A 43,991-nucleotide genomic window follows, 5' to 3' on the forward strand; every position below is an offset into this window, starting at 1 on the left:
TCTTCCCCCTCGTCACGGGGCTGCTGCGGACCTGTCCGGCACCCGGACGGGCCGCGCTCGCGCCCGTCCTCGCCGCACCCGGCACCGGCGCCTCACGCGCCCTGCGCGGCGAACTCCTCGACGTGCTCCTCGCCCACGAGGACGACCCGGACGTGCTCGACGCCGTGCTGCGGACTGCCGTCCACAGCACGGAGGGAGCCGGTGTGCCCCGCACCCGCGACCTGGTGCGGCGCGCCGGGCAGCGGCTCGTCCGCACCCCGGAGGGCGCCGCACGCTTCGACCGCGGGCTCGTCGAGCTCGCGGACTCGGTACCCGGGTTCGCCGCCCTGCTCGTCCAGTGGCTGGCACAGGCGCCGCGCGAGTGGGCCGCGCTCGTCGGGCCGAGCGCCCGCCGGGTGATCGAGGGCCTGGCCGGGGTACGCGTACCCGCCTGACCTGCCCATGCCGGTACGCCGCCTCCCGATGCGGGGCGTGGGCGTTCGGCATGGCACTCTTAGACCTGCGTATTCGGCAAAGAGACGTAACGGTCGTACACAGGTTCGCGAGGAGCAATCACCGTGCAGCGCTGGCGTGGCTTGGAGGACATCCCCCAGGACTGGGGGCGCAGCGTCGTCACCATCGGCTCCTACGACGGCGTGCACCGCGGCCATCAGCTGATCATCGGCCGGGCCGTCGAACGGGCCCGTGAACTCGGTGTGCCCGCCGTCGTGGTCACCTTCGACCCGCACCCCAGCGAGGTCGTACGCCCCGGCAGCCACCCTCCGCTGCTCGCCCCGCACCACCGGCGCGCGGAGCTGATGGCCGACCTCGGCGTCGACGCCCTGCTGATCCTGCCGTTCACCACCGAGTTCTCGAAGCTGTCGCCGTCCGAGTTCGTCGCGAAGGTCCTGGTCGACAAGCTGCACGCGCGCCTCGTCGTCGAGGGACCGAACTTCCGTTTCGGCCACCGCGCGGCGGGCAATGTCGCCTTCCTCGCCGAGCAGGGGACGACGTACGACTTCGGGGTCGAGGTCGTCGATCTTTACGTGAGCGGCTCGGCGGGCGGCGGCGAGCCCTTCTCGTCCACGCTGACCCGGCGGCTCGTCGCCGAGGGCGACATGGAGGGCGCGCGCGAGATCCTCGGCCGCCCGCACCGCGTCGAGGGCGTGGTCGTGCGCGGCGCCCAGCGCGGCCGCGAGCTCGGCTTCCCGACCGCCAACGTCGAGACGCTCCCGCACACCGCGATCCCGGCGGACGGCGTCTACGCGGGCTGGCTGCACGTCGGGGACGAGGCGATGCCCGCCGCGATCTCCGTGGGCACCAACCCGCAGTTCGACGGCACCGAGCGCACCGTCGAGGCGTACGCCATCGACCGGGTGGGCCTCGACCTGTACGGCCTGCACGTGGCCGTGGACTTCCTCGCCTACGTGCGCGGGATGGCCAAGTTCGACTCGATCGACGCGCTGCTTGTCGCCATCGCGGATGACGTGAAGCGGTCCCGGGAATTGGTCGAGGCGTACGAGGGGGAGTGACCCGGGTTCGGGCTGAGGTCTCGGGGGCGTTGCCCCCGGACCTCCAGACCTCAAACGCCGGACGGGCTGGTTCGGCCGGACGGGCTTGATGCGGCCGACGCCCAATGGCACGCCACCTGGGTCGTGCTCGCGCCCGACAGCACCGGCAGGTCCTCCCCGCGGCAGCGGTCCGCGACGCCCGACCGCTCCGCCTCGCCCGACGCCAGGATCTGGCAGCGCGCGTGGAAGCGGCAGCCCGACGGGATGCGCGACGGGTCCGGCGGCTCGCCCGTGAGCACGACCGGATCACCCGGCGCCTCGGGCAGGACGGACAACAGGGCCTGTGTGTACGGGTGTTGAGGCGCCGTCAGGACCTCCTCCACCGTTCCCGTCTCCACGATCCGGCCCAGGTACATCACCGCGACCCGGTCCGCGATGTTCCAGGCGAGACCCAGGTCGTGCGTCACCACGAGGGCGGACAGGCCCAGCTCGTCGCGCAGCCTGAGCAACAGGGCGAGGATCTCGCCGCGTACCGACGCGTCGAGGGACGCCACGGGCTCGTCCGCGACGATCAGTTCGGGGTCGAGGACGAGCGCGCCCGCGATCACGACACGCTGCCGCTGGCCGCCGGACAGCTCGTGCGGGTAGCGCAGGAAGAAGCGCTCCGGAGGACGCAGTCCCGCGCGCGACAGGGCGTTCGCCACCGCCTCGCGTTCGTCGCCCGCGTACCCGTGGATGCGCAGCCCCTCGGCCACCGCGTCGTACACCGTGTGCCGCGGGTTCAGTGAGCCGCTGGGGTCCTGGAGGACCAGCTGTACTCGCTTGCGGTACGCCTTGAGGGCGCGCGAGGAGTAGTCGAGCGGCTTCCCGTCGAACGTGACCCGGCCGGACGTCGGAGGGACCAGGCCCAGCAGGGAGCGGGCGAGCGTCGTCTTGCCGCAGCCCGACTCGCCCACCAGCGCCACGATCTCGCCGGGCGCGATGTCGAGGTCGACGCCGTCCACGGCCCGTGCGGGGTCCGCGCCACGGCGTCCGGGGAAGGTGACGTGCAGCGCGCCGGCCGTGAGCAGGGGGGACGTACTGGTCATGCTGTGGTGCTCCTTGCCTCGGCGCCGGCGGCGTCGTCCGGATCGGTGGCGCCGCCCACGTGCACACAGGCCGCCCGCCGGGCCGCGCCCGCGTCCCGCAGCTCCTGGTCCTCGGTGATGCAGCTGTCGAGCGCCACCGCGCAGCGCGGGTGGAACGTGCAGCCCGTGGGCAGCGCCGACGGGTCGGGCGGGTCGCCGGGCAGAGCGCGCGGCGCGAACCGGGACGCGATGTCACCGATCCGCGGGAACGCCGCCGACAGGGCCTTCCCGTACGGGTGTTGCGCGTTCTCGTAGACCTCGGAGGCGGGGCCCTCCTCGACGACACGGCCCGCGTACATCACCGCGAGCCGGTCGCAGGTGTCCGAGAGGACCGCCAGGTCGTGGCTGATCATGATGAGGCCGAGGTCCTGCTCGGAGACGAGCTGCTCGATCAGGCGCAGGATCTGCGCCTGGATCATCACGTCGAGGGCCGTCGTCGGCTCGTCCGCGATGATCAGGCCCGGGTCGCAGGCGAGCGCCATCGCGATCATCACGCGCTGGCGCTGGCCGCCGGACAGCTCGTGCGGATACGCGTCCGCGCGGGCGGCGGGCAGACCGACGTGCTCCAGGAGCTCCGCGACCCTCTTCTTCGCACCCGCAGGTGTCGCCTTCTTGTGCAGCAGGATCGGCTCGGCGATCTGGTCGCCGATGCGGTGCACGGCGTTGAGCGAGTGCATCGCGCCCTGGAACACGATCGACGCACCGGCCCAGCGCACGGCCCTGACCTGGCCCCACTTCATCGTGAGGACGTCCTCGCCGTTCAGCAGGATCTCGCCGGAGACCTTCGTGCCGGCCGGCAGGAGACGCAGCAGCGCGAGGGCGAGCGTCGACTTGCCGCAGCCGGACTCGCCGGCGATGCCGAGCTTGTGGCCCGCGTCGACACTGAGGTTCACACCGCGCACGGCCCGCGCCCCGCCCGCGTACGTCACTTCGAGGTTTCTGACGTCGAGAAGGCTCACCTGGCCACCCCCAGCTTCGGATTGAGGACGGCTTCGATGGCACGGCCGCACAGTGTGAACGCGAGCGCGACCAGCGCGATGGCGAGTCCGGGCGGCGCGAGATACCACCAGTCGCCCGCGCTGACCGCGCCCGCCTCGCGCGCGTCCTGGAGCATGCCGCCCCACGACGTGATCGTCGGGTCGCCGAGGCCGAGGAAGGCGAGCGTGGCCTCGGTGAGGATCGCGCTGGAGATCACGAGCGTGGTCTGCGCGAGGACGAGCGGCATCACGTTCGGCAGGACGTGGCGCAGCATGATGTGCCCGTGCCCGCCGCCGAGCGCGCGGGCCCGTTCGATGTACGGCCGCGACTCCACGGCGAGCGTCTGGGCGCGGACCAGGCGGGCCGTCGTCGGCCACGTCGTCACGCCGATCGCCAGGATGACCGTCCAGATGGAGCGGGACATCACGGTGGCCAGCGCGATCGCGAGGACCAGCGTCGGCATCACCAGGAACCAGTCGGTGACCCGCATCAGGACCGTCGAGTACCAGCCACGGAAGTGACCGGCGACGATCCCGACGACCGTGCCGATCGCCACGCACAGGAACGCGGCCAGCAGACCCACGGTGAGGGACACGCGCGCACCCCACACCAGCAGGGCGAGCACGCTGCGGCCGAACTGGTCGGTGCCGAGGGGGAATTCACCGCTCGGAGCTTCGAGCGCGCCGCCGGGAGCGTCGGTGACGCTCTGCGAGTCCGCGCCGACGAGCAGGGGCGCGCAGATCGCGATGAGCGCGATGAGGATCAGCCCGGCGAGACCCCACAGCCCGCTCCGGTGGGTGCGGTACTCACGCCAGAAACGGGCGGCGGATCGGCGCTTGCGGGCGCGCGCCAGGGCCCGCGCGCTCTTCTCGGCCGGCGGCGGGAGCTGCGCGGTGTCGAGGTCGGTGTTCGTGTCGGCAGTCATCGGCCCACCCGGGGATCGAGCAGCGGATACAGCACGTCGGCGAGGGTGTTCGCCAGGATCACCGCGGTGGCGAAGACGAAGAACAGCCCTTGGACGAGCGGCAGGTCGGGCACGCTGAGTGCCGAGTAGAACAGGCCGCCGAGGCCGGGCCAGGAGAAGACCGTCTCGACGAGGATCTGCCCGGCCACGACGTGTCCGAGGTTCACGAACATCAGCGTGAACGTGGGCAGCATCGCGTTCGGGACGGCGTGCTTGCGGCGTACGACGTCGTCGCGTAGGCCCTTCGCGCGCGCCGTCGTCAGATAGTCGCTGCCCATCTCGTCGAGCAGCGAGGAGCGCATCACGAGCAGTGTCTGCGCGTAGCCGACCGCCACCAGCGTGATCACCGGCAGGACCAGATGGTGCGCGACGTCCATGACGTACGCGAACCCGCTCTCGCCGCCCGACTCCAGACCGCCCGTCGGGAACAGACCCGGGATCGGGCCGAGCCCCACCGAGAAGACGATGATGAGGAGCAGACCCAGCCAGAACGACGGGATCGAGTAGAGCGTGAGGGCGAACGCGGTGTTGAAGCGGTCGCTGCGCGATCCGTTGCGCCAGGCGGTGCGCGTGCCCAGCCAGATGCCGAGCGCGGTGTAGAGGACGTACGCCGTGCCGGTCAGCAGCAGCGTCGCCGGGAGCGCCTCGGTGATCTTGTCGATGACCGGGGCGTGGAACTGGTACGACGTGCCGAAGTCGCCGGTCAGCGCGTCACCGATGTAGTTGGTGAACTGCTGCCACATCGGCAGGTCGAGGCCGAACTGGTGGCGGAGCGTTTCGAGCTGCTGCGCCGAGACGCGGCGGCCGCCGGTCATCTGTTTCACCGGATCGCTCGGGATCAGGCGGAACAGGAAGAAGCTGGTGACCAGGACGGCGAAGAGCGACACGATCGCCCCCGCGATCTTGCCCGCCACGTACTGGAGATAGGCCTTGGTGTTGCGCGCCCGTGGACCGCGGGCCGCCGACGGCCCGGCGTGTGCCGGGCCGTCGGTGTCCGCACTCTGCACGAGCGCCGGAGTGCTCTCTGCTGTCATGTGGAACTCTCGTTACTCGTGCGGTACTTGCGACGCCTGCGGACGGACGTGACGCGTTCTCTCTGTCCGGGTGCTGCTACTCGCGGTCGTCCGCCGAGGTGCGGCGGCGCCGCGCGAGGAACAGTCCGCCGCCACCGAGGACGACGACGGCCGCGACGATACCGATGATCACGCCGGTCGAGCTGGAACTGCTTCCACTGTTCTTCGCGTCGCTCGTGCCGTCCGCCGGAACGGCCGACCACCAGCTCCAGTACCCGTCCTGGCCGTAGATGTTGCCGGCCGCGGTGGGCATGGTCCGGATCGACTTGATCTGGTCGGTGCGGTAGGCCTCGACGGCGTTCGGGTACGCGATGACGTTCATGTACCCGGAGTCGTACAGCCAGGACTCCATCTGCTTGACGATGTCCGCGCGCTTGGCCGGGTCGTACTCGGCGAGCTGCTTCTTGTACAGGTCGTCGTACGTCTTGTCGCAGATGAAGTTGTCCGTCTGGGCGCTCTCCTTGGCCTTGACGGGCAGTGCGGCGCAGGTGTGGATGCCGAGGACGAAGTCCGGGTCGGGGTTGACCGACCAGCCGTCGAACGCGAGGTCGTACTCACCTGCGTACCAGGGCACCGAGACGTCGTCGAGGCAGTCGACCTTCAGGCCGATGCCGAGCTTGCCCCACCACTCCTTGAGGTACTTGCCGATCGCCTTGTCGTTCGGATCGGTGGCGTGGCACAGGATGCGGAGGTCGAGCGGCTTGCCGTCCTTGCCGACGCGCTCGCTGCCCTTCATCTTGTAGCCGGCCTCGTCGAGCAGCTTGCCCGCCTTGTCGGGGTCGTAGCCGAGGGCCTGGCTGCCGGAGGGCTTCCAGAAGTAGTCGCCGAACCGCGGCGGGATGTAGCCCTCGCCCTCGACGGCGTGGCCCTGGAAGACCTTGTCGACGATCGTCTTGCGGTCGATCGACAGGAACAGCGCCTGGCGCACCTTCTGGTCGAGCAGGGCCTTGTTGCCGTTGCCGAACTTCTTGCGGTCCTTGGTCTGCGCGCCCGGGTTGGTGGCGAGCGCGAAGAAGCGGCGGCCGGGGCCCTCGTTGACCTTGATGTTCGGCTCGCCCTTGAGCGACGCCGCCTGAGCCGGCGTCAGAGCGGGGGAGCCGGCCACGAAGGAGACCTCGCCCTTGCGCAGGGCGGCGACCGCGGCGTCCTGGTCCTTGTACGTCTTGAAGACGACCTCGTCGAACTTGGGCGCGCCGCGCCAGAAGTCCTTGTTGGCCTTCAGCTTCACGTACTGGTCGACCTTGTAGTCGGTCAGCACGAACGGGCCGTTGCCCACGATCGGGAAGGACTTGTCGTTGTTGAACTTCGAGAAGTCCTTGACGTCCTTCCAGATGTGCTCCGGCACGATCGGGACGTCGAGCGCGGCCATCGTGGCCTGCGGCTTCTTCAGCTCGATGACCAGCTTGGTGGCGCTGGGAGCGGTGACCTTCCTGAAGTTGGAGACGAAGCTGCCGTTCGCGGTCGCGGCGCCCTCGTCCGTCATGATCTTGTTGAACGTGAAGGCGGCGTCGGCGGCGGTGGCCTGCTTGCCGTCGGACCACTTCGAATCGGACCTGATGGTGTAGGTCCAGGTGAGCTTGTCCGCGGACGGCTTCCAGTCGGTGGCGAAGCCCGGGACGGCGTGGTTGTCCTTGGGGTCGTAGTTGGTCAGGTACTCGTACATCATCCGGTGGATGCTCGTACTGACCAGTCGCTGGGCGAGGAACGGGCTCAGCGAGTCGACGCTCTGGGCGAGGGCGACGGTGAGGACCTTCTTGCCGCCGTCGGCCGCCTTGGCCTCTTGGGGTGCGGGGTTGAGCGGCGTGGCGAGGCCGGCCGTCAGGGTGAACGCCGCGGCGCCGGCGGCCAGGAGGACCCGCAGGGTCCGGCGGGGCGCGCGCCGTGGGGAACGGGAGAAGAGCGGAGCCTGTGCTCTCTTGGGCTGATCTTTTGTGTCCATGGGTCGGTGACCTCGCGTCGTTGCTCGCGCAGGAGTGGCAGGTTGATCATGGGACGCCAGCTGGTTGATGTGTGTGTCTATCAGCGGCGGTCTGCGCACGTCAACGGCACATGAACCCCATGTGGCCTGCGGAAATAACGAGTTGACCTGCATTTCACGCACATTGGTCGAGACCTCTGACGCTTTGCAGGCCAGGGCGTGATGCCCGTACCGCACAACAATATGTGCCTGGTGGATATTTGAGGGCTTTTCAGTAGACGCGGGGTAGGCGCCGGGCAGGCACGGGAAAGGCCCGCACCACGGTGTCGGTGCGGGCCTTTCTCATGCCCTGGAGGGGCGGAATATCGGCAGTTGTTACTGCTGAGGCGGCTGGGGCTGTGCGGTGTACGGGGGGAGGGGCTGGCCCGGCTGACCAGGGGCGGGCTGTCCAGGGGCGGTCTGGCCGGGTGCGGGCGGCTGGCCCGGCGCGGGCTGGCCCTGTGCCGGGGGCTGCTGCTGCCACATCTGCGGGGGGCCGGGCTGACTCGGCTGACCCGCTTGCTGGGGCGGCTGGCCGGGGGCTCCGGCCTGGGCCTGGCCGGGCTGCTGCGGATACGGCTGGCCGGGGTAGGGCTGACCCGGGAACTGCTGCCCCGGAGCGGGCTGTTGACCCGGCGCGGGCGGCTGGGGCGCGCCCGGCTGACCCGGGTACGGCTGGCCCGGGTAGGGCTGCTGCGCGGGGTACGGCTGCTGCTGGTGACCCGGCACCGGAGGAGCCATGGTGGGCGGAGGGTTGCCGTCCGACGTCCACAGGCCCTGCTGCTGCTGGGCCCGCGGGAAGTCCTCCGCGACCATCGCCGAGAGGTTGAAGTACGCCTCGCGCACCCTGGGCCGCATCATGTCGAGGTCGACCTCGGCACCGGCCGCCAGGTGCTCGTCGAACGGCACCACCACGACGCCGCGGCACCGCGTCTCGAAGTGCGACACGATGTCGTCCACCTTGATCATCTTGCCGGTCTCGCGGACCCCGGAGATGACCGTGATGGAACGCGACACCAGATCCGCGTACCCGTGCGCGGACAGCCAGTCGAGCGTCGTACTGGCACTGCTCGCACCGTCCACGGACGGCGTCGAGATGATGATCAACTGGTCGGCGAGGTCGAGGACGCCGCGCATCGCGGAGTACAGCAGGCCGGTGCCGGAGTCGGTCAGGATGATCGGGTACTGCTTGCCGAGCACGTCGATCGCGCTGCGGTAGTCCGTGTCGTTGAACGTCGTCGAGACCGCCGGGTCCACGTCGTTCGCGATGATCTCCAGGCCGGACGGCGCCTGCGAGGTGAACCGGCGGATGTCCATGTACGAGTTGAGGTGCGGGATCGCCTGCACCAGGTCGCGAATGGTCGCCCCGGTCTCACGGCGCACGCGGCGGCCGAGCGTGCCGGCGTCCGGGTTGGCGTCGATGGCGAGGATCTTGTCCTGGCGCTCCGTGGCGAGCGTCGAGCCGAGCGCCGTCGTCGTGGTCGTCTTGCCCACGCCGCCCTTGAGGCTGATGACGGCGATCCGGTAGCAGGACAGGACCGGCGTGCGGATCAGGTCCAGCTTCCGCTGCCGCTCCGCCTCCTCCTTCTTGCCGCCGAGCTTGAAGCGTGAGTTGCCGCCGCCGGGGCGGGTGCTCTTCGCCTTCTGCCTCTTGTTGTTGAGCAGCCGGTCGGCCGACAGCTCCACGGCCGCCGTGTAGCCGAGCGGCGCACCGCCGACGTTCGTGGGCGTGCGCTGGTCGTGCTGAATGGGCTGCGGCCAGGCACCACCGGCACGGGGGTCGGCGGGCTGCGCCTGCCCCGGGAACGGCTGACCGGGCTGGCCGGGCTGACCCTGGAACTGTCCGGGCTGACCCTGGGCCTGATCCTGCATGCCGGGCTGCCCGTGGGCCTGCTGGCCGGGGTGGCCTTCGGGGTGCGGGGCCTGCGGCGCGGGCGGCTGCGGGTGCGGCTGCTGTGCGACGGGAGGCTGAGGGCCGGGCTGCTGCGGGCTCTGCGGTGCCGGCGGCTGCTGGGGGTGCGCCTGCCCCGGGAGGTGCGGGGCGGGCGCGGCGGGGTGTCCCTGAGCGGGCGCGCCGGGCTGCGGCTGCGGGAACCCGTAGCCCGCGCCGGGCTGGGGCTGCTGTGGGAAGCCGTAACCACCCGGCGGGTTGGGCTGGTTGGGCGTGCCGGGCTGAGGCTGCGGCTGTTGGGGGAAGCCGTAACCGCCTTGCGGGGCGGGCTGGTTCGGTGCTGCGGGTGCGGGCGGGGTCGGCTGCGGGAAGCCGTAGCCCTGCTGCTGTGGTGCCGGGGGCGCGGGCTGCTGCGGGTCGCCGGGGGCCTGCTGCTGCGGGAAGCCGTAACTCCCTTGTGGGCCAGGCAGGTTGGGCGTGCCGGGCTGAGGCTGGGGCTGCTGCGGGAAGCCGTAACCACCCTGCGGCGTGGGCGGGGTGTTCTGCGCGGGCCAGGCCGGCGGGGCGGGCGCGCCCTGGGCCGGAACCGGCATGCCGGGCTGCGGCTGCTGCTCCGCGGGCCACTGCGGGGCCGATGTGGGAGCGGCGGGCTGGAACGCCGGGGGCAGCGGCGGGATGCCGTCCTGCGGGACCGGCGGCGGGGCCCAGGCGGCGGGGGCACCCGCGTCCGGACCGGTGGGAGCGCCGGTGGCGGTGTCCGCCGGTGTGTCCGTCGTGGCGGCCTCGGCGGTGTTGTCCGAGGCGTCCGATCCGTTCGATCCGTCCGAACCTGTCGAGCCCGCCGCTTCGGACGCGTCATCAGAAGCGGCATGGGGGCCGGTGCCGTCGGTCGAGGCGTGACCGGTACCCGTACCGGTGTCAGTGTCTGCGCCGCCTTGCTCGGGGGAGTCCGGCGTCGTGCCGTCCCCGGCAGCGCCGGCCACCTCGTCTGCCCCGGAGGACCCGGCAGCGGCGACCACAGCGAAATCACCGGAGGCGTCGGAGCCACCGGAGTCGCCCGAGCCACTGGCTCCGGCATCCGTCTGCGCGTCCGCGGACTCCGCGTCAGCGCCCTGCTCCTCCGTCGCCGGGTCGGCCTTCTGCGCGGCCAGTTCAGCGAACTCCCGCTTCAGCGCGGCAGCGGAGAACCGCATCGTCGCGCCGCTCTCCAGATCCCCGTTCCCGGAACCCGTGTCCGGCTCGGGGGCCGAAGCGGCGGGCGTGTACGGCGTGTAGGGAGCGGGCGGCGCCGGAGGCGTCACCGGTGCGGGAGCGGGCGTGGGGACGGGGGCCGGAGGCACCGGTGGCGGAGGCGTGACGGGTGCAGCCGAAGGGGTCTCGCCCGTGCCGGACGACGCGTTCTGCGTGTACCAGGCCGGTGGGGCGTAGTCGATGGTGAACTCGCCCGTCGTCTCAGTGGCGGACTCCGCGTCGGAGTGATCATCGACGGGTGTGTCCCAGCCCCCGCGGATCTCGTCCCGATCGCTGTTCACAATGCCTCCTGGTGTGGTCGAGCACCCTCGTGCCGTGGTGAGGGGCGACCGTTCCTGTCGTCCGATCCCCGCGCCCTTCCCCTGGGACGCGTACGAGCCGTTCGTGGGTTTCGCGCGCGCGTCCTTGTCCCAGCCTAATCACCAAAACCACGAGCACGGCAGGCCCGTCCGCCCCCCGGCGCCGTCCGGTAGGTCACACCCGGCCAACAAGTGATGCCCAAGCGATACGGAAGTGACGAAACACCCCTCAGTCCGCCACGTGCAAACTGTCCGAATGGGACACAAAGGGGAACGAGTTCGATCGCTGGGACGCTCCGCGGCGGGCTTCGGGCCGACCTCAGTCCATCCGGCGTGCGTTACCCAACAATCCGGTCTCGGCGTCCGTCGCCCGGGTCATCACGTACTGCCGGTCGCGGTCGGTGCACCACAGAGTGACGCCGTCCGCAAGGGTCGGCAGGGACTCCCACTCGCCGCGCGGCAGTCCGATGACGCGACCGATCTCCGCCGCCTCGTCCGGCGAAACCCGCTGGACTCCGACGAGCCGCGCCTGCCGCATCAACCGGGGCGCCACCGGGCTCAGATAGGGCAGCAGCGTCAGCACGGACTGCCACGGCGCCGACGCCACCCGCCCGCGCGGCGGCCGCATCCCGCAGTCCCGCACCACGAGCACCGGGCCACCGGCGGACGCGCCCTGCGGCGGCACCCGCCCGACGTCGTGCACCGTCATCCCGGACTGGCCGCCACCGACCGCCTGCACCAACTGGGCCCAGGCCTGCGCCCGCCCGGTCTCCACCGCGACCCGCGCGCCGGTCGCCGCAGCCCGCAGCGCGAGCACCTGGGCAGTCCACAGGCCACCGATGAGCACCATGTCGTACGGCGTCGGCCTGTTCACCCCGAGTACGGCCGGCTGGCCGTCGGCATCCACGCCGACGACGACTCCGTCGTCCCCGATGGGCAGTGCGAGGGTGTCCAACTGCTCGACGGAGAGTGTGTGGCGCTGGTGCCGCGGCCCGAAGAGCCCGAACCCGGTACGGGGGCGGTCACCGGTGGCCGGCGCGGGAGGCGCGCCTGCGTTGCCGTTGCCGTTCCCGTTCCAGGAGTTTCCGTCCCAGGATCCTGCCCCGGACGGGGGAGATGACGTCATGGCCATCAGCGCGCACCTCCGAGGGGCAACGTGGCGAGAACTCCGGGCAGTTGTTCGCGGTCGAGCCGGACGAGACCCGTCTTGGCCTGCCGGGCCGCGGTCTCCAGGGACCGCCGGGCCGTGGTCAGCTCGCTCTCGCTGCGTCCCGTGATCCGCATGTGCCCGCAGAGCTGTACGTCCCGCTGGTCACCGCGGGACAGGGTCAGGCTGAACGTCGTGGCCAGCGCGGGCACTGTGGTCAAGAGCGCCACCAACTGGTGCAGTGCGGGCCCGGATCCGCCGAGCTGGGGCCAGCGCCGCACCCAGTACGTGGTGTGCCTGCGGTTGTCGCAGCGCCAGCTGCGGCTGGACTCCTCGGTCCTGCGCTGCGGCAGCTCGCTCCGCCCGGCCTGCGCCGTCACCATCGGGTTGGCGCACGCCGACGTGGCGACGGCGGCCGTGAGCTCCTCCTCCGTCAGCACACTGGCGCGGAAGCCCGCGCCGGTCAGCCGGCTCGCCAGATGCTGGGCCGCGCGGGCCACGCACTTCTGCGCTCCCACGGTGCCGCCGCCGCGCGCGGCCACGGCCTCCGGGCACAGCTCCGGGTCGAGCTTCAGGGCGATCCACGTGATGCGGACGGCGGGGGAGCCGGTCTGGGCCTGCAGGGGCGCGTAGTTGCTCACGGCCACGGACTGCTGCGGCAGGTGCAGCGCGGGCGCGGGCTGCGTGTGCAGCACGATCTGCGCCGACTCGAGCTGGATCCCGTCGACATCCAGGGCGTCCCGCACGATCCCTATGGGCAGCGGCCGCCGGGAGCGCTCCGCGCGCAAGGCGGTGGCGTCCGACTCGACTTGGAGCACAGCGGTCAGGAAGCCGCCGTCGCCGACCATGCCGATGGGCCGCTGGTCGCGGTCGTCACCACGGACGTAGCTGTACGTCCGCAGCGCGGGGTCGCACTCGACGGCGGGCGCCAGGCCCGGCTCCGTGCCGGGCGGGACCGGGGTGCTCGCCGCACGGCGCTTGCGCCCGCGCAGGGCGAGGACGGTGCCGAGCCACTCGGGCAGCGAACGCCCCCTGCGGCGTACGAGAGCGAACAGGGCGAGGATCACGGCGACGACACCGGCGGGCACCAACGCCAGCTTGTCGACGACCGCAGCGCCGACGAGCAGCGCGGCGGCGACCTCGATCATCACCATCTGCTGGAGCCGGAACGACCCGGCCCGTCCGGAACGTGACTTCAGATGAAGCGAGACCGGACCGGCGGGCGCCGCCACAGAGCCGGCCCCACCGCCGGACCGCGCCGCCGGCGCACCGTCCCCAGGTCCCGGCCGGGCACCCGACCGCGACCGGGATTGCGACCGCGACCGGGTCCGCGTTGCGGAAGCCATCACTCCAAATCCCCCGAACTCTCCCGAAAATCCCTGACGCGCAGGGCCTTTGAAGGCCCCAGCACCCTACCCGTCCCACACGCACAACCACGCAACAGGCATAGTAGGGGCCGGGTCTGACAACGGAGGGCGGGGGACGCAGGTACCCCCGAGTGCTGCACGGGGAGAAGCGGACACAGATGGCATCACGGCGGGACGAACTCAACGCCTACACCTTCGCGAAGCGTCGTACGCTCGCGTCCTTCCTCCAGCCCTCACCCTCCGGTTCGGAGGAAGGGGCACCGAAGCCGCTGCGTGCGGTGCTGCCGGGCGTCATCGTCGGCATCGTCGTCCTGGCGGTCTTCGGGGCGTGGGGGATGTTCAAGCCGACAGCGCCGCCCAAGTGGGATGAAACGGCGAAGAACGTGATCGTCGCGGACAAGTCGACGACGCGGTACGTGGTCCTGAAGACGCACGGCAAGGTCCAGTTGCACCCCGTCCTCAACATGGCGTCGGCCAAGCTTCTCGTGGACCCGAGTGACAACCCCCCGGTGACGGTGTCCGAGGACGTGCTCGACAACGGCAAGATCCCGCACGGTGCCACGATCGGCATCCCGTACGCCCCCGACCGCCTGCCGCCGGACTCCGAGGCGGAGTCCGCCAAGCGCTGGGCCGTCTGCGAGCGCCCGACCGACGGCGGCCGCGCCATCCAGAAGGCGGCGTTCGTCCTCGCGAAGCGGGACGAGCCGAAGACCGAGGGCCGCGACTCGAAGCTGCGCGGCGGCGACCTGATGTACGTCGTCGGCCCGGACAAGGCCAAGACGGAGTACGTCGTCGACGCGAGCGGCACGGCCTACCGCATCGCCAAGCAGGCCACGAAGGAAAGGCAGCAGAATCTCCTGACCGCCCTCGACATCAAGGACGCGAACCAGGAGCCGCAGCGCGTCTCCAGGGACTGGCTCGAGACCCTCCACAAGGGCACGCCGATCACCTTCCCGACGCTGGAGGGCCACCCCGGCGACCCCGCCAACGCGAACAGCACGCTCGACGACTCCGCGAACCGGGTCGGCATGGTCCTCAAGACGCCGGAACAGTATTACGTCGTCCTGCCGGGCAAGGTCGCCCCTGTCACCGACTTCACCGCGCACCTGCTCCTGGGCAGCCCTGATCTGGTGGGCCTGGGGCAGCCTGGCGAGGCGACCAAGGTGAGCCCTGGCGCCGTGGTTGCCGGCCAGAGCTTCGAGCCGGGCAACTGGCCGACGTACACGCCGAACACGATCAACAAGGCCTCCACCGCGGCCGGCAGCCGCAACACCGTCTGCAACGTCCTGAGCAAGGTCGACCGCGACAACGGCGACACCACGCTCAGCACATGGGCGGGCACGAAGTTCCCCGCGCCTCTTCCCACCGGCTCCTCCAGTGCCTATGTCACCGCCGGATCGGGCCAGCTCTACCGCCAGTTCACGGGCACCGCGACCAAGGTGGGCCCCGTGTTCCTCGTCACCGACACGGGCCTTCGTTACGCGATGCAGTCCAACAGCGACAGCGGCGCCGACGACGCGGGCATCGGCACCACGAAGAAGCAGCGTGACCAGCTGCGCCAGGAGGCCAAGCTGGCGCAGACCAGCCTCGGCTACGACAAGGTCGACCCGGCCCCGATCCCGTACGCCTGGTCGCAGTTCCTGCCCACGGGCCCGCGCCTGTCCAGGACAGCGGCCCGCCAGCCGCAGGGCTCCTAGGACCGGGGGACACGATGACGTACGCATCCCGGGAATCCGCAGCCACGTGGACGCGCAGGGCGGCACTGCTCGCCGCGCTGACGGTGACCGTGACGACCACCACACTCCTGCCCGCCGGGCCCGCCGTCGCCGACGGTGAACAGTGCACCTTCGGCCCGAAGAACCCGAAGTTCGAGGGCCGTCCCTGGTCGCTCCAGCGCGTCATGCTCGACGATCTGTGGAGCGAGACCAAGGGCAAGGGCGTCAAGGTCGCCGTCATCGACACGGGCGTGGACGTCAAGAACCCGCAGCTCACCCATGCCGTGGACGCGTCCAAGGGCAAGAACCTCATGGACCCGAACCTCAAGGACGCCGACGGCAACAAGATCGAGCGCGGCAACGAGCACGGCACCACCGACACCGTCGGCCACGGCACGCGCGTCGCCGGCATAATCGCAGCGCGTCCGGCCAAGGACACCGGCTTCGTGGGCCTGGCCCCCGAGGCCACGATCATCCCGATCCAGCAGAACGACGCGGAGGGCCACGGCACGGCCGAGAGCCTTGCGAAGGCCATCGTGTACGCGAAGTCCGTGGGCGCCCAGGTCATCAACATCTCCCAGGACACGGCGAACGCGGTCAAGCCGGATCCGAGGCTGCAGGAAGCGGTCAACTCGGCCCTCGACGCGAAGATCGTGGTTGTCGCTTCGGCAGGCAACGACGGCCTGGACGGCAAGGTGAAGGAGACCTATCCGGCCTCGTTCCACGGCGTCCTGGCGGTGGCGGCCTCGGACCGGAACAACGAACGCGCCGCGTTCTCGCAGCAGGGCGATTTCGTGGGTGTGGCGGCGCCGGGCGTGGACATGGTCTCCACGGTTCCGGGCGGTGGCCACTGCTCGGACAACGGCACCAGCTTCTCCGCCCCGTACGTGGCCGGAGTCGCGGCCCTCGTCAAGGCGAAGCACCCCGACTGGACGGCGGCCGAGGTCGTCGCCCAGATCGAACAGACCGCGGAACGCTCGACCGTGGGCCATGACCGCCTGGTCGGTTGGGGTGTCGTCGACCCTGTCCGCGCGGTCACGGAGGACCCGGACCACCCGATCGAGTCCCCGTCCCCCGAGGAGGGGGTCACCCCGGCGGAGGCGCCCGAGGCGGCGAAAATCCACTTCGGCGAGACGGCGGAACAACGCAATACCCGCCTGGCCACCTACACCGTCGTCGGAGCCGCCGTACTCGTGGCGGGACTGGGCGGTGCGGCGGTCGCGGTACGGGACGCGCGGCGGCGGGGCCGGAAGGCGTCGAGCGGCGTCTGATCGCGATGATCGCGCTCAGCTTCGGCATCGCCGGCGGCGGCGGAACGCTGAGCGAATGCGTGTACCGCCTGACGGTGACATCGCAGAAGGGCACGTGCTGAGGCGTCAGGTCCTGCCGCAACCGCCGCCTCGGGCAACGGAGTTCACATACTTCGCGTACTCCCTGGCGAACTTCAGCGTGCCCGCGATCGGAGCGCCGAACGTCGCGTTCGTCGCGCTCCACCCGAATCCGTCGACGGCGGACTCACGGGGAACATCACCATCTCCGGCGAGATGCGCAACGATGCCACCACCATCTCGCGGATCGCCGACGAGTCGGTACCTCGGCTTGAGCAGAGCGGGCCCGTGCGCGTCCTCGAGAAGACCGAGATCGGTACGCCGGACCTTCCGGGTCTCACTGATTCCCGGGAGTCGTGCAGAACCTCGTTCTCTCGGACACTCTGCGAGGGGAGCCCATCGAGCTGCGTCAGAGCCAGGTGTACCTCGGCATGGAGGACGTGCGGAATCCGGCTCAGCGCGCATTGATCGAAATCGTTCTCACCGCGACGCAGAGCCAACTCGGTCAAGTCATCGAGGACTACAAGGAATTCCTGCGAACGGTGCGGCAGGCCGATGACTCCGCCGGCGAGGCCAACTGGCCCTCGCCGCACGCAAAGCGCGCTTTGACGCACGCAAAGCGCCCCTTGGCCCGGTGCATTCCCGATCCGGGCCAAGGGGCGCTTTGCTCTGTCTCAGGCGACCGCCCAAGCCTCAGTGGGAATTCGTTCCACAACATCGCAAAGGTAGTTCAACCGGTCCTCGATGTCCTGCGGAGTCATGGTGCCGGTGTACCACGTGAACAGTTCGTCGTCGCGCACGCGAAGCGGGTTCTTCTCAGCACGCTGATCCGAGAGGAAGAAGGCCCTCACGTCTTCAGTCAGGATGCTCCGGACGAAAGCTTCGTCATGCCGGTCAACTCGGAACTTCTCGTCGAATTCCGGAACATCGAGCAGCTTCCTGGGCCCTCGCCCCAGCACCCTGTCCAGCTTGCTCGGCGGCTCCATGTGCATGTATGCCCCCTGGCCGGGCGCCGAGACGAGGAACACCGACTCGTACGTGAGCTTCCTGCTCCCGGACTGAGTGGTGGGCGACATCGGATCCGTGTAGCGGTACTCGAAGCATTTGAAGGAGCGGCCGCGGAACTCCCCTGTGATGTAGTGCCAAGCGGTGAGGTTCGAGCCTTTGCCCGGCATCGGGCCCACGCCGCAATACTCGGTGGCCCGTCCGGGCGAGCGCCGCTCATAGGTCCAGCCACGTGTGGCGGCGACTCCATCGAGGTCCGCCCAACCTTTATTGATCCGGTCGACCTCTCGGCTGTTGCGTATGAACGCCCTGATGACGAGCGTGAACATTCCCGCAACGAACGCGAACAAGAGGACCTTCACCAGGATCCCAACCAGCTGTTCCATGGCTCGAGATTATCGCGGACGAAGTGTGCTCCTGTGAACCGAGGCCGGGCTCGTGGTCGGAACCCGTACACCCGGAAACCCGTAAACCCGCAATCTGTGATCGCGGGGGTGGAGATTGTTTGCTGGCGAGGTGAAGACTCTGCAGAGTGTTCCGATGTGCCCGAATTCCGAAGAAGTGCACCAAGTAGACGTCTCCTGTGCGCCATATGCTGGGGCGCGCTGAAGGCGCGGTCTGTCCTTCCGGCCCTCTGCCACCTGCTTCACCGACCACCGAAACGGATCTCCCCATGATTAAGTCCCGTCTCCCCGCCGCAACGTGGGCCCTGTCGGCTGTGGCTGCCGGTGCGCTGCTCGTGGGCTGCTCGGGGTCGGTGAGTGTGGGGAAGTCCGATCCGAAGGTGTCCAAGAGCAAGTTGGCCGATACGGTCGCCGAAAAGCTCGCCGCCACCACGGGCCAGCCGAAGCCGGACGTCACGTGCCCAGAGGACCTCGTCGGGAAGGTCGGCAACACCGGCCGCTGCACCCTGACGGCGAGCGACGGCAGCACGCTGGGCGTGACGGTCAAGGTTTCCTCGGTCGAGGGAAGCAACGTCAACTTCGACATCAAGGCCGACGAGACGCCTACCCCGGCTGCGAGCTGACGCCGACCCTTTCGCTCCAACGCGCCTCTCGCGAGGCAAAATTGGACCGCTTGCTCGGCCGGTCGGCAGCATCGGGATGCGGCGACTCGGCCGAGCGCGAGTACGCCGTGCCGTCGTCGCTGTGCGGCATTCACATCAAGGTGGCAACCCTGACGCCGTTGCTGCCGCCCGGTAAGCGGGTGTCGGTCAAGCCGGCCACCCCAGTCCCGGACGCCATCACGGCCTGCGAGTTCGCAGTGGACCAACTCTCCACGGTGACCAGGGCCTTCGAGCCGGGACGCGAGGATGCATCGGCGCTGAAGGACTGGATCACGGAAATGCACGGAGGCGGTGAAGACGTCTTCGCCTTGCGATACGAGATCGGGCTGAATTGTTGAACAGCGCTTCCTTTGTCTCCCCTGTCGCGATCCCGTAACCACGATGGTGAAGATTTCATGGAGGAAGGTTCTCCTGCTGGAGAGCGCGCCGGGCCTCCCCGGGCAGGCAGTGCCTGCGCGCGAGCGTCACGACCTTCGACCGGGCATCGAGCGCGCATCGGCGAGATGAGAAGATTGCACCGAAAGCGCGATACGGGAAGAGCGTTTCGTAACTGACTTAACACATAGGTCAGTTGGTTCGGTTGTACAGGGTGACTACAGTGGTAAAGGCGCGATGAGGACCCTCGCGCCACCGCGCTCCGGGCGCGGGCTGAAGGACCGACGGGGAACGGGGAAGGGGACACGTCATGCTGCCTGCGGACATGGCGATGGGTGGGGTCTCGGCTGCGGCCGCTGCGGACCTGAAGGTCAGCGCAGGCGTCCTCAAGTCGTTCAAGCAGCGCGTGGACAAGCTCCTGGCGGAGTTCGAGGGGTCCGCCGGCAGCGCGGCCAAGGTGGGCGGGCACCAGATCCCCCGGACCGCCCTGAGCGGCGTGGGCGAGTTCCATGAGGCCGACGGCCTGCACGCCCAGTACGACCACGTGCATCAGCAGATCACCCACCTCTCCAAGATGCTGAGTCTGCAGATCGAAGCCATCGGGATCGCCGCGCACGGCGCAGAGATCGGCTACGACAACCTCGAAGAGGATCAGCGGCGCCGTTACTGGGCGATCCAGGTCAGGATCGACCGCGAGCACGACGCGGCGGAGCAGAAGAAGTCCGGCCGGCCCGTGCAGGAGCACAGCGACGCGAAGAAGTCCACGAAGGGGTTCAAGTAATGGCTGGGGATGAGAAGAAGCCGCCACCCCTGACCGACCAGCAGAAGGTGGACGCTCAGGTCGGAGCCACCGACGTGACGTCGCAGATGTCGGAACTGATGCACGACGCCTTCGGGTTCAGCCGTGTGCGTTTCTTCCAGTTCGGTAAGGCCACGAACTTCGAAGGTCACAAGCTCAACGACATGATCGACCTCATCGCGGACGCGAAGCCGGCCGACCTCGAGAACGCCGGTGAAGCGCTGTGGAAGGCCAGTGACGCCATCAACGCGGCCGCGGCTGAGCTCAGGGGGCACCTGAAGCCGGCCGAGGACGACTGGCAGGGTGAGGCCGGCAGGGCCTTTCAGACGTGGGGTCTGAAGCTCGTCACGCACACCGAGGCGCTTGCCACTTACGCGGACCAGGCAGGAGTCCAGATCACCGCGGCAGCAACCGGCCTCGCGTCCGTGCGCAGCGCGATGCCGCCCCGGGACACCCGGCTGGACCCGAAGACGGTCGACGACATTCCCGTTGTCGCGCGGGTCGACGGCAACAAGGACTACGCCGCAGCCGTCAAGACCGAGGGCCACCGTCAAGAGGCGATCAACCAGATGAACCGGTTGGCGTCGTTCTACTCGGTGTCCGGACAGCAACTGCACGGGCTGACGCCGCCGACGTTCGAGGCCATGCCCAACGTGGGCATGCCGAATCCCAGGTACGAAATTGGTTCCCCGCCCCAGGGCCGCAGCGTCACCGAACCGACCGCTGCCCTGCACAGGTCGGAAGTGGAGACCGCGGGGCGTGAGCACCCGGTCGTAGACCACGTTCGCCCCGACGTCGGCAATCTGCCTCCGAAGACGGACGATCCCGTGATCGCCATAGACCGGCCGGTCGTCCCTGTCGGCACGCAGATCGACAGCGTCGACACGCTTCCTCAGCACACGGCGACGCCCCCGGTGACTAGCACCGCCAACCCGACCGTGACGCCGACAGTCGGTCCGCAAGGACTCCCGCTCCCTTCTTATGCCCAGGGTGTTCCGAATCCCCTGGGCAAGGGTCCTGTGGGACGGGCGCTCGGGACGACAGGCGCGCCCAGGAATCCGACGACCGCACAGGGACGACCCGGAACCACAGGACCGGCGACGGCTCGGGGGCTGGGGCAGGGCGGCACGAACCCGATGGGGCGCCCGAACGCGACCGGCCAGCCAGGGGTCAAGGGCGGCATGCCGGGTGGTCGTCCGACTTCCGGAGTCACCGGAGGCACGCCCAAGCCGGGCGGCACGTCGGCCGGCCGCCAAGGCCTGGGGCCTAGGGGCGCGGGCCGTAGCAACGGCGGCGTCATAGGGGGAAGGCCCACCTCGACCGGCGCGTCCGCGAAGTCGGGTCCCAAGGTGCCGCGAGGCACGGTCATCGGCGGTGAGGGAGCGGGCGGTTCGCGGACCTCGAGCAGCGGGATCAGTCAGCGGGGAGTCATGGGGGCGCCGAGTGCGACGAACAGCGCCGCCAGGAACCAGAGGCCCGCGCGCGGATCCCTCGGTAACTCCGACGGCGTGACCGGTGCTCCCGCAGGACGCAACTCCGCTTCCCGCGCGGGCAGGAACGGCTTCACCGCCGGCGGGTCCGGCCTCGTACGAGGTCCCCAGGGCCCCGGGAGTTCCGACCAGGAAGAGGGCGAAGGCGCACAGCGGCTTGGCTATCTGGGCGAGGACGAGCAGACGCACTTGCCCGACAAGCCGCGGCGTGACGTGCCCCCGGTGAATGACCAAGCATGAGCGAGGACGTACGAAGTATGAAGTCTGGGACTAGCCGACGCGGCGGAAGCACCGCGCGGATCGCGGGGCGTGCCGGGAGACGGGTCGCCACCGTAGCCGCGGCGCTCGGTGCTCTCGCCGCCGTTTCTGCCGGACTGGCCCCGAGCGCGGTTGCCGATGACGTGCAGTCGAAGCAGTGGTACTTGGACGCGATGGGGGCCAAGGACCTGTGGAAGGTCAGCACGGGGAAGGGCATCACAGTCGCGGTCATCGACTCAGGGGTCAGCTCCGCGTCGAAGTCTCTGAGCGGCAATGTACTCCAGGGAGTCGACGTCACCGGTAGCGCAGGCGGCGCGACGGACGACTTCGACGGTCACGGCACGACGATCGCCGAACTCATCGCCGGTACTGGGGCGGGAGGCGGGATCAAGGGCGTCGCCCCCGACGCCAAGATCATCCCGATTCGCACCCGGCTGTCGACGATGAAGGACGAGTCGGCGAAGGAAAAGGGTGACACCACGGCCAAGGCCATTCGGGCTGCCGCCGACAGTGATGCTCAGATCATCAACATGTCGTTCGGATCAGACTTCCCGAGTGACGGAGGACTCGAAGCCGTCAAGTACGCCGAGAGCAAGGGCAAGCTCCTTTTCGCTGCGGTCGGCAATGAGGCCGAGAAAGAGAACTACATCGGCTATCCCGCGAAGTACCCAGGAGTGGTCGGCGTATCGGCTGTGGACAAGACCGGCCAGGTCGGCAAGTTCTCGGAGAGCGGCAACTACGTGCAGCTGGCCGCTCCCGGCCTGGACATCCCAGTCTGGTGCAACAACGACTTCCAGTCGCATTGCATGGGGACGGGCACCAGTGTGGCGTCCGCCATCACTTCCGGCGCGGCCGCGCTCATCTGGTCCAAGCACCCAACCTGGACGGCGAACCAGGTCATGCGGGTCCTGATCGACACTGCAGGGCGTGACTGGCCGAAGAGCAAGCCCAGCAAGTACCTCGGTTACGGGCTGATCCGTCCGGCGCGCAACCTGCTCCATGGCGAGGGCAGCCCGGGTGCGGGCGACATCAACCCCCTCACCAACGAGAAGACCACCGCCGGTTCCACCTCCGGCCACACCCCCTCCGCTTCCGTACCAGCCTCGTCACAGCCCCCGAAATCCACTTCAGGTGGCGAGACCTCGGCGGCAGGATCTAGTGCGAAGTCCTCGGACGACAATGACCAGTTGTGGATTGTCCTCGGAGCTGTTGCTGCGGTAGTAGTGCTCGGGGGCGGAGTGTTCGCGGTGGTGCGAGCTCGGCGCTCCGGCTGAGCGCGGTTTGACGATATTTGTCGAGCGGGGCTGATCCATTCCCTGCGAGGCAACATCCGGAAAGTTCCAGCAGTAATCAGGAGAGGAAAGCCGAACATGGCAGACGGACAGCGGCTCTCAGACGAAAAGATGATTGCGCTCGAGCGCACGATCGCCGAGAAGTTCGACAACATCAAGTCCACGGTGCACCGCCTTCAGGGGACGATCGACAGCCTGGAAGGTAACTGGAAGGGCATCGGCGCCAACGCCTTCAACACGAAGCAGCACGAGATCAACACGTCGATGGTAGAAATCGGCAAAATCCTCGTGAAGTTCCTCGACGCGATGACCGGTACTCGGAAGATCAAGGATGACTCCGAGGACCACGTGCGCCAGCAGGTCAACAAGATCAACGTGTACGACGGCGCTCCGAAGTCCACGCTCAGCGGCTACTAAACGCCTGGGTTGTCGCGCGTCAGTAGTTAACGAAACCACGGGAGATGGAGAAGTAGATCATGGGTCTGAACCATGACGAGATGGTCGTCAAGTACGGCGCTCTCGACACCGCGGCCACCGAAATCGGAAACATGGCCAAGCAGCTCGAGGCCGACCTGCAGGAGATCAAGTCCCTGGTAGCCGGCACGGTCGCCTACTGGGAGGGCGAAGCCCAGAGCAAGTACGGCGAAGAGCAGACGAAGTGGGACAAGGAAGCCCACGACATCCACCAGGCTCTCCAGGGCATCGGTCACGTGGTGCACCTGGCCGGCGGTGACTACATGGGTGGCGACAAGAAGGCTGCCAGCTTCTTCCTGTAGAGCGAAAAGTACGGATGCGGGGTGGGCGCGCGCGGGAGGCGCCCACCCCGTCATCGTGGTCCGACGGGTGGAACAGGGTGCGTGGGTCCACGGCTACATAAGGCATCGGGTTCGGGCTCGTCGTTGAAGGGAAAGTAGTTCATGTCATTCGGGCCGGCGCCCTCCCCGTTCACGCAGTCTCTGCGTGCGGCAAAGGACCGCAAAAAGCAGCGCGTGAAGCGTTGGCTGTCCATCTGTGGCGTTCTCATTGTCGTGACCAGCGTTGGCTCATGGTTCATGTGGGGTGGGAGCCCGGCGGCGAATGACGCCAAATCGAGCAACGTACCCAGTTCTGCTCGGCAAGCCCCGGATGAGGTGATCAAGGCTGATGGAAAGATTCCGGTCAACCCTGAAGCCCGCATGGCAGTCGAGTACGACGACAAGAAGCTGAAGTCGAGCGAAAGCTCCTACCTGCCGGGCAGTTGGGCTACCGCCAAGACCTTCGCCATGGCACAGGGAAGTACACTCACGGGATACCGATTCGGGCAATGGGACCCTTTCTGGAGCACCAGGTTGAGCGGTGCCATCTGTTCGACGACGCGGCATGTGACAGTCGATGGCCGAACTGCCGTCGTTGCTCAGTCTGGTCGTGGGGGCAAGGTAAACGCCAAGTCCGCATGTAACTCGCTCGTGGTATTCAACGTGAACACCGGCAAGAAGATGTGGGAAGTGACGCTGCCCCACTCCGACGATGCGTACGCAAACAATATGAATGTGACGCTGACCCGAGGCGTCGCGGTGACGGCATGGGGATCGGGTTCGGCCGCGTACGATCTGCGTCAGGGCAAGAAGCTCTGGGAGACTCCAGGCAGGGAAACCTGCAACGACAGCGGTTTCGCGGGCGGGCATGATTTGCTGGCGCTACAGACCTGTGGGAGCCCTGGCGACGACACCTCATATCGAGTCCAGAAGATTGATCGACGTACAGGAAAGCCCGAGTGGACGTACCAGGTGGCCCGGGGTGTCGGGGCAACCTACTTGGTGTCGTCGAATCCACCGGTAATCGCTGTCGCTGCAGGCGCGGACTCAGTGACGGACCTCATCGTTCTTGACGCGCACGGCAAGCACAGATCGACGATGGCGCTGGGCGTTGACCGCTATGTCACTGACTGTGGCGGTTTGCTTTTCGGGACTGTGGAGTCCTGTCACTCGGTGATTGTGGGGAGTCGTCAGGTATTCGTGGGCGGAAAGGGGGACGTCGAGGACCTCTTCACCGACCGTCCCGCCAACTCGATTACTGCTTTTGACCTGGATTCGGGGAAGCCTGTGCGTAAGTTCAAGTCCAAGGCCCGCCGTCCTATGTATCCCATCCAGACGAGCGGTGACCAACTCCTGGCATTCAGGGCAAGTAACGACGGGCGAGCGCCGGCGGCGGTCGTGCGTATCGACCCGAAGACGGGCACTGCGCGTCCCTTTCTCCTGTTCGAGATGCCTTCCCAGCCAGCGCTCGGAGAGCCAGAGTCGGTAGACGTGACCGTCAGCCACGGACGAGTTTTCTTCCGGCTCAAGGAGATTCAGGGTTCGAGTAAGGACAACGATACGGGTCTCATTCCAGGCGCTGTCGGTTACGAAAGTGCTGGCTAAAAGTTGTCCTGTAAATGATCTTTAGTGTGCGCGGGGTGCGGTTCGCCATCGGGGGCTCGCCTCCGGCGAAGTTGAGCTTGTGCAGGTGGGCGATGCCTAGCATCGCGTGGTGGACACCTTCGCCCTTGAGGCGGCAGTCGCGGAGGATCTTCCAGGTCTTCATACGGGCGAAGACGTGCTCGACGCGGGCGCGGACCTGCTTGTGTGAGCGGTTGTGCTCCCGCTTCCACTGGGGCAATTCCTCGCCCGGAATGCGGCGGTGGGGCATCAGGAGTCCGGTGCCCGGATCCCCCGCGTCGGCCATCGTCAAGGTCTGCCGACGGCCGACTTCGCACCGGATTCTTCCCACGCCTTGCAGTCGTTGCGGTTACCCGGAAGGGGCTGGCCGACCACGACGACCAGGCGGGTATCAGCGTCGATGACGACTTGGTGGTTGGCGGAGTACCGATAGTTCTTGGACTCTTCGGCGATGCTGTGATCACGGGTGGGTACCAAGGTGCCGTCCACGATCAGCACAGTGTCCTTCGCGAACCGGCTCCGGCTCTGGAGCGCAAGGAGTGGGCCGACCTTGTCGATGATTCGGTCTGCAGCCGACTTCGAGATGCCGAACAGCGGGGCGAGCTGGCGCATGGTCAGGTTTGTGCGCCAATACGCGGTCACCAGCAAGATCCGATCCTCCAGCGGCAAGCCCCACGGCCGACCCTTGCGCACAGGGGTCCGCACCTTCGCGGCGAAGCGCGGTCACCAACTTCGCGAAACTGCGCGGGCTCAGCCCGGTGAACGGCGGTATCCAGGACGGCTCAGACGCCGTGATCACTCCAGCCACGGAAGGATCATCCCCCAGCAAGATCGCCGAGGGCCGAGGCATCAGTCGACCAGTAGCTCGTCAAGGCGCTGAACGGACCTCGGAGTTCCTACCTCGTCCGCCATCGCCGGCAATCGGGCGTGGTATTGGCGAGTGATAGGCAGGGTGTCCTCATAGATCCACGAGCACATGGTGTAGAAGGCCAGAGCCTCCTCGCCGTGCGAGAGCAGGTGGTGGACGTCCATGATGACGGCTTCCGACGTGAGGGGCGAGTCCTCAAGAAGCGCCACCACCCGGGCGCGATACGACAGATGCACGAGCTGCCCCCAGACCAGTCCTGAACGGATCAACGACGCACACACCCTCGCTACCTGAACGAGGGTTGTCGACCCACATGATCGTTTACGGGACAAGCCTTAGGAGCGGGGTACTTAACTGTCCTCTCCCTACTCTCGGGTGTAGGGAGAGGCGGGGAGATCAAGCGCGCAGGGCGAGCAGGGGACCCAGTAAAGCGGACCCGGTAGCCCGGAGTCCTCGGCCCCGCCTTAGTCGTAGGCCTCTTCTACCCCGCGTCCGACCTCGGCGCGTCCTCCAGATCGAACTCCCCGTCCCGAGCCCCCAGCACGAATGCCGTCCACTCCGCCTCCGTGTACCGCAGCACCGTCTCCGGGTCCACCGAAGACCGCATCGCCACCGCGCCGTCCGGCAGGTACGCGATCTCGACGCGCTCCTCGTGGTCCTCGGTGCCGGGGGCGCTGTGCCATTCGGCGTCGGAGATGTCGAGCGCGTAGAGCTCGTTCTTCTCTCGCTCCTTGCGCGCCTTGACGTCCTCGTCCTGTTCCAGGGAGACCTGCGCGTCCTGTGCCTCGGCCATGTGGGGCGGCCCCTTCTCGACGTACGAACAAGCTGTCCACTCAGCGTACTTGGAAGTCCGCCGCGGCATGCGGGCGTCAGAAGACCGGCATGCCGCGGCGTCCCCCGCATTCAGCAGGAAGCCCCGATCCCGGTGGCCGTCATGCGCCAAGTGCCGCCGCGGGTAGGGGATCCGCGGCGAGCACCGAAGCCGACTGGCGGGTCAGCGCGGCGATGGGGGCGATGACCCGGTACGTCCCTAAGGCTCTACGTCCCCAAGGTTCACGCCCCTAAGGCTCTACGCCCCTACGGTCGCCGGAGCTTGGCTCACATGTGCTCCTCGCCCATCCACCCCGTCTGGACCAGCGGCTTCCCCCGCTTGCGCGAGACGAAGACGCCGCGGCCCGCCGGCATCGGCCGCGGCCGCACGCCGCCGATGAGGTCGCCCTCGCCCGGGTCGCCCGCGAGGACGAGGCCCTGGGCGCCGAGCTCCTTCATCCGCTGGATGAACGGCTCGTACGCGGCCCGGCCGCCGCCCGCCGAGGAGCGGGCGATGATGAAGCGGACGCCGACGTCCCGTGCGAACGGGAGCAGTTCGGTGAGGCCCGAGAGCGGGTTCCCGCTCGATGTGGACACCAGGTCGTAGTCGTCGATGATCACGAAGACGTTCGGACCGCGCCACCAGCTGCGGTCCCGCAGCTGCTGCGCCGTCACCTCGGCCGTCGGCGTACGCCGCTGCATCAGGTCGGCGAGCGCGTCCATGTGATGCCCCATGGAGTTCGACATGGGGATGTACTCCGCCAGGTGCGAGGGCGGGGTCACGTCCAGCAGGGCGCGGCGGTTGTCGACGACGAAGAGCTTGCAGGAGTCGCCGTCGTAGCGCTCGGTGAGGCGCTTGATGAGCAGGCGCAGCAGGTTCGACTTGCCGGACTCGCTCTCTCCGAAGATGAGGAAGAACGGGTCCGATTCGAAGTCGAGGAACACCGGCTCCAGGTTGTCCTCGTCGAGCGCGAAGGACACGCCGCGGTCCGGGAACAGGTTCCCCGGGGGCAGCCGGTCCGCCGCGAACTCGCGCGGGAGCAGCCGCACTTCGGGGGCGCCGGGCGCCGTCCAGTGCCGCGTCACCTCGGCGGTCAGCGCCGCCGTGGCCTCGGCCAGGTCCGTGTCCGACGTCAGGCCGTCGATCCGCGGGACCGCCGCCATGAAGTGCTGCTTCTGCGGCGACTGGCCGCGGCCGGGCACGCCCGTCGGCACGTTCGCCGCGACCTTGCGGTCGAACTCGGAGTCCATCGTGTCGCCGAGCCGCAGCTCGAGGCGGTTCATGAGGTGGTCCTTCATGTTCGCCCTGACCTCCATGGACCGCGAGGCCGTGAGCACCAGGTGGATGCCATAGCCCAGGCCGCGCGCCGCGATGTCGAGCACCGCGGGCTCCAGGCCCTCGTAGTCCGCACGGAAGTTGCCCCAGCCGTCGATGACGAGGAACACGTCACCCCACGGCTGGTCGGTGACCGAGATGTCGCCGCGCGCCCTGCGGGCGCGGAAGTCGCCGATCGAGGCGATGCCCGAGGAGCGGAAGTACTCCTCGCGGCGCATCATCACGCCGTAGACCTCGGCGACCGTGCGCCGCACCTTCTCGGGGTCGAGGCGCGAGGCCACCCCGCCGACATGCGGCAGCCCGGCGACGGCCGACAGACCGCCGCCACCGAAGTCGAGCCCGTAGAACTGCACTTCGTACGGGGTGTGCGTCAGGGCGAACGACGCGATGAGTGAACGCAGCAGCGTCGACTTACCGGACTGCGGGCCGCCCAGGATCTGCATATGGCCGGCCGCACCCGAGAAGTCGCACCACAGCGGGTCGCGCCGCTGCTCGTACGGCTTGTCGACGAGGCCGGCCGGGACGATGAGCCGGCCCGCGCCCTCGTACCCCGGCTGTGTGAGCCCGCGGCCCTGCACGGCGGCGAGGCCGGGAAGGAGGCTGTCGAGCGACGGCGGGCTGTCCAGGGGCGGCAGCCACACCTGGTGGGCCGCCGGACCCTGCGCCTCGAGCCGGCGCACGATCACGTCGAGCACGGTGTCCGACAGCGCGTCATCGGTCGTGGGCGTGGCCTCGGGCCGCTGCTGGGGCACGGCCACGTACTGCACCGGCACCTCGGCCGCCGTGAACAGCACCGGTCGCCGGTCCACCGGAAGCGGTCCGCCCGCCACCGCGGCCTGCGCGGAACCGGTGCGGTAAGTCCCGGACACGTACGCCGCCTTGAAGCGGACCATTTCGTCCGTGCCGTACTTCAGGAAGCCCGAACCCGGCACGTTCGGCAGCTCGTACGCGTCGGGCACGCCGAGCGCCGCGCGGGACTCGGCGGCGGAGAACGTCCGCAGACCGATCCGGTACGAGAGGTAGGTCTCCAGGCCGCGCAGCCGGCCCTCTTCGAGGCGCTGCGAGGCGAGAAGCAGATGCACGCCCAGGGAACGGCCGATGCGGCCGATCTGCACGAACATCTCGATGAAGTCGGGCTTGGCCGTCAGCAGCTCGCTGAACTCGTCGATCACCAGGACGAGGGACGGGATCGGCTGGAGCGGGGCGCCGGCCGCGCGCGCCTTCTCGTAGTCGTGGATGTTCGCGTAGTTGCCCGCGTCGCGGAGCATCTCCTGGCGGCGGTTGAGCTCACCGCGGATGGAGTCACCCATGCGGTCGACGAGCGTCAGGTCGTCCGCGAGGTTCGTGATCACGGCCGCTACGTGCGGCATCTGCGCCATGCCCGCGAACGTCGCACCGCCCTTGAAGTCGGCGAGTACGAAGTTCAGCGTCTCGGAGGAGTGCGTGACCGCGAGGCCGAGGACGAGGGTGCGCAGGAGCTCCGACTTACCGGAACCCGTCGCACCGACACACAGGCCGTGCGGACCCATGCCCTCCTGAGCCGCTTCCTTGAGGTCGAGCATGACGGGCCGGCCGTCCTCGCCGACACCGATCGGCACGCGCAGCCGCTCCGCCTGCGAGCGCGGGCGCCAGGTCCGCTTGGTGTCCACGGACGCGGCGTCGCCGAGGCTCAGCAGATCCGTGAAGTCCAGGTTCGCGAGCAGCGGTTCGTCGTCGTCGCCGCCCGAGGCCATACGCAGCGGCGCCAACTGGCGCGCCAGCGCGTCCGCCGCCTCGTAGGAGAGCAGGTCGGGCGTGCCCTCGTAGACCACGCCGTGCGCCGACTCCAGCGTCAGGGTGCGCGGCTGCACGACGATCGAGAGGTCGCCGCGGCCGGTCGTCAGGTCGCCCGGTACGACCTCGACGACGGACACCCCCTGCAGCCCTTCGGGGCTGGCCAGCATCGACATCGGAGGCAGGGACACGCCGTCGAGCACGACGACGAGGTGCGGCTGCTCGGGGACGGGCGCCCCACCGGGATGGAAGCGCGGACGGCCCTGGAGGCGCGTGGTCAGCATCGCCTCCAGCTCCATCGGGTCGGTGGTGATCAGACGGCGGCTGCCGGCGCCGTCCGTCTGGCTCGAGGTCTGGCTGTGCGGCAGCCACTTGACCCACTCCCACTGCGGCGCGGCCTCCCGGCCCGTGGCCACGGCGATCACCAGGTCCTCGGGGGAGTGCAGCGACGCGAGAGAGGCGACGACGGCGCGGGCCGTGCCGCGCACCGTCTGCGGCTCACCGCTGACCGTCACGTGGTAGAAGGCCCGCAGTGAGACCGCCATCGGCAGGTCCTCGAGCGTGCCGTGCGCGGCGAGGAAGCGCTGCATGGCGCCCGCCGTCAGCGGCTCCAGCTCTTCCACCGGCGCGGTCTGCGGCGGCACCAGCGGAGTGGCGAGCCCCTGCGGGCCCAGGCCGACGCGCACCTGCCCGAAGTCCTCGTCGCCCGTGCGCCGTTCCCAGACGCGGCTGCCCTCGGCGACGAGCGCCCACAGCTGCTCGGGCGACGGGTGCAGGTAGTACTGCGCGTCGCGCTGCTTCCTCGCGGTCTTCGTGGCATCGCGCCGGGTTTGCGACAGATAACGCAGATAGTCGCGGCGCATGTCCGACATCTGGCCCTGCGAGCCGCGGCGGTAGCGCACCAGCATCGCGATGCCCATGGCCAGGGTCGACGCGATCATCACCATGCCCATGATCTTCATGAACGGCCCACCCTGGCCGTTGAAGAAGAAGACAACGGATCCGCCCATGCCGAGCATCGGCAGGAGCTGCATCATCACGCCTTCCTGCTGCCCGCGTGGCAGCTCGGGCGGAGGTTGCAGGACCACCTCTTCTGTGGGCACTTCAGACGGCAGCGCCCGAGGCGGGCGCTTCACGACGATGTGACTCACTTCGCACCAATTCCCTTGCCGGACCGAGGTGTTCCGTCCGCCGCCCCGTGTCAGGCGGACGTCGATCGTGATTTGCGATCCTACTGACGGTCACTGACAACGGTGGGCGGTAGGGTGCCGGAGGTGCAGTCGAGGACCGCGGATCCGCCCGGGAAACAGGGCATTTCACGCGGTCGGGAGCGAGCGGGGCCGCTAACGCCGGTCCTGGAAGCCTCGTTGACAGGCGGCGAGGACGCGCGCGAGCGACGTACACAACACCTCCACATCCGACTGCATCACCGGACACACCAACCGAGGGGGAACAGCAGGTGAGCATGACGGCTTCCGCTTCCGCGACGGCCGGCGCGACCGGCGGAGCGGGCACCGGAGCCCCTTCGGGGGCCGGCACGGGCCTCGGCTTCTGCCGCGTCACCATCGTCGCGCCCGACAGCCGGATCGATGTCGCACTGCCCGACGACGTCCCGGTCGCCGACCTCAACCCGGAGATCCTGCGGCTCTCCCAGCAGAGCCCCGCCGAGGGCGCACCGGTCGGCTACCACCTCGTACGCCGCGACGGCACCGTCCTCGACAGCGCCCGGTCCTTCGCCGCGCAGCGCATCCTCGACGGTGAGCTGCTCACCCTGCGCCCGTTCTCCGAGTCGCTGCCGCCGGCCGTCTTCGACGACGTCTCCGAAGCGGTCGCCTCGGCCGTCACGCGTGATCGCACCCTGTGGAACGGCGACCTGACCCGCGGCGCCGGACTCATCGGCGGCGGCGTCCTGCCCGCCCTCCTGGCCTTCGTCACGTGGACGGCCCAACCGCACCACGACATGAACAGCCTCCAGGGCGTCCTCGCCGCGGTGGCCGGCCTCCTCCTCGTCGTCCTCGCGGGCGTGCGCGCCCGGGTCTACGACGACCGCGGCTCGGCCATCGCCCTCGGCCTCGGCGCCCTGCCGAACGTGGCGGTGGCAGGCTCGGGCCTGCTGCCGCTGGCCGACCACCAGGGAATCGGCCGGCTCCAGTTCCTGCTGGCCTGCACGGCCGTACTGATCGCCTCCGTGGTCCTCACCCTGGTCTCGCCGGGCGGCGACGGTCCTTTCGTGGCCTTCGTCTTCGCGTCGGCCGTCGGCCTGCTCACGACCTTCATCGCCATCCTCACGGACCTGACGGCCGTGGAGACCGCCGGCCTGTGCGCGCCGCTCTCCGTAGGAGCCCTCGCCTTCCTGCCAGGCCTCTCCATGCGCTTCGCCCGCCTCCCCATCGGCTTCGAACCGCCGAGCATGGCCCGCGGCGAGTACGGCAGCGACTCCGCGAACCAGGAGCCCGTCGAGGCCGACCGCATCGCGGCCCAGGCCCGTCGCGGCCACGAGCTGCTCGTCGGCCTGGTCGGCGGCTGCGCCCTGGTGTCCGTCGGCGCCGCGGCCGTCCTCGGCTTCTCGAACGACGTCTGGGGTCAGCTCCTGGCCTTCGCCACCGGCGTCGCGATGCTGATGCGCGCCCAGCTCTTCCGCTACACCGCACAGGTCGCCTCCCTCCTCGCCGCCGGTCTGGCCTCCCTGGTCCTGCTCGGCCTCGGCCTCTCCCTCCACCCGCCGGTGGACTACCTGACCGACTTCTTCATGAAGAACGACCCCACGGCCCTCAACATCCGTACGGTCTGGCTGGTCGCGGTGATCGCGGCGGCCACCGCACTGATCACGTCGATCGGCCTGATCACGCCCCGCCGCGGAGTCACCCCCTTCTGGGGACGCTTCATGGAGATCGCGGAGACGTTCGTCCTGCTCACGCTGGTGCCGCTCACGCTCGCTGTCTTCGACGTGTACGCGAAGGCCCGCTCCATGACCAGCTGACCGGAGCCCAGCAAGGCGCCGTGGGTCCCATCGGGCCCACGGTCGGGTGCACACGAAGCGGCTGGTACGCTGTGTGACGGCCGTTTGTGTACGCGCCCTCAGGTCTCCGGTTTCCCGGGAATCTGAAGACTGCGCCCAGCGGACCTCGCCTCCCGAGTAACGGAAGCTCCCCTGAGATGTGGACCAGGGGCACTCGGTGGCCACGAAAAGACTACGAGGAGTACGCGTGTCGCTCGACGCCGCTACGAAGAAGCAGATCATCACCGAGTTCGGCCAGAAGGAGGGCGACACCGGCTCCCCCGAGGTCCAGGTCGCCATGCTGTCCCGCCGGATCTCGGACCTGACCGAGCACCTCAAGACGCACAAGCACGACCACCACTCCCGTCGTGGTCTGCTGATCCTGGTCGGCCAGCGTCGCCGCCTTCTGCAGTACCTGGCCAAGAAGGACATCCAGCGCTTCCGCGCCCTGGTCGAGCGCCTCGGCATCCGCCGCGGTGCGGCCGGCGCCCGCTAAGACGCCGTGAAGGGAGCGGTTCCCACCGACAGGGGGCCGCTCCCTTTGCTGTACGTGCGAAGTGTCACAGACGCTTTGTAGTCTGGACGCACGAACAAAAGCACCACCGCACGCATCACGCACGCATCACCCATGCATGCACCGCTTCGATGCACCGCACCCAGTTGCACCGCATCACCGCGACGCATCGCCGCACGAGGAGAAGCGCACCCTCGCCGCCGCCGGTCCTCGGTAGTGGCCCCCGGGAGACGGATCCCGTCCACCCCGGGTGCTTCGATCGAAGACCGGCCCGCACACAAGGCGCGCTTCTCCGGCCCCGTCCCTCCGCCACACGGGCGGAACGGGACAAAAGACGAAAAGTAACGGAGAAAACGCTAGTGGAGAACGAGACCCACTACGCCGAGGCCGTCATTGACAACGGCACCTTCGGCACCCGCACCATCCGCTTCGAGACGGGCCGTCTGGCCCGTCAGGCCGCCGGCTCCGCCGTGGCGTACCTGGACGACGACACCATGGTGCTGTCGGCCACGAGCGCCGGTAAGAAGCCCAAGGACCAGCTCGACTTCTTCCCCCTGACGGTGGACGTCGAGGAGCGGATGTACGCAGCCGGCAAGATCCCCGGCTCCTTCTTCCGCCGTGAGGGCCGTCCCTCCGAGGACGCGGTCCTGACCTGCCGCCTCATCGACCGCCCGCTGCGTCCGTCCTTCAAGAAGGGCCTTCGCAACGAGATCCAGGTCGTCGAGACGGTCATGGCGCTCAACCCCGACCACCTGTACGACGTGGTCGCCATCAACGCCGCCTCCTGCTCCACGCAGCTGGCCGGCCTGCCCTTCTCCGGCCCGATCGGCGGCACCCGCGTCGCCCTGATCAACGGCCAGTGGGTCGCGTTCCCGACGCACACCGAGCTCGAGGATGCCGTCTTCGACATGGTCGTCGCCGGTCGTGTCCTGGAGGACGGCGACGTCGCGATCATGATGGTCGAGGCCGAGGCCACCGAGAGGACCATCGAGCTCGTCAAGGGCGGCGCCCAGGCGCCGACCGAAGAGGTCGTCGCCGCCGGTCTCGAGGCCGCGAAGCCCTTCATCAAGGTCCTCTGCAAGGCTCAGGCGGAGCTGGCTGCCAAGGCCGCCAAGCCGACCGGCGAGTTCCCGATCTTCCTCGACTTCGAGGACGACGTGCTCGAGGCCCTCACGGCCGCCGTCAAGACCGAGCTGGCCCAGGCGCTCACCATCGCCGGCAAGCAGGACCGCGAGGCCGAGCTGGACCGCGTCAAGGCGCTGGCCGCCGAGAAGCTGCTCCCGCAGTTCGAGGGCCGCGAGAAGGAGATCTCGGCGGCGTACCGCGCGCTGACGAAGTCCCTGGTCCGCGAGCGCGTCATCAAGGACAAGGTCCGCATCGACGGCCGCGGCGTCACGGACATCCGTACGCTCGCCGCCGAGGTCGAGGCCATCCCGCGCGTGCACGGCTCGGCGCTCTTCGAGCGTGGCGAGACCCAGATCCTGGGCGTCACCACCCTCAACATGCTCCGCATGGAGCAGCAGCTGGACACCCTTTCCCCGGTGACCCGCAAGCGCTACATGCACAACTACAACTTCCCGCCCTACTCGGTCGGCGAGACGGGCCGCGTCGGCGCTCCGAAGCGCCGCGAGATCGGCCACGGCGCGCTCGCCGAGCGCGCCATCGTGCCGGTCCTGCCGACGCGCGAGGAGTTCCCGTACGCGATCCGTCAGGTCTCCGAGGCCCTCGGTTCCAACGGCTCGACGTCCATGGGCTCGGTCTGCGCCTCCACCATGTCGCTGCTGAACGCCGGTGTGCCGCTGAAGGCCCCCGTCGCCGGTATCGCCATGGGCCTGATCTCCCAGGAGATCAAGGGCGAGACGCACTACGTCGCCCTCACCGACATCCTCGGTGCGGAGGACGCCTTCGGTGACATGGACTTCAAGGTCGCCGGCACCAAGGACTTCGTCACCGCTCTCCAGCTCGACACCAAGCTGGACGGCATCCCGGCCTCCGTCCTGGCCGCGGCCCTCAAGCAGGCCCGCGACGCCCGCCTCCACATCCTCGACGTGATGATGGAAGCGATCGACACGCCGGACGAGATGTCCCCGAACGCCCCGCGGATCATCACGGTCAAGATCCCCGTGGACAAGATCGGTGAGGTCATCGGCCCGAAGGGCAAGATGATCAACCAGATCCAGGAGGACACCGGCGCCGACATCACGATCGAGGACGACGGCACCATCTACATCGGTGCCCAGCAGGGCTCGCAGGCCGAGGCCGCGCGCGCCACGATCAACTCGATCGCCAACCCGACCATGCCGGAGGTCGGCGAGCGCTACCTGGGCACCGTCGTGAAGACGACGACCTTCGGTGCGTTCGTGTCCCTGCTCCCGGGCAAGGACGGCCTGCTGCACATCTCGCAGATCCGCAAGCTGGCCGGCGGCAAGCGCGTGGAGAACGTCGAGGACGTTCTCGGCGTGGGCAGCAAGGTCCAGGTCGAGATCGCCGAGATCGACTCCCGCGGCAAGCTCTCCCTCATCCCCGTCGTCGAGGGCGAAGAGGGCGACGAGGCGAAGGACGACACCGACAAGTGACGTCCCGTAGCTCCAAGGCGACGGCCCGCACCTCCTCGGAGGCGCGGGCCGTCGCCCGTACCCAAACCCTGATCAAGGGCGAGAACGGCATCGGTACAGTCCGCAGGACCACCCTCCCGGGCGGCCTGCGCATCGTCACCGAGACGCTGCCCTCCGTACGCTCCGCGACCTTCGGTATCTGGGCGAACGTCGGGTCCCGCGACGAGACGCCCACGCTGAACGGCGCGACGCACTATCTCGAGCACCTCCTCTTCAAGGGCACCTCCCGCCGGAGCGCCCTCGACATCTCCTCCACGATCGACGCGGTCGGCGGCGAGATGAACGCCTTCACGGCGAAGGAATACACGTGCTACTACGCGCGCGTGCTCGACACCGACCTCCCCCTCGCGATCGACGTCGTCTGCGACATGCTGACCGGCTCCCTCATCGAGGAGGCGGACGTCGACGCCGAGCGCGGCGTCATCCTCGAAGAGATCGCCATGACGGAGGACGACCCGGGCGACTGCGTGCACGACCTGTTCGCGCACACCATGCTCGGCGACTCCCCGCTCGGCCGCCCGGTGCTCGGCACGGTCGACACGATCAACGCGCTGAACCGCGGCCAGATCGCCCGCTTCTACAAGAAGCACTACGACCCGACGCACCTCGTCGTCGCGGCCGCGGGCAACGTCGACCACAACAAGGTCGTACGCCAGGTGCGGGCCGCCTTCGAGAAGGCCGGCGCTCTCACCCGCACCGACGCCGTCCCCATGGCCCCGCGCGAGGGCCGCAAGCCCCTGCGCGCGGCCGGCCGCATGGAGCTCCTCGGCCGCAAGACCGAGCAGGCCCACGTCATCCTCGGCATGCCGGGCCTCGCCCGCACCGACGAGCGTCGCTGGGCCATGGGCGTCCTCAACACCGCCCTGGGCGGCGGCATGTCGTCCCGCCTCTTCCAGGAGGTCAGGGAGAAGCGCGGCCTTGCCTACAGCGTCTACTCGTACACGTCCGGCTTCGCGGACTGCGGCCTCTTCGGGGTGTACGCGGGATGCAGGCCGAGCCAGGTCCACGACGTGCTGAAGATCTGCCGCGACGAGCTCGACCACGTCGCGGAGCACGGTCTGTCCGACGACGAGATCGGCCGCGCCATCGGCCAGCTCTCCGGCTCCACCGTCCTCGGCCTCGAGGACACCGGCGCGCTCATGAACCGCATCGGCAAGAGCGAGCTCTGCTGGGGCGAGCAGATGTCCGTCAGCGACATGCTGGAGGAGATCGCCTCGGTGACCCCCGACGAGGTGCGCGCGGTGGCCCGCGACATCCTGGGGCAGCGCCCCTCGCTGTCGGTCATCGGCCCGCTCAAGGACAAGCAGGCGGCGCGCCTGCACGAAGCGGTGGCCTAGCCCACCCGTTCGCAACTCGCGTAAGGAACGAACAAGATGAGCAAGCTGCGCGTGGCGGTCCTCGGCGCCGGGGGCCGCATCGGCTCCGAGGCCGTACGGGCCGTCGAGGCCGCCGACGACATGGAACTGGTCGCGGCCCTCGGCCGGGGCGACAAGCTGGAGACCCTCACGGAGTCCGGCGCCCAGGTCGCGGTCGAACTGACCACGCCCGACTCGGTGATGGACAACCTCGACTTCTGCGTAGGCCACGGCATCCACGCCGTGGTCGGCACCACCGGCTGGACCGACGACCGCCTCGCCCAGCTCACCACCTGGCTCGCGGACTCCCCGCGGACCGGTGTGCTCATCGCCCCGAACTTCTCCATCGGGGCCGTCCTCACCATGAAGTTCGCCGAGGCCGCGGCGCCGTACTTCGAGTCGGTCGAGGTCATCGAGCTGCACCACCCGAAGAAGGTGGACGCGCCCAGCGGCACGGCCGCCCGTACGGCGCAGCTCATCGCGGCGGCCCGGGTGAAGGCCGGCAGCGCCCCGCAGCCGGACGCCACGGCCACCGCTCTCGACGGCGCCCGCGGCGCGGACGTCGACGGCGTCCCGGTCCACTCCGTGCGCATGCGCGGCCTCCTCGCCCACCAGGAGGTCCTCCTGGGCGGCGAGGGCGAGACGCTGACCATCCGCCACGACTCGCTCCACCACAGCAGCTTCATGCCGGGCATCCTGCTCGGCGCCCGCCGTGTCGTGACCACTCCCGGCCTCACCTTCGGCCTGGAACACTTCCTCGACCTGAACGTCTGACGGATCTCATGCGCGCAAAGCTCACCTACCTCGTCACCGCCCTCGTCCTGGTCTTCTACTTCGTGCTGGTCGGCAGCCGCGGCCTGATGCTCATCGAGCAGGGCACCCTGCTCACCGTCACGTTCGGCGTGGCCGTGCTGATCCTGCCGGTGATCGGCCTCTGGTTCCTCTGGGCCAACACCCAGTTCGTCCGTAAGGCCAACCGCCTCGCAGACCTCCTGGAGGCCGAGGGCGGCCTGCCCGTGGACGAGCTGCGCCGCGACGAGTACGGCCGCATCGACCGCGACTCCGCCGACGAGGTCTTCACCCGGCGCAAGGCGGAGACCGAGGACACCCCGGGGGACTGGCGCTGCTGGTTCCGCCTCGCCGTGGCCTACCGGGACGCCCGGGACACCCCGCGCGCCCGCAAGGCGATGCAGCGCGCCATCGCCCTCCAGGAGGGCAGGACGGTCAGTGCCTGAGGACGGGTGAGTCCCGAGGACGCGTGAAAGGCCGCGCCGGTGTTCCGGCGCGGCCTTTCACGTATGCCTGGATCAGGCGTGGTGCGGCCGGTACTCCTCGGCCCACACCTCGATGGTGTCCGAGGCCCGGTCGAAGGCCTCGGACCGCGCGAGGAAGTCCGCGCCGTGACTCGTGACCAGGGCGAAGCTCTCATCGGCGCGGTCCCGCCGTACGAGGAGCAGCGCCTGCCCCTGCACCGTGCGAGGGAGTCCGAGCCAGCGGACCGGCTGCTGGACCGTACGGACCGTCACGACCTGGGCCCACGGGACCGTCTGGGTCTGGAAGAAGGCCACACGGCGCAGGCCGTGCGCGCTCACCCACGTACCCACCCGCAGCAGCCGCAGGGCCGCGCCGATGATGAGCAACGCGAGGAGACCGCACAGCGCGCCCCCGCCGAGACCACCCGTGAAGGCGATGATCACCGCGGCGACCATGACGTACGAGGAGAGCAGCAGGAGCAGTGCGGCGAATCCCACGCGCCACGGCCCCGGCCGGTAGGGACGCCGCCATTGATCGCGATCGTCGAACGGCAGCGCGACGTCGTCGGCCGCCTCGTCAAAAGCGCGGTCGGCCGTCAGGAAGGGCAGGGGCACGACTGGTCCTCACTCAATCCACGCTGTATTCGGGCTGTGCCCGGTGAGGCTACCTAGGCGTGCTCCCACCTTCCACCTCCGGGGGGCCGGACGGGGGCGGGTCGTCAGCGGCCGTCGGACGCTTCGGACTGCTGCGTGTGTGCCGGTGCCTGACCGGACGACAAGGCGGGCATCCCCAGGAGCAGGGCGCCCACGAGCCCGGCGACGACGGTGAGACCGACCAGTGAGCGACCGGCGATCTGGCCGGCCGACGCGCGTTCGCGCGGGGGCGGAGTGACGTTACTGCGGAACTTGTCGGCCTCGGCGATGAAGGCGAACGGAACCGGCTCGCTGGGGGACCCTCCCGGCGGTAGCTGGGGGCGGAACATGGGCGCTGCTTCTCCTCGTCAAGATCGAAACGTTCGGATCATGGAACGGCTCCGGCCATCGAATGGGGTCGGGGCGCCGAGAGCGGCGAACGAACCGCCCCGTTACCCATACAGACGCACGGATGCCCCAAAAGGTGCCCTGTTTCGCCGAATTAACAGAAGTTCGGCGATGTTCGGATCGGAATGTCGCGAGGCACGACCGAATGCCCCGTTGTCATAGCCTGCCCGTAGAGTGGGCGCCGCCCGAGCGAAGTGATGGAAGGACCCCTCGAACCGTGACCGAAACCCCTGCTGACGACCTCAAGCCGACCTTCCGCGGCGACGTGACGGTCGAGCTGGTCAAGCACACCGCGAGCGACACCGACGTTCTGTTCGCCGCCCGCGTCTCCACCGCGGGTGAGCAGTCCCTCGACGAGCTGACCAAGGACCCGGAGCGTTCCAAGGGCCTGATCAACTTCCTGATGCGGGACCGTCACGGCAGCCCCTTCGAGCACAACTCGATGACGTTCTTCATCAACGCCCCGATCTTCGTGTTCCGCGAGTTCATGCGACACCGCGCGGGCTGGTCGTACAACGAGGAATCGGGCCGCTACAGGGAGCTCCAGCCGGTCTTCTACGTCCCGGAGGCCTCCCGCAAGCTGGTGCAGCAGGGCCGCCCCGGCAAGTACCAGTTCGTCGAGGGCACGCAGGGCCAGCAGGAGCTCACCGGCCGCGTGATGGAGGACTCGTACCGCCAGGCCTACGAGGCGTACCAGGAGATGCTCGCCGCCGGCGTCGCCCGCGAAGTGGCCCGTTCGGTCCTCCCGGTCGGCCTTTTCTCCTCGATGTACGCGACGTGCAACGCGCGCTCCCTGATGCACTTCCTCGGCCTGCGCACCCAGCACGAGCTGGCCAAGGTCCCGTCCTTCCCGCAGCGGGAGATCGAGATGGTCGGCGAGAAGATGGAGGCGGAGTGGGCCAAGCTCATGCCGCTCACCTACGCGGCGTTCAACGGGAACGGCCGGGTCGCGCCGTAGCCGAGGAAGCGTGAATACGGCACTGATGTGCGGTTCAGCCGTGTGAAGTGTCCGTATTGCGGCATTTCGGAAAGTTCATCTAGCCTGATCAAACGGACCCGGCACTGCTTGAACCCCCGAGCAGGCAGTGCCGGGATCCTTCCGCACCACACCCCCTGGTATCCCCCGAGGGGGGACCGCGCGCTGAGCAGCGAGTAGCGTATTACCCATGGCTCCGACCTCCACTCCGCAGACCCCCTTCGGGCGGGTCCTCACCGCCATGGTCACGCCGTTCGCGGCGGACGGCGCACTTGACCTCGACGGCGCGCAGCGACTCGCCACCCACCTGGTGGACGCAGGCAACGACGGACTCGTCGTGAACGGCACCACCGGCGAGTCCCCGACCACCAGCGACGCGGAGAAAACGGACCTCGTACGAGCCGTGCGAGAAGCGGTCGGCGACCGCGCCCACGTCATCGCCGGCGTCGGTACGAACGACACCCGCCACAGCATCGAGCTCGCCCGCGCCGCCGAAAAGGCCGGAGCGCACGGCCTGCTCACCGTGACGCCGTACTACAACAAGCCCCCGCAGGAAGGCCTCCTGCGGCACTTCACCGCGATCGCCGACGCCACCGAACTGCCGGTGATGCTGTACGACATCCCGGGCCGCAGCGGCGTACCCATCAACACCGAGACGATCGTCCGCCTCGCCGAGCACCCGCGCATCGTCGCCAACAAGGACGCCAAGGGCGACCTCGGCCGCGCCAGCTGGGCCATCGCCCGCTCCGGCCTCGCCTGGTACTCCGGCGACGACATGCTCAACCTGCCGCTGCTCTCCGTGGGCGCGGTCGGCTTCGTCTCCGTTGTCGGCCACGTCGTCACCCCCGACCTGCGCGCCATGCTCGACGCGTTCGTCAGCGGCGACGTACAGAAGGCCACCGAGATCCACCAGAAGCTGCTCCCGGTCTTCACCGGCATGTTCCGCACGCAGGGCGTCATCACGACCAAGGCGGCACTCGCCCTCCAGGGCCAGCCCGCCGGTCCGCTGCGCCTGCCCCTCGTGGAGCTGACGCCCGACGAGACCGCCCAGCTCAAGATCGATCTCGCCGCCGGCGGGGTACAGCTCTAAACACAGACTTCACAACTGAATACGCACGACCGCGGGACACAGCTCCCGCACCCACACAAGACAACTGCTACTGCACGAACGTCACGCGCGCCACGTGCCTAACAGGTACGTGGCGCGCGTGGTGAGGAGAGTCTTTTGAGTCATCCGCATCCTGAACTCGGCGCCCCGCCGAAGCTCCCGAAGGGCGGCCTGCGCGTCACCCCGCTCGGTGGCCTCGGTGAGATCGGCCGCAACATGACGGTCTTCGAGTACGACGGCCGCCTGCTCATCGTCGACTGCGGCGTGCTCTTCCCCGAGGAGGAGCAGCCCGGCATCGACCTGATCCTGCCGGACTTCACGTCCATCAGGGACCGCCTCGACGACATCGACGGCATCGTGCTCACGCACGGCCACGAGGACCACATCGGCGGCGTCCCGTACCTCCTGCGCGAGAAGCCGGACATCCCGCTGATCGGCTCCAAGCTGACGCTCGCCCTCATCGAGGCGAAGCTCCAGGAGCACCGCATCCGCCCGTACACGCTCGAGGTCGCCGAGGGCGACCGCGAACGTCTGGGCCCCTTCGACTGCCAGTTCGTGGCGGTCAACCACTCCATCCCGGACGCGCTCGCGGTCGCCATCCGCACGCCCGCGGGCATGGTGGTCCACACCGGCGACTTCAAGATGGACCAGCTCCCGCTGGACCGCCGCCTCACCGACCTCCCCACGTTCGCCAAGCTCGGCGAGGAAGGCATCGACCTTCTCCTCACCGACTCGACGAACGCCGAGGTCCCGGGCTTCGTCCCGCCCGAGCGCGACATCTCGAACGTGATCCGCGGCGTCTTCGCGGGCGCTCAGAAGCGCATCATCGTCGCCTCCTTCGCCAGCCATGTGCACCGCATCCAGCAGATCCTGGACGCCGCCCACGAGTACGGCCGCCGGGTCGCCTTCGTCGGCCGCTCGATGGTGCGCAACATGGGCATCGCCCGTGACCTCGGCTACCTGAAGGTCCCGCCGGGCCTGGTCGTGGACGTCAAGACGCTCGACGACCTCCCGGACAACGAGATCGTCCTGGTCTGCACGGGCTCCCAGGGCGAGCCGATGGCGGCCCTCTCCCGGATGGCCAACCGCGACCACCAGATCCGGATCGTCTCCGGCGACACGGTGATCCTGGCGTCGTCCCTGATCCCGGGCAACGAGAACGCGGTCTACCGCGTCATCAACGGCCTGACCCGCTGGGGCGCGAACGTCGTCCACAAGGGCAACGCCAAGGTCCACGTCTCGGGCCACGCCTCGGCCGGTGAGCTGCTGTACTTCTACAACATCTGCAAGCCGAAGAACCTGATGCCGGTCCACGGCGAATGGCGCCACCTGCGCGCCAACGCCGAGCTCGGCGCCCTCACCGGCGTCCCGCACGACCGCATCGTGATCGCCGAGGACGGCGTCGTCGTCGACCTCGTCGGCGGCAAGGCCAGGATCGTCGGCAAGGTCCAGGCCGGTTACGTCTATGTGGACGGCCTCTCGGTCGGCGACGTCGGCGAACCCGCGCTCAAGGACCGCAAGATCCTCGGCGACGAGGGCATCATCTCGGTCTTCGTGGTGGTGGACTCCAGCACCGGCAAGATCACCAGCGGTCCGACCATCCAGGCGCGTGGTTCCGGCATCGACGACTCGGCGTTCAGTGCCGTCATGCCGCGGATCCAGGAAGTCCTGGACAAGTCGGCCCAGGACGGTGTCGTCGAACCCCACCAGCTGCAGCAACTCATCCGCCGCACGCTGGGCAAGTGGGTCTCCGACACCTACCGCCGGCGCCCGATGATCCTCCCGGTCGTCGTAGAGGTCTGAAGCACCTGAGGAGCGGGGCGACTCGATTTGCATCGGGGCGCCCCGCTCCAGTAGGTTTACGGCTCCGCCCGAGGGGAAACCGGCGCACTCACGTGCCCGATCCAAACTCCCCGAGTGGGCCGGAAATTCCGACTCAGAATCTCTGATAAAGTCGGAGCCGCCGGAAAGGGAAACGCGGAAAGCCGAAAGGCTGGAGCGGAAACCTGAAAGGCACCGAGGAAATCGGATCGGAAAGATCTGATAGAGTCGGAA

General features: G+C 68.9%; 35 protein-coding genes and 1 pseudogene (1 of these 36 cut by a window edge). 21 read left to right on the forward strand and 15 right to left on the reverse strand.

All coding sequences use genetic code 11. The features are described 5' to 3' along the window. On the forward strand, positions 1–434 hold the 3' end of the coding sequence (locus ACIPWY_RS24320) for a serine protease (RefSeq protein ID WP_401534918.1). It extends 3,088 nt beyond the left edge of the window; 434 of the gene's 3,522 nt are visible here — the last part of the coding sequence; the start codon falls outside the window, past its left edge; the stop codon is at positions 432–434. A gap of 123 nt (positions 435–557) precedes the next feature. Next, positions 558–1,511, forward strand: coding sequence for a bifunctional riboflavin kinase/FAD synthetase (locus ACIPWY_RS24325; RefSeq protein ID WP_362908656.1), 954 nt, complete (start codon positions 558–560; stop codon positions 1,509–1,511). Positions 1,512–1,561: 50 nt separating this feature from the next. On the opposite strand, the gene ACIPWY_RS24330 is transcribed toward ACIPWY_RS24325, so the two are convergent. From ACIPWY_RS24330 to eccE, 8 genes are all read right to left on the reverse strand, one after another. Then, positions 1,562–2,578, reverse strand: a complete 1,017-nt coding sequence (locus ACIPWY_RS24330) for an ABC transporter ATP-binding protein (RefSeq protein ID WP_362908655.1) — start codon at positions 2,576–2,578, stop codon at positions 1,562–1,564. Continuing rightward, the gene (locus tag ACIPWY_RS24335) at positions 2,575–3,576 is read right to left on the reverse strand and encodes an ABC transporter ATP-binding protein (RefSeq protein WP_401534923.1); all 1,002 of its coding nucleotides are present in this window, start codon (positions 3,574–3,576) and stop codon (positions 2,575–2,577) included. The genes ACIPWY_RS24330 and ACIPWY_RS24335 overlap by 4 nt, the downstream gene beginning before the upstream one ends. Then, the gene (locus ACIPWY_RS24340) at positions 3,573–4,520 is read right to left on the reverse strand and encodes an ABC transporter permease (protein ID WP_362908653.1); all 948 of its coding nucleotides are present in this window, start codon (positions 4,518–4,520) and stop codon (positions 3,573–3,575) included. Before ACIPWY_RS24340 ends, ACIPWY_RS24335 begins: the two co-directional genes overlap by 4 nt. After that, positions 4,517–5,593: an ABC transporter permease gene (locus ACIPWY_RS24345; RefSeq protein ID WP_362908652.1), complete on the reverse strand. Its 1,077-nt coding sequence runs from the start codon at positions 5,591–5,593 to the stop codon at positions 4,517–4,519. Before ACIPWY_RS24345 ends, ACIPWY_RS24340 begins: the two co-directional genes overlap by 4 nt. A 76-nt stretch (positions 5,594–5,669) precedes the next feature. Further along, complete coding sequence (locus tag ACIPWY_RS24350; RefSeq protein ID WP_401534928.1) at positions 5,670–7,571, reverse strand: ABC transporter substrate-binding protein; 1,902 nt, start codon at positions 7,569–7,571, stop codon at positions 5,670–5,672. Between the two features lie 354 nt (positions 7,572–7,925). After that, on the reverse strand, positions 7,926–11,012 hold the full coding sequence (locus tag ACIPWY_RS24355; RefSeq protein ID WP_393705084.1) for an SCO5717 family growth-regulating ATPase: 3,087 nt from the start codon (positions 11,010–11,012) through the stop codon (positions 7,926–7,928). Positions 11,013–11,349: 337 nt separating this feature from the next. Beyond that, positions 11,350–12,162, reverse strand: coding sequence for a hypothetical protein (locus tag ACIPWY_RS24360; protein ID WP_393705086.1), 813 nt, complete (start codon positions 12,160–12,162; stop codon positions 11,350–11,352). Further along, positions 12,162–13,523 (reverse strand): type VII secretion protein EccE, encoded by a 1,362-nt coding sequence (gene eccE / locus ACIPWY_RS24365; protein WP_393705088.1) that lies wholly within the window; start codon positions 13,521–13,523, stop codon positions 12,162–12,164. Before eccE ends, ACIPWY_RS24360 begins: the two co-directional genes overlap by 1 nt. 179 nt (positions 13,524–13,702) lie before the next feature. Here eccE and eccB point away from each other — a divergent pair, with 179 nt between their 5' ends. After that, on the forward strand, positions 13,703–15,241 hold the full coding sequence (gene eccB, locus ACIPWY_RS24370) for a type VII secretion protein EccB (RefSeq protein WP_393705090.1): 1,539 nt from the start codon (positions 13,703–13,705) through the stop codon (positions 15,239–15,241). A 14-nt stretch (positions 15,242–15,255) separates the two neighbouring features. Next, on the forward strand, positions 15,256–16,530 hold the full coding sequence (gene mycP, locus ACIPWY_RS24375; protein WP_393705092.1) for a type VII secretion-associated serine protease mycosin: 1,275 nt from the start codon (positions 15,256–15,258) through the stop codon (positions 16,528–16,530). A gap of 731 nt (positions 16,531–17,261) precedes the next feature. On the opposite strand, the gene ACIPWY_RS24380 is transcribed toward mycP, so the two are convergent. Further along, on the reverse strand, positions 17,262–17,978 hold the full coding sequence (locus ACIPWY_RS24380) for a hypothetical protein (RefSeq protein WP_401534934.1): 717 nt from the start codon (positions 17,976–17,978) through the stop codon (positions 17,262–17,264). Between the two features lie 287 nt (positions 17,979–18,265). On the opposite strand from ACIPWY_RS24380, the gene ACIPWY_RS24385 reads away from it, so the two are divergent. The 8 genes from ACIPWY_RS24385 to ACIPWY_RS24420 all read left to right on the forward strand — a co-directional run bounded on the left by ACIPWY_RS24385 (position 18,266) and on the right by ACIPWY_RS24420 (position 25,271). After that, the gene (locus ACIPWY_RS24385) at positions 18,266–18,619 is read left to right on the forward strand and encodes a DUF4333 domain-containing protein (protein WP_362908644.1); all 354 of its coding nucleotides are present in this window, start codon (positions 18,266–18,268) and stop codon (positions 18,617–18,619) included. 41 nt (positions 18,620–18,660) lie between these two features. Beyond that, a complete protein-coding gene (locus ACIPWY_RS24390; RefSeq protein ID WP_401534937.1) occupies positions 18,661–18,996 on the forward strand; it encodes a hypothetical protein in 336 nt (111 codons plus the stop codon). A 347-nt stretch (positions 18,997–19,343) separates the two neighbouring features. Continuing rightward, on the forward strand, positions 19,344–19,814 hold the full coding sequence (locus ACIPWY_RS24395) for a hypothetical protein (protein ID WP_362908642.1): 471 nt from the start codon (positions 19,344–19,346) through the stop codon (positions 19,812–19,814). Then, positions 19,814–21,562 (forward strand): hypothetical protein, encoded by a 1,749-nt coding sequence (locus ACIPWY_RS24400; RefSeq protein ID WP_401534940.1) that lies wholly within the window; start codon positions 19,814–19,816, stop codon positions 21,560–21,562. Before ACIPWY_RS24395 ends, ACIPWY_RS24400 begins: the two co-directional genes overlap by 1 nt. Beyond that, positions 21,559–22,854: a S8 family serine peptidase gene (locus tag ACIPWY_RS24405; protein ID WP_401534943.1), complete on the forward strand. Its 1,296-nt coding sequence runs from the start codon at positions 21,559–21,561 to the stop codon at positions 22,852–22,854. The genes ACIPWY_RS24400 and ACIPWY_RS24405 overlap by 4 nt, the downstream gene beginning before the upstream one ends. Before the next feature lie 96 nt (positions 22,855–22,950). Beyond that, positions 22,951–23,289 (forward strand): WXG100 family type VII secretion target, encoded by a 339-nt coding sequence (locus ACIPWY_RS24410; RefSeq protein ID WP_362908639.1) that lies wholly within the window; start codon positions 22,951–22,953, stop codon positions 23,287–23,289. 59 nt (positions 23,290–23,348) lie between these two features. Further along, positions 23,349–23,648: a WXG100 family type VII secretion target gene (locus ACIPWY_RS24415; protein ID WP_362908638.1), complete on the forward strand. Its 300-nt coding sequence runs from the start codon at positions 23,349–23,351 to the stop codon at positions 23,646–23,648. Positions 23,649–23,789: 141 nt separating this feature from the next. Next, positions 23,790–25,271 carry a PQQ-binding-like beta-propeller repeat protein gene (locus tag ACIPWY_RS24420; protein WP_393705103.1) on the forward strand — a complete coding sequence of 494 codons (1,482 nt, stop codon included), beginning with the start codon at positions 23,790–23,792 and terminating at the stop codon, positions 25,269–25,271. Positions 25,272–25,332: 61 nt separating this feature from the next. Here the strand turns inward: ACIPWY_RS24420 and ACIPWY_RS24425 are convergent. The 4 genes and pseudogenes from ACIPWY_RS24425 to eccCa form a co-directional block, all read right to left on the reverse strand. Further along, positions 25,333–26,097: pseudogene (locus ACIPWY_RS24425) on the reverse strand (transposase); the annotation flags it as partial. Between the two features lie 41 nt (positions 26,098–26,138). Then, the gene (locus ACIPWY_RS24430) at positions 26,139–26,426 is read right to left on the reverse strand and encodes a MafI family immunity protein (RefSeq protein WP_393705105.1); all 288 of its coding nucleotides are present in this window, start codon (positions 26,424–26,426) and stop codon (positions 26,139–26,141) included. Positions 26,427–26,638: 212 nt separating this feature from the next. Then, complete coding sequence (locus ACIPWY_RS24435) at positions 26,639–26,950, reverse strand: DUF397 domain-containing protein (protein WP_362908635.1); 312 nt, start codon at positions 26,948–26,950, stop codon at positions 26,639–26,641. A 305-nt stretch (positions 26,951–27,255) separates the two neighbouring features. Then, positions 27,256–31,227, reverse strand: coding sequence for a type VII secretion protein EccCa (eccCa, locus tag ACIPWY_RS24440; RefSeq protein WP_362908634.1), 3,972 nt, complete (start codon positions 31,225–31,227; stop codon positions 27,256–27,258). Positions 31,228–31,541: 314 nt separating this feature from the next. Between eccCa and eccD the strand changes: the two genes are divergently transcribed. The 6 genes from eccD to ACIPWY_RS24470 all read left to right on the forward strand — a co-directional run bounded on the left by eccD (position 31,542) and on the right by ACIPWY_RS24470 (position 38,793). After that, entirely contained in the window at positions 31,542–33,056 is a 1,515-nt protein-coding gene (gene eccD, locus ACIPWY_RS24445; protein ID WP_393705108.1) for a type VII secretion integral membrane protein EccD, read from the forward strand. A gap of 226 nt (positions 33,057–33,282) precedes the next feature. Then, complete coding sequence (gene rpsO / locus ACIPWY_RS24450; protein WP_100595166.1) at positions 33,283–33,570, forward strand: 30S ribosomal protein S15; 288 nt, start codon at positions 33,283–33,285, stop codon at positions 33,568–33,570. Positions 33,571–33,947: 377 nt separating this feature from the next. Continuing rightward, positions 33,948–36,164 (forward strand): polyribonucleotide nucleotidyltransferase, encoded by a 2,217-nt coding sequence (locus tag ACIPWY_RS24455; protein ID WP_362908632.1) that lies wholly within the window; start codon positions 33,948–33,950, stop codon positions 36,162–36,164. Next, positions 36,161–37,540 carry a pitrilysin family protein gene (locus ACIPWY_RS24460; RefSeq protein ID WP_362908631.1) on the forward strand — a complete coding sequence of 460 codons (1,380 nt, stop codon included), beginning with the start codon at positions 36,161–36,163 and terminating at the stop codon, positions 37,538–37,540. Before ACIPWY_RS24455 ends, ACIPWY_RS24460 begins: the two co-directional genes overlap by 4 nt. Before the next feature lie 36 nt (positions 37,541–37,576). Further along, positions 37,577–38,332, forward strand: a complete 756-nt coding sequence (dapB, locus tag ACIPWY_RS24465) for a 4-hydroxy-tetrahydrodipicolinate reductase (RefSeq protein WP_362908630.1) — start codon at positions 37,577–37,579, stop codon at positions 38,330–38,332. Positions 38,333–38,340: 8 nt separating this feature from the next. Beyond that, complete coding sequence (locus ACIPWY_RS24470; protein WP_362908629.1) at positions 38,341–38,793, forward strand: tetratricopeptide repeat protein; 453 nt, start codon at positions 38,341–38,343, stop codon at positions 38,791–38,793. Between the two features lie 72 nt (positions 38,794–38,865). Here the strand turns inward: ACIPWY_RS24470 and ACIPWY_RS24475 are convergent, their stop codons facing one another. Together ACIPWY_RS24475 and ACIPWY_RS24480 are read right to left on the reverse strand one after the other, a co-directional pair. After that, positions 38,866–39,426: a hypothetical protein gene (locus ACIPWY_RS24475; protein ID WP_393705112.1), complete on the reverse strand. Its 561-nt coding sequence runs from the start codon at positions 39,424–39,426 to the stop codon at positions 38,866–38,868. A gap of 104 nt (positions 39,427–39,530) precedes the next feature. Next, a complete protein-coding gene (locus ACIPWY_RS24480; RefSeq protein ID WP_362908627.1) occupies positions 39,531–39,794 on the reverse strand; it encodes a hypothetical protein in 264 nt (87 codons plus the stop codon). Positions 39,795–40,069: 275 nt separating this feature from the next. On the opposite strand from ACIPWY_RS24480, the gene thyX reads away from it, so the two are divergent. From thyX to ACIPWY_RS24495, 3 genes are all read left to right on the forward strand, one after another. After that, positions 40,070–40,810, forward strand: a complete 741-nt coding sequence (gene thyX / locus ACIPWY_RS24485; protein WP_100595173.1) for an FAD-dependent thymidylate synthase — start codon at positions 40,070–40,072, stop codon at positions 40,808–40,810. Positions 40,811–41,018: 208 nt separating this feature from the next. Then, positions 41,019–41,918: a 4-hydroxy-tetrahydrodipicolinate synthase gene (gene dapA, locus ACIPWY_RS24490; RefSeq protein WP_362908626.1), complete on the forward strand. Its 900-nt coding sequence runs from the start codon at positions 41,019–41,021 to the stop codon at positions 41,916–41,918. Between the two features lie 135 nt (positions 41,919–42,053). Then, positions 42,054–43,739, forward strand: coding sequence for a ribonuclease J (locus ACIPWY_RS24495; protein WP_362908625.1), 1,686 nt, complete (start codon positions 42,054–42,056; stop codon positions 43,737–43,739). The last annotated feature ends 252 nt before the right edge of the window (positions 43,740–43,991 follow it).

This window comes from Streptomyces sp. NPDC090032, assembly GCF_044748025.1.
Classification (GTDB): Bacteria; Actinomycetota; Actinomycetes; order Streptomycetales; family Streptomycetaceae; genus Streptomyces.

Bases quoted from the DNA above. Each gene is read 5' to 3' on its own strand.
- ACIPWY_RS24330 (WP_362908655.1), bottom strand. From the start codon at position 2,578: ATGACCAGTACGTCCCCCCTGCTCACGGCCGGCGCGCTGCACGTCACC.
- ACIPWY_RS24340 (WP_362908653.1), bottom strand. From the start codon at position 4,520: ATGACTGCCGACACGAACACCGACCTCGACACCGCGCAGCTCCCGCCG.
- ACIPWY_RS24345 (WP_362908652.1), bottom strand. From the start codon at position 5,593: ATGACAGCAGAGAGCACTCCGGCGCTCGTGCAGAGTGCGGACACCGAC.
- ACIPWY_RS24350 (WP_401534928.1), bottom strand. From the start codon at position 7,571: ATGGACACAAAAGATCAGCCCAAGAGAGCACAGGCTCCGCTCTTCTCC.
- ACIPWY_RS24360 (WP_393705086.1), bottom strand. From the start codon at position 12,162: ATGGCCATGACGTCATCTCCCCCGTCCGGGGCAGGATCCTGGGACGGA.
- eccE (WP_393705088.1), bottom strand. From the start codon at position 13,523: ATGGCTTCCGCAACGCGGACCCGGTCGCGGTCGCAATCCCGGTCGCGG.
- eccB (WP_393705090.1), top strand. From the start codon at position 13,703: ATGGCATCACGGCGGGACGAACTCAACGCCTACACCTTCGCGAAGCGT.
- mycP (WP_393705092.1), top strand. From the start codon at position 15,256: ATGACGTACGCATCCCGGGAATCCGCAGCCACGTGGACGCGCAGGGCG.
- ACIPWY_RS24380 (WP_401534934.1), bottom strand. From the start codon at position 17,978: ATGGAACAGCTGGTTGGGATCCTGGTGAAGGTCCTCTTGTTCGCGTTC.
- ACIPWY_RS24385 (WP_362908644.1), top strand. From the start codon at position 18,266: ATGATTAAGTCCCGTCTCCCCGCCGCAACGTGGGCCCTGTCGGCTGTG.
- ACIPWY_RS24395 (WP_362908642.1), top strand. From the start codon at position 19,344: ATGCTGCCTGCGGACATGGCGATGGGTGGGGTCTCGGCTGCGGCCGCT.
- ACIPWY_RS24400 (WP_401534940.1), top strand. From the start codon at position 19,814: ATGGCTGGGGATGAGAAGAAGCCGCCACCCCTGACCGACCAGCAGAAG.
- ACIPWY_RS24405 (WP_401534943.1), top strand. From the start codon at position 21,559: ATGAGCGAGGACGTACGAAGTATGAAGTCTGGGACTAGCCGACGCGGC.
- ACIPWY_RS24410 (WP_362908639.1), top strand. From the start codon at position 22,951: ATGGCAGACGGACAGCGGCTCTCAGACGAAAAGATGATTGCGCTCGAG.
- ACIPWY_RS24415 (WP_362908638.1), top strand. From the start codon at position 23,349: ATGGGTCTGAACCATGACGAGATGGTCGTCAAGTACGGCGCTCTCGAC.
- ACIPWY_RS24420 (WP_393705103.1), top strand. From the start codon at position 23,790: ATGTCATTCGGGCCGGCGCCCTCCCCGTTCACGCAGTCTCTGCGTGCG.
- ACIPWY_RS24435 (WP_362908635.1), bottom strand. From the start codon at position 26,950: ATGGCCGAGGCACAGGACGCGCAGGTCTCCCTGGAACAGGACGAGGAC.
- eccD (WP_393705108.1), top strand. From the start codon at position 31,542: ATGACGGCTTCCGCTTCCGCGACGGCCGGCGCGACCGGCGGAGCGGGC.
- dapB (WP_362908630.1), top strand. From the start codon at position 37,577: ATGAGCAAGCTGCGCGTGGCGGTCCTCGGCGCCGGGGGCCGCATCGGC.
- ACIPWY_RS24470 (WP_362908629.1), top strand. From the start codon at position 38,341: ATGCGCGCAAAGCTCACCTACCTCGTCACCGCCCTCGTCCTGGTCTTC.
- ACIPWY_RS24480 (WP_362908627.1), bottom strand. From the start codon at position 39,794: ATGTTCCGCCCCCAGCTACCGCCGGGAGGGTCCCCCAGCGAGCCGGTT.
- dapA (WP_362908626.1), top strand. From the start codon at position 41,019: ATGGCTCCGACCTCCACTCCGCAGACCCCCTTCGGGCGGGTCCTCACC.